We start from the raw sequence: 57,671 nt of genomic DNA on the forward strand, positions 1-57,671 counted from the left end.
GCTTTTATGGGTACTTGTATTTTTACATAGAAGTTTCATAATCACTAATAAAAAAAGCCGTAGGCACACAACCTCCAGCTTAGATAATTAATATAAATAACATAATTAAATAATATTAAAAATCCGTACCAAGATCGTGTTTATATAATTCATTTAAATTTACCATAGTGTTCACAATATCTAATGTAAATCTTCTATTTGTAAGCATGGTCACGACCTCCTCTTTAATATTAGTTGTTGCCAACGAAATAATTATATACCACAATTACATATTTTACAATGTAAATTCCGAAAAAATTCAGATATGTCTGAAAACTTATTTGTATCTATTTTTTTTACTTTCCATCTATAACTTTTCTAGTCTCTTCTTCAGCGTTACTATAAGCCTTCCTCATTTTATATCCAAACTCATCTTCACTAATGCAAAAGTCTGGAATGCCCAATGTTTTTATAACTCCATGCTTAACTTCAGGTGATACATAAGAAAAAGACATATTTAATACCTCTTCATCCATTATATTTGATTTTTCAAATTCTCTTTTCAAATCCAAAATAGTTTTTTTTGACTTAAGTTGTTTTTTTACTTTTCTTTTAAGTACATCACTTTCGCTACCACTTCTTAAAATCCTCAGGCCTTTTAGGAATTCTTCTTTATCCATGCCTCTCAGTTTTAAAATCACAAAGGGATCTTTATCAAATTCCAATCCAAGCAGGTAATGAACTGCAGCTATATGTTTGCATGGATTTGCAGCATCCAGACATGAACACTGAGTTATTAAATGCATTTGTTTTTTAGGAAAAAGAGAAACTCCAGCTTCCTTAAAAGCTTCCTCTATATTTTCTGGCATTTCTCCATTTAAAATCATGGCACAAAATATCGCCTTTTTTGCCATAACATTCATAATGTCTTTCCACTGCTCTTTTGAAAAAATATCAATCTCCATATTTACTTCATAAGGCTCCACCTTACCACCCTGAACTTCTGCAATGATTTCTCCCTTTAAAACTTCCATACTCAGTACATTGCCAGCTCTAGCATATTCACGCCCTTTATCAATTCTCGAACTTACAGTAAAACTTGAAATTGCATTATTCCATTTTTTAGACCACCAATTAATACCAAATTCATTTCTTATTCTTCCAGTCACAAAGGTTACATCTCCTTATTGCTATCTATAAGTGCATTAATAATCCACTTTAACTGCTATCTCATATCTGCCAATCGTAGACTCTTAGCTTTCAACTATACTATCATGCTCTAATATAAATAATTCTTTAAGCTCTTCATTGCTCATTTCTGAAATCCAGTTCTCATTTGTGGAAACTACACTTTCAGCAAGTGCCTGTTTTCGTTCTAGCATTTCATCTATTTTTTCCTCTAGTGTTCCCATACAAATGAATTTATGCACATGAACATTCTTAATTTGCCCTATTCTAAAGGCCCTATCTGTTGCTTGATTTTCTACAGCAGGGTTCCACCATCTATCAAAATGAAAAACGTGATTAGCTTTTGTAAGATTTAGCCCAAGTCCTCCAGCCTTTAAGGATAATACAAACACCATAGGCTGAGCATCGTCATTTTGAAAAATATTAATCAGTTCTTCTCTTTTTTTTCTACTGGTTCCTCCATGCAAAAATAATGTTTTCACATTGAGTTTTTTCTCGATTTCTGCTTGCAAAATATGTCCCATTTCTGCAAACTGCGTAAATACCAGGGATCTATCCCCTTCTTCTATAACAACTTCTAGCATTTCGAGTAGCCTTTCAAGTTTTCCAGAACGGCCTTCTATTTCACCATTGTCCTTTAAAAACTGCACAGGATGATTACAAATTTGCTTAAACTTTGTTAAGGATGCAATAATCAAACCTCGCCTCTGCATGCCTTCAGAACTATCAATTTTATTTAAGCAATCATTTACTACAGCTTGATATAGTGTAGCCTGTTCCTTAGTTAGTGGTGCATATTCCTTAGTTTCGATTTTTTCCGGTAAATCTTTGATAATATTTGCATCAGTTTTAAGTCTACGTAATACAAAGGGGGAAATTATTTTTCTTAGTTTACTACTTATTTCAGGATCTCCATCTCTCTCAATAGGAACTGCAAATTCACGCCTAAAGGTTGACCAATTGTATAGATATCCACTATTTAAAAAGTCCATAATAGACCATAAATCTGAAAGTCTGTTTTCAACAGGTGTTCCTGTTAATGCAATCTTATACTCTGCTTTTAGGGCTTTTATATGTTGAGTTTGTTTAGACGTGCTATTTTTAATATTTTGAGCTTCATCTAATATAATTCCTGCCCATTCTTCCCTTTGAAATAGACTCTTATCCCTTACTATTAGCGCATAGGTTGTAATAACCACTTCATTTTTATGTATTTCCTCGCTAAAGGTTTCATAAGTCCACCTGCTATTTCCATGATGAATTGCAGTTTTAAGGTTAGGTGCAAACTTTTCAATTTCTTTTTCCCAATTTCCCACAACGGAAGTAGGACATATTATCAAGGTAGTTTTATCTGTTAACTTATTTTCTCTCTCGTAAAGTAAAAGGCATATGCTTTGTATTGTTTTTCCTAGCCCCATATCATCAGCGAGGCAGGCACCTATACCATGATCCCGCAAAAAAGTTAACCAGTAAAAACCTCTCTTTTGATATTCCCTTAACGTCCCACTAAATCCTGATGGAATATCAACTTCTTCTATACTATTAAGATTAAATAATTTCTCAAAAAAATGCCCTACAGCTTCTTGATTGTCTATATTATCCACACTAATTCCAGGAATTATTTCCTCATCACTTAAGTTAAGTCTTAATAATTCTCCAACAGGAATTTTCCCATTTAAGCTTTTGCTGATTTTCATCTTGGAAAGTGTTTTAATTTGATGTATATCAACTTGTACCCACTGACCTCTTAATTGAATAAATGGTACCTTTAAATTTGAAATCCTATCAAATTCTTTCTCACTTATCTCACTTCCATCTAGTGCTACCTTCCAATCATATTCAAGAATAGTATCCATATTAAATGTACTCTTTGTTGCTAAATTAGTATTTGTGCTCTGGTTTTTATCCTTTAATTTAACTGAAATTTTTGATGGCTTTTTCCACCAAGCAGGTGCAATAATTCCAAAGCCTTTTTCCTTTAAAAAGTAAGCTGATTCTTTTAAAAATGAATAAGCTTCCTCCATTGATAGCTTGCACTCTACAGGTACTGCATCGTAAAGACTCCTTTCAATTGGAATAAATACTTTTGATGCAACTGCTAAATCCTCTAGAAGCCGTTCTTGGGGATTATTAAATTTTTTATTTAAATAGGTTATAGTATCCAAAGATTCCTCAAATATCATTTTTGCTGGTAGCATAAGACTAAGATCATCTTTTGCTTGAAGCAAATATTCAATTGTCCAATCCTCGCCCCGGCTTGGTGGAACAACTTTGAAACAAGTACGAAACTTAAAATTGTTGTTTTTAATTTTTAGTGGTTCTATCCATTTCTTATACTCATTTAGCATTTTAATCTGATCACTAGTATCAACAGGTATCTCAGGTAATTCTGAAAAAAGAGAATGTATCCAAGTACTTCCCAAGCTACTAAGCCCTTCCTCTGAGTAATCAGGATCTTGGTTTATTTCACTAGAGCTCCATCTCACCATACTATCAATCATAGAATCCATAAAATCACTTACAAGTTTCATCGTATTTGTATATTTAAATTCCTCATTCTCCAAAATAAAATACGCCTTACAATCTGTGGGCATATTACTACATAGCGCCTTTTTTTTATCAATATACTCTAAGTCGCTTGTGTGCCATCTCCACCTAGAATTTACTTTTTTGTTAACCCTATCAATGGTTAAAGAAGGCAAATATTTATGTTTTATAATTAGCTCAGCTGTAAATTTTGCCACTGTAATCCAAAACCTTAATTCCTGTGACAGCTCTACCCCCTCGGGGCGTTCTCTATCTATGTTTAAAATCCTATGAAATGAATCCAATTTACTAAAAGTAATACCTCTAATTTCTCTCTTAACAAGTTGACTTTTTATAGCATCATATTTATATTTTCCACATTTTATCTCAAGTGCTGGACTATTAATTTTACTACGTAGTTCTGCGACTGAAACCATTCCTTCATATAATGGGGGTGCATTTTTAGGTGTTCTGCCTCTTCTTATACACTTAGTCTCCCCACCTTGGCCCCACAATATAAATGTGTGCATGCCTTCTATAGTTTCTATCCATCCGCCATTTAATATCATTTAACTTCACCCTCTAATAATGCCGTTAATATTTTACTGCATATTATAGTTTACCATATTTAACACAAAAATTTCACTTTTATATCTTGTTTTATTATTTTAAATTTGACTTGACCAATAATTTCATCCTTTTCACATTTAAAAGTAAAGTTGTTGAGGTTTTGTTCGAGATATAAAATATATACAATTTTTTTAATAATTATAAATTAACTTAATTATAATTTATTCTTTTATGGAATTTAAGTTTATAACCATTTGAAAGCGAGGTAACATATGAATAATAATATACTATTAGAATCCGGAACTGGTGAGCTTGAGATATTAGAATTTGTGATAAATAATAAGCATTATGCAATTAACATTATAAAAGTTAAAGAGGTAATAAACGCCACTAACTTAACGAAACTACCTGATTCACACCCTGCCATAGCAGGCCTTACACTATATAGAGATAAAATAATAACGTTAATAGACTTAAAATATGTTTTAGAAAAACAACATAAAAGTGAAGTTGAGGCAAAAATCATTCTTTGTCAATTTAATAAAATTGAGGTTGCCTTTAGTATTGATAATATTGTAGGTGTCCATCGTATTAAATGGGACAAGATAACTAAGCCTGATGATATATCTGTTAATTCACTAGTTATAGGGAATATCGTTTTAAGCAATAAAATAATATTACTTCTAGATTTCGAAAAAATAGTTACTGATATAAGCCCATCTACAGGAATTAGTGAAGATAAAATTGTTGATATAGCTTATAAAGACAGATCTAATGTTAAACTAGTCCTAGCTGATGATTCTCCACTGATTAGAAAATTATTAAAGGATACTCTTATTAAGGCTGGTTTTAATAATTTAAAGATATTTGATGACGGAAAGCAAGCCTTGGATTATCTGTCTGATTTAGTCGATCAGAAAAAAGAAAAATTTATGGAGGATGTTCACGTACTTATAACAGACATTGAAATGCCACAAATGGATGGTCATACACTGACAAGAAAAATTAAAGAACATGGCATTCTTAAAAAACTGCCAGTTATACTTTTCTCCTCGTTAATAACAAGTGATTTAAAACATAAGGGCGAATCTGTTGGAGCAGATGCACAACTAAGCAAGCCAGAAATAGGTGAGCTTGTAACTTGCATTGATGGATTCACTAGTAATTCTCATAAATAAAAAAACATTAAACACTATAAATGGTTTTTCAGCCATTGCTCATTTAAGACATTCTACCTTTGGTGAGAGTACTGCTGTGGATGGTAATATATACGAAAGATCAAAACAATGCTTGAAATTAACAGTGAGGGTTAATAATTATTAACCCTCATGCAAAAGGGGTACCTTGAACATGCTCTATGCTAAGTGTATAATTTTCGAAATCATATTCTACCTCTAAATCCTTATAAAGCCTATAGCTTTTTCCATCAATTCTGTCTAAATCTTTTTTTAATGCTTCTGAATTTTTCATATAACTCTCCCCTTATGTTCCTAAAATAATTTTCACTATATTCTATAAATCTTCATGGCTTTGAATTCCTACTGTTATCAATTTGCTTATATGCCCTGTATAATAAAGGGATAATTTGTGTAAAGCTCTTGTGCTTGCGATATACAATAGCTTTTTGTCATCCTCTGTTTTATAGTTTTCATTATTTGTTTGGTAGATTATAACTCCATCAAATTCCAGACCTTTTGCCATATAAATAGGAACTAAAACCACCCCTATGCTGGTATCATCTACGCTCTCATTTAACAATGTAGCCCCAATGCTTTTTCCTATACTTTCAAAAAGACATTTAGCTTCACACATGCTTTTACATATAATAGCTATGGATTCATATCCCTCCTTTTGATACTGCGCAACTCCCTTAATGATTTCAAATTCCATTTCACTATTACAGGAGTTCTTATGAATTTCAGGAACATCCTCGTGCCTATCAAAGCTTTCAATTTCTACATTGGCATCAATGAATTGGGAACTAAATGTATTAATTTCATAGGAACATCTGAAGCTCTTAGTCATAAAAACTGTTGTGGTCTTTTTCTTACTGAGAATAGTTTTTATGTCATGATATATTGTTAAGTCAGCATTTTTTTCGATGGTTTGATTAATATCACCCATTATGGTGTATTTAGCATTAACATATAAATGTTTTAATACTTCAAAGTGCAAGGGGTAGTAATCTTGTGTTTCATCCACTACTACTTGTTTTATATCTTTATAACTGTTCCCTCCAGACATTTTGAGTTTTAAATACAATAAAGCAATCCCGTCTTCATAACATAAACTTCTATCTTGCAAATTGCAATTTGTATAGTCCAAAATTTGTTCAATGTTAGAGGGCAGTTCTATTCCTTTTGATATACGATAAAACAGTTCCTTACTTTTAAAAAGTTTCTTATACAACTCTGCTACATCTAATCGAGTAAATTTATAGATTATTCTTTGAAGCGTTGCACTTTGTTTTACAGATAATAATCGTGCAAATGGCTTAATTTCAAACCTATGCTCCTGATAATTACTTGCAAACTTTTCAAGTTTAGGTAGACGAGTTTTTCTTGATTCTTGCAATTTTTTCATAATACGCGCTTCTATAATTGATAATCTTTTTTCTAGTGGCATATTCACCTTATTGTAATGGATTAACTCTGCTTTTAACAATTGCCTATCAGCAATATATTCACCATTATAATATACATCACTAATTTCAATTATCCTGTGCTCAAAGTAGTTTAAGTAAACATCCAATATTAAAATAAAGTTCTTGGAGAGTTTAAATTCCATACCTGATTTAAGTAGTTCCTTTTCTGCCATGCTACCCGCAGTTATAATTTTTTCTAACAGTGAATTTCTACTTTTTATTTCTATTCTACCTTCAAAAATATCTGTAAAAATATCCTCAAATGTAAGGGTTGAGACATTTTTTTCCCCAAGCTCTGGGAGCACATTAGATATATATTTATCAAACAGACTGTTAGGTGATATAAGCACAATATTATTCATGCTAAGTTTCGAGGTAAGCCCCTGATACATCAAAAAAGCTACTCTATGCAAAGCAACCGATGTTTTTCCACTTCCTGCAACTCCTTGGACTATGACAAGGTCATTTTCAATATCTCGGATAACCATATCTTGTTCCCTTTGAATTGTTTCTACTATGGATTTCATTTTAGAAGAAGTATTTCCAGATAAGACTTTTTTTAAAATATCATCCATTATATTTACACTGGAGTCAAAAAAATATTGTAATTTGCTATTTTTAATTTCATATTGCCTTTTCAAGCTAACTTCTCCAGTTACTTTCCCACAAGGTGCTTGATAACTCACCTCACCAATTTCATATCGATAAAAAATACTTGATATTGGTGCTCTCCAATCATAAATATATGTATCATAGGTTTCATCATTTATCAAACTTGCAATACCAATATATATGCTTTCCTTTCCATACCGCTTCTCATAAAAATCTATTCTAGCAAAATAAGGTGATATTAATAGTTTTTTTAACTCTTCTATCCGTTCTTCCCTTGCCTGATAATCAAAAGTCTGAATAGCCAATGGATTAAGATATTGAACAGTTTCGGAATTCTTATCAAAATCATCTGCTGAATGACAGGTATTTTCATACATATCACGTCTTGCTGCAACAAGCTTTTGCTTGTTGCTTAAAATTTTATTTTCTTCATATTCTAACTGTTGTGCAATGACAGACAATGTTTCTTCCAAATAAATATTCTCTTGTTGTAGATTTTCCTCATAATTATCCATAGAAAATTACTCCTCCTTTGACAATAATAGTTCAAACATAGATTTTGCTGTACTCGCAACATAGATTTTAAATTCACCCTCATCAGATATGAGGGAACGCCTTGCAATATAAATAGAAACTTCTCCCTGCATATAGGCGTGTACAATATGCAGTACATTTCTAATCTTATCCCTTTTAGGAGTATACTTATATAAATCTTTCCAGATAGTTTCAATATTCTCTACAAGATCATCTACAACTTTTACTGTTGCTATTTCATCACCCTTAGGTCTTTCTCCACCAATAATTTCTACCCATGCAAGACGAAACCAACCTTTATTATTAATATAGAAGTCTACAAATTCATTGAAAAAACATAGCAATTTTTGATCATAATTATCTACTACTGAGATATGCTTCTCAATGTTCTCGGAAAATTTTTTTAAAACTTCTATATGTGCTTCCCATAGCAAATCATCAAAAGAGCCGAAATAGTTATAAAGATTTGTATGGGCACATCCTAGGTTACGAGCTATTTCTCGTAAATTAACACTTCTGATATCATCTCTATTTCTCATTAACTCAAGTGCAGCATCAATTGCTTGCTCCTTTGTAATTCCCTTTTTCATGAATAAAACCTCCAAAAAAATCTAATTACCACTGGTAGTTACCATCGGTAATTAGATTTTAAATCATATAGATTTGTAAGTCAAGTTATTTTATTTCTTCACTAGTGTAGTTTGCATTTTTGTTATATATAATGCAAAACTAATTAATTTTCATATATACAGGTTCTTTAGCAAAAGAAGTAAGTCTTAGCTTTTACCTTAATTAATTAGATAAACTCCTCCTTCTATACACACTCATAATAATACCTACAGATAGCATATTTATTAAACCTAAAGAGCCGCCATAACTTATAAAAGGAAGTGCAATTCCCATAATAGGAAATAAATTTACATTCATTAATATATTTGATGCAAATTGAACTATGAATATACTAATAAGCCCACTTATTAGTAATCTTCCATAATTATCTCTAACATATTTCGAAATATGCAGCATTCTATATATGAAAGAAATAATAATAGTAATAATAACAGCTGCTCCAAGCCACCCAAAAGTGTGTACTATATAATTAAATACAAAGTCAGATTGCAGCTCAGGTACTCGTAATAGTTTTTCATTTGCAGAAAACCCATGTCCGAAAATTCCAGATGTATGAGTTATTTTGTACATCTGTACACCTAAATATCCAGCTCCTTCTGGATCAGAGAATGGGTCTAAAAAAACCAAAAATCTTTTCATTCTATATATTTCTAACCAAGAATAAAATAGAACGCAAAAGGTATTAAGTGCAACAATATAAATTGCATATCTTTTTTTCATATTAGATTTAAGCGCTAAAACTATAAATGCAATAAAATAAAACCCACAGTAACTTAATCCTCTAGCAGAAAACATCAAAAACATTGGAATACCCAAATACCCTGTAGCTTTAATTAAATTCATTTTTTTGTTCCAGTCATACTTATTAAATATACCTGCAAGTGCAATTACAAATACATACAAACTAATTGCTTTAATATCAATTGTAAAGCTTCCTATACTAATAAAAAGAGTTCCATTTATATAATTGCCTATAAAAATTGATAAGATAAATAAGAAACACATTCCTATAAAAATATAATTAGAATACTTTTGAATTTTTCTGTAGTCAAAAAAATATAATACTACTATACCTGCTGTACCAATAGCAGCATATAATAAACTGTGATTAAATAAATAATCACTACTTTTATACGAGCTTTTATATTGCATAAGATACATCAATGCAACCCCTGTATTTACAAGTACTATAGTTAAAAGTAATGTAATCCAATCTGGTGTTCCTTTATGTGCTATGTTTAGCTGCTTACCTACGATACCGCTATCTCCCATTCGCGAAATTGCCTTACTTCCTGCCTCTTCTTGTGACATTCCACTTTCAGTGTACTCATCTACGATATCCTCAATGTGCGATGATAACTCCTCTTTAATCTCTTTATGAGCTTCTTTATATTTCACATAAGAACAAACATAATCTACATATTCATTGATTTTAGAATTATCTCCTACCCCCATACTATAGCCTCCCCTAACATTTTATCAACGGCAGAACTAAAAGTTGTCCATTCTTCTTTTTTTCCCTTTAAAGATAATATACCTTCCTCAGTTATCTTATAGTATTTTCTTTTGCGCTTTCCACAGCCTTCATCCCAATATGCCTCTACTAATCCTTTTGCCTCTAAAGTATGTAGAATGGGATAAAGTGTCCCTTCTTTTAATGTAAATACCCCATTTGATTTCTCTTCCATTTCTTTTATCATCTCATAGCCATACATTGGTTTTTTATCAATTAATTTCAGAATAAGAGTTACCGTACTCCCTTTTAAAAGTTCATTATTTATTGACATGTATTCGCCTCCCTCATATATTATTAGCTGTTACCATTTATACCTATATTTCATATGCATCGACTTCCTATGTATTATCATAACACTGTTCCACATAATGTCAATAAGCATCAGAATTTTTATTTTCTAATGCTTATTTATAGATTTTCTCGGAAGAATCAAGAAACTCTTGGTGCCTTTCAGATATTGGTAATAATCTCTGTTTAGATAATTCTATATCTGATTGAATCCACCAGGTAGCTATAAATTATCTTCCAGAGCCTATGATTCTTTTAATTACCGATAGAAAAAAATGCTAATTAACTTATTTATCACCAAACTGTCTATAAAAGTGAATAGTTTGTACTATTTCAAAGCCTAGTGATTCATATAAAGCAATTGCTTTAGTATTCCATTCTAAAACACCAAGCTGAATAAGCTTGGCCCCTTGGCTTAATGCCTTATTGATAGCAAACTGAGTAGCTTTCTTTCCATATCCTTTTCCTTGATAAGATGGGGTAACCATTATAAAGTCTAAGTTTACATCTTCTACAAATATAGATGCAACTAGCTGTTCATTCTCAAATGAAACATATATAAAATCCTTGCTTTTCAATCTATTTTCTCTATCCTGCCGGCTAGCTGGAATTAAATACGGTTGTATATCATTTTCTTTATCTTCAACTTTAAAATTTCTTACATTTCAAATCTCTACCTTTCTTCATTTTTTCTTGCTTTCATAAGAAACAAAGAATAATTAACCTTTTGGTCTTCTATAATCTTTTCACCATAAAAAAAGGTATTTGCTTCTATATCTTTAAAACCAGCACTAACTAAAACATTTTTCAAATCCTCTTGCTTAAACCCATTATGTCCATCAAAATCTGGATATTTCTTATGAAAGCTACCATCTTCTTTATCCAAATCTACTATACATAAATAACCATCATTGTTGAGTAATTCATAAAAAGTGTTTATTATAGTCTCGATATCCTGAATATGGTGCAATACCATAGAATTATAGATAACATCAAATTTCATATCTATTGAATTTCCGCTTAATATATCTAAATGATAAGGAAACATGTTATTTACTTTGTATTTATCAATCTTAGATTCCAGTATATCTATCATTCCTTTTGATGAATCAACAAGCGTAATATTTTTAAATTTATCATAAAGGTTAAAGCTTACAAGTCCAGTTCCAGACCCAAACTCCATAGCAGAATAATTTTCATCAATAGCAATGGATTTACTTATCTCATTTGCAATTATGTTTGCTCTTTCAATTCTTTCATCAGTATCCCAAGTTTTAGCGTAATTATCAAAACTCATTGTGTGCCCCTCCTAGATTTACTTTTGGATTTTTATATCTCATCCTTATAAAATCATATACAGCTCCATCGCATTCTTCACTATTTTCGTAAGCAAATTCAAAACCACTTTTTTCATATGCTTTGAAGGCTCTTTTATTGAAAGAAATCACGTCTAATAAAACATATTCTCGATTATAATTATATTTAGCAAGTACAAAGACCAAAGCTTGTGAAATTAATTCTGGTCCGTAGCCTTTTCCAGTAAGATCTGGTCTCATCCCTTGACCATAAAACATATCCCCTTGCTCAAATGTATTATCTAACCCTCTGGCAAATCATTATTATATAATGTTACCTCTGCAGCCACGTCATTATTTTCATCTAAAACTGCATACATATCACTCCAATTATTTGGGTCTAATAAACAGTCATCATTTTCATAATTATAGATAGAATATTCTCCCTCATATTTCCAAGTGTGAATAATACTCGCATATTCTAAATTCATGTTAATAAATCTATATTTCATTTGCTTGACCCCCTTTTAAACTATGGAGATTAAAACAAACTTAATTGCTCTACCTCATATGGTCTTTTATAACCCTCTATAATATCCTTCATTTTATATAGTATATTTGCTTTGTCACACTCTGATTTAAAAATTTGCCATAATTCATTTGCCCTTTTTGAACGACACTCGTAAGAATATCCATATTCCTTTATATACTTCTGCGTTGTGCCATAAAAGTGTTCGTCAAGTTTTTCAAAGAAATGTTCTCTTTGATTTTGTCTAAGTGTTACACCAAAGGCAGGATAAATAAATCTTGCTCCATTTTCCTTTGCCAGGCTTATAATCTTTAATATATTTTCATCACTATCTTCAATAAACGGCAGTACAGGCATTAGTAATATCCCTGTGAAAATGCCTTTAGAAGAAAGCTTATTTACTGCTTCAAATCTTTTAGATGCCACAGCTACATTAGGTTCAATCTTTTTACAAAGATTATCGTCTGAAGTTGTAACAGTAATTTTAATAATGGTAGGTGAGTGGGTTTTTATCTCTTGCAGCATATCTATATCCCCTGTTATAAGTTCACTTTTTGTAGCTATGGAAATACCAAAGTTATATCTATTTATTAATTCCAATGAACTTCTAGTAAGCTTATATTCTGCTTCAAAAGGGTTATATGGATCTGACATTGCGCCTGTTCCTACTACTCCTTTTTTACGTTTAGATTTAAGCTCCATATTTAATTTTTCAATAGCATCAGCCTTTGCACGTACAGTATCAAAATCTTCAATTTGGTAACATTCACTTCGGGAATCACAGTAAATACATCCATGACAACAACCTTTATATATATTCATATTGTAATTTATTCCAAACCAATTATCATTATTACTCCAAGGCGATAGTATTTGTTTTGCTGGGATAAACTCCATTGATATCAATTCCTTTCATTAGTGAAATGCATTTACTATTAATTTTACATCTTAGTGTTCCGACTTAACTCACACTAAGAAATATGTTCAATTTCCTTTTCTAATTCATGAATTTTTGTAGATAATCCCCTTAGTTTTAACCCAATCATTTTTTAATAAATCCATATATACACATCTTGGTAGTCACCTGTCCTACTATCAAAATATCCTTGTCTAATTACCCCTATTTCTTCAAATCCCAATTTTTTGTAGAGGCTCTGTGCTTTCTTATTGTCTAACATTGTTGTGAGTTCAATTTTATTCAAATTCAAAAATCTAAATATAAAGTCTACAAAATGATATAGCGAGTCCTTTCCATAGCCTTTCCATATAATACTTTAATTCTAAATCTATATACCTAAGCCAGTTAGTAGTTATTTAAAGTTCACTCTATACTTTTGCCAAATTTATTTATAAATTCCGAATCTTTATATCCTTTCTCTATAAAATAACTTTTTCTCTTGTTATCGCGTATTATTTCAATTACATGTTCTTTTTTAGATATATAAACTTCTGTTGTATCCCCATTTAATTCATAAAGTATAATTGAATATGGGTATCCAGTAATAAAACTGTATTTTATATTTTCAAAGCGAATCTTTCTTACATGAAATGAATTAAGATAACTCCTTATTTCCTTTAACTTATCTTCTTTTGATGTTGAAGACATATCATAAGGTGACCCCTCAGCTTTATGTTCTCCCTCATACATAACGATTACAGAAGAAGTCTCCCCATGATTAAAAGTTTTCTCTAAGATATCTCCTAGGGCTTTAGGTTGCAGTAAATTATACACTCCATATATAAAAATCATTGTTAAGGAAATTAATGCTAACGATAACCCTATTTTAATGCTTTTAGTTGGACATATTTTATCCTCGTTAACCACATTATTTATATTATTTAATTTATCCTTTTGTACATTTTCTAACTCTAATTTAGAATTATACCCTATATTAAAAGTCACTTTAGATATTTTACTATCCTTGTTATTCTTAAAATAACTAAGTACCAATGATTTGTTATTTTTTTTATAATCCAAACTATTAATTTTATCCCATGAAATAAATCTCCCTTTTATGAAGAAGCCTTCCTTTAGAATAAAATTATACTCATATAACCAAAACCCTCTACCCATTAATATTATTGCTAAAAAAACATTAATATTATTTTTCTCTAAAAATGCTAGTGTTATGAGTATTAACCCTGTAATAATTAAACATAAATACCCAAAATTTCTTTCTTCTATCCTTTTTCTATATTGAAATCTTCTTGCTACAAGTATTCTGTAAAGAAAATAGTATATGCTAAATAACAAAAACATTATTGGAAACGAAAAATACCATAATGGTAAAATATATTCTTTAAAATACATGTACATCCCCCCATAACTATATTTAGGAAGAATTACTCCCTCCTAATCTACAATCCCGACATATCCCATCTACTCTAATAACTAACAGATATCCTAGCATTTTTACAGTTGCTTATGATGGACTTTTAGAAAAGTGTGTATCAACTATTAACGGTGCTTACTACTAATCAGACCGTAAAATGCGACTTATTTTTTAATTACCTTAATAATTAAATCCGCCAAAAGTGTTCCAAGTTCCGCTATACCTGTGTATATAAAACAATATATAAGAAAAGTTGAATTAAATACTGCAAAGGTTAGAATTAAAGTCACTGTAAAGATTGCACCTAATATTATTAACCTTTTCATTGATATTAACTGTGCTACCAAGCCTACGCAAAAAGCAATAAGTGGCAAAGTTAATAACGTTAAACCCATAGGGTCAATACTTAATAACATAGCACGCATGATTATTCCCCATTCCCCCTGTTCAGCTAAATATTATATTCATAATCAAGAATTGAGTATACGAATGAATCTCTCCATTTTCCTTTTTGTAATTTATGCTCCCTTAATCTACCTTCTTTTATCATCCCTATCTTCTCCATAACCTTCGCTGATGCAATATTATCTGGATGGCATGTAGCAAAAATCCTATGTAGATTTAATTTTTCAAATCCAAAATTTATAATTGCATCGGCTGATTCATAGGCATATCCATTTCTCCAGTATTGATTATCATAACAATATCCAATGGAGCCTTCCTTATTATTAATATTTGTGACATGTATCCCACAACCACCGATTAGAATATTATTTTGCTTTAATACTACTGCAACTTCATAATCATATCTTGGTTTTAAAGTTTGGTAATCAATAACCTTTTTCAAGAAAATTTGTGTACCCATTTCGCTATTGGGTCCAATTGGTAGATACATTGTTACCTCTGGTTTTGAAGCATATGTATGAATAGACTTAAAATCATCTTCATTAAATTCTCTTATAATAAGCCTGTCAGTTTCTATCGTATTGAAAAACATATAATTACACCTACCTATTTTCTATTTTTATAAACATTCTTTATTAGATTAGTTTGTTATAGTTTACCAGTTTATTGATAGTGACAAATTATTTGAGTTGTTTTGAAAAAACAACTGTATCTTCTATTGCTATGCCATCATCATTAAATTCAACTTCTAGGAGGGCAATCTCGTTTAATTTGCATGAATTTTATTCAAGTTATTTTTACAATATCTAAATGCTTTTATCATATTATCGTCACTTAATCTACTGGCAATTGTGCAATGTGGGCTCCAATTACCAGAAAGATAAAATGAATTTTCATTTTTATTGAAATTATATCTAAACTTCCATATTCTCTTGTTATCGCGCATTATTTCAATTACATATTCTTTTTTAGATATATAGATTTCTGTTTTATCCCCATTTAATTAATAAAGTATATATACGATTTTATATTAGATAATGAATATTTTCTAATACAACATCTAAAATTCGACTATAAGCACTTCATACTCTTCTGTTTTATAAAATCCAATTTTTTCGGCTATTTTAACAGACGGTAAATTTCTTATCCAACTATCCCAATGAGGTATTAAGTTTCTTTCAACACATTCATTAATAAAATTTACTGCAAGGGCCGTTCCGACACCTTTCTTTTGCTCTTCTTCAATAGTCTCGATACCGATTCCACAATGATTTTTACTAACAAGTTCAGCCGTACACCATGATATTAATCTTTTATCATTAACCGCACAATATCCAAACCCATTTTTAATAAACCCATCAACAGTTCCCCACATTCCCGATAACTCTTCTTTTAGGAATTTAAGATTTCCTAAGTTACTGTCGTTAAGTATTTCTTCGTTAATAGCTTTAATTTCACATGAATGATTTTCTAGAATTTTATTATCAAAATTCCCTATATCATATCTATATAAAACTCTTTTACCTTGATGAACTGTTAAGTCATAAAATGTATCTAACATTGCATTTTTCCATAAATCTGATGTATAAGAAATTTTAATACAATCATAGAATTCTTTTTTTAAACTTTCAGTTAATATATTTTCTTTTATGTAATTAATACACTTATTATATTCTTCATAAGTAGCCGTCTCTCCACCAACGTATAGTACAAAGTTACCCCTATCAAAAATTACATATAACTCTGGATTATTTAAGCTATCTAAGTATATTTCTCCTGGTGTATTTCCTTCAATAACTGATTCAAAAACAAATTTCTTACTATTTGAACTAAATACTTTTTTTGCTTTTTCAAAATTACTATCTACTTTATACATGATATCCCCCTTTAATTTTATACTAACGGTCTTGGAATATTTTGTAGTATACACTATAAATAGCATATACGGCGTATAGTAAGTAAAAATAGCCTTAAGAGAGCATTTTGCATTTTTATTGAACTATAAATCAAAAGTGTACTGCAATCATAATATACCAAATAACAATTACATATGAAACCGAATAGTCAATTGTTTTGGTTTTTATCATTATATTTAGTGAAACTTTTATTGAATTATTTGTTTCTGAAATTTATATTCCTTATAATTAGAACACATGAAAATATTATTACCAGTATAACTCCAGCAAAAGAAATAACTCCAAATAGTCTATAAATCATCTGTGTAAATGCATTTGCACCTGAACCGCCTCCAAACATTGTATATGTTGCATTGAAAAAAGATGGACTCTGTAGTAATGTAAGCATAAAACTTCCTAAAATACAGAATACTAATTTTATATTTTTTGTATTATTCATTTAACTTTTCCCCTCCAAAGTTTTTATTGACTTGGAAATAATTACACAATATTCTACTGAGACACATAAAATATTTATCTAATTATAGCATTATTACTATAAATTGGATTAGCGCCCAGAGCAAAGAAATTAGTTCCCCATTCCCCTAGAAGCCAAGCTCTTTCGCACATATAGGACAATAGTTGAATTTCATAAAATATCTCCTTACCATTATTTTGCACAGATTATTTCTATATTTTCATATAAATTATGTAATGAATTTCAGTTCATTTATTATAAAGTATATTTCTTCCCAGCTATAAAACCTAACTATATATTAAAATTGTTCTTTTAATCCTCACCTAATTTTAGTGTAACTGATACAATTTCAGGTCTATTAAATATCCTCTGAGGAACAATGCTATTACCAAGGCCTCGGCTTACCACCATAACAGTATTGTTCTTTTTATACATACCTTTATAATATTTGGGCCAAAAGCCTTGATTTGGTGCAATAATTCCACCTAAAAGAGGTAAAATAACTTGTCCACCATGAGCATGTCCTGTAAAAGCTAAATCTATATTATTATGAACATAAAGCTCAAAAAGCTCAGGCCTGTGAGAAAGAAGTATTTTAAATCTTTTTTCATTATTAACATCAAATAATTCTTTTTTCATGATATCTAAATTCATATAATCTTCAGAATGATCGGTTGTATTAAAGGCAGGGTCATCAACCCCTAAGATAAAAATTTTTTCGTTATTTTTTTCATAATATAGTGATTCATTTCTTAAAACTATTACTTCTTTTTCTTTAAGTTTTTTTTCTAGAGATTCAAATTTTCCAGACCACCCTTCATGGTTTCCATTAACATAGAATATGGGTGCTATAGAATTTATTTTATCAATAAAAGATAGTGCATTTTCCTCATTATATTTTCGTTTATCCACTAAATCACCTGTAATAACTATAATATCAGGCTTTTGTGATTTGATTTTTTTCACAAGAGTATTATTGTCTTTATAAAAAATTTTGTTATGTAAATCTGAAATTTGGACTATCTTAAAGTTATTAAAGGATTTTGGAAGCTCGTTACTTTTTACATTATATTTAGAGATTACTATATTATTATTCTCAAAATATGAAAAGCAAATTATAAATATAATAATAAAAATGAATATAATATATTTTTTACCTAAACACTTTTTAACCATACAAATTATCATTTCCTTTCATAATTACTAGAACTATAAATTCAATATGAGATAAACTAAGCAAGATCTACCTGGCTCTAACTTCCTATTCAACAATCATATGCTCCTTTTATTATACAGTAAATCTTTAACAATAAACTACATATTGTATATATATTTACTTTTACTTATATTTCATACATAATAAACTTATGTTTTACAAATCAAGGAGGTGCCAATAGATGTATTCCATAAAGAAACTAGACAATGCACAAATAATCGACTTAGCTAAAATACGTACTAATTCCTTCACTGCAATTTCTCTCCCACTTGAAAAACATGCCGAAATAATGAATATTCAAAATGAATATGACTTTATCAATTTCTATGGTTTATTTAATGAGGAAAATCTTATAGGTGGAATGAGATTACATGATTTTAAAATGAATTTACTTAATCAGAAAGTCTTTGCTGGTGGAGTTGGCTCCGTTGCTGTAGATTTACTTCACAAAAAAGAAAAGGTTGCTTTAGAAATCATTAAATTCTTTATTTATCATTATAAAGAAAGAGGGGCATCCATGGCTTTACTGTATCCTTTTAGACCTGACTTTTATAAAAAAATGGGATTTGGTTTTGGTACAACCCTTAATCAGTTTAAAATTAAACCTTGTGATCTTCCAAAAGGAAATTCTAAGAAAAACATTAAGTTCTTAAATAAAGATGATGCTGAAGAGATGTGCAAATTTTACAACAGCATTGTAAATAAAACTAATGGTCTAATGGAAAAATCGCCAAAAGAATTTAATAACCTTTTCAACTTTGAATCCAACAAAATTGTAGGATTCAAAGTAGGTAATACAATTTTAGGCTATTTGATTTTCCACTTTCGAAAGGGAGAAACAGGCTCCTTCCTTGTAAATGATATTTTTGTATCTCAAATGCTATTTGAAAATTCTGTAGTTTTCCTAGAGCTCATGACTTTCTTAAATACTCAAAGTGATCAAATAAGATATATAATAATAAACACCCAAGATGAAAACTTTAGATTTGCTTTAACTGACCCAAGAAATAATTCTGATAGACTTTTGGTGTCTCTATATCATGAATACAGTACCCAGGGAACTGGTATAATGTATAGAGTTATTAATATTCCAAAGCTTTTTGAAGATTTAAAAGATCATAACTTTAATAATATAAGCTGTAATTTAAAGCTTTCTATACTAGACATCTTGATTTCTGAGAACGTAGCTAGTTATGTAATCCATTTTAATAATGGTAATTCTTCACTAGTTGAAAATGCTGATTACGATGTGGAGTTGACTATGGATATTGCTGATTTTTCTTCATTGATTACTTGTGCCGTTGACTTAAAATCTTTGTATAGATATGGACGTGTACAGTTATCTGATGAATGCTATTTAAATACCTTGAATGTACTTTTTTCATCTGATGAAAAGCCATTGTGTATGTTGATTTTTAAATACAAAAAAGGTGCGAATCCAGTAAATTATCTCACCTTTTATTGTTAAACTAGAATATAAGAATACTATATAGTAATAAATTTTAGATATATAAAGGAGATTTTTGATTATGGATATTTCATTTAAAACTGATGAGGGCAGGTTCAATTATAGAGTAGCAGGTATTATAATTTACGATAATAAATTATTGGTTATGAAAGACGAACATTCACCGTATTACTATATTCCGGGTGGTCGAGTTACTATGAATGAATTAAGTGAAGTGGCAATTATTAGAGAAATAAAAGAAGAATTAAATACTGAAGTAAAGGTTAATCGCATGCTGTGGATCAATGAAAATTTATTCCACGAAGAATATTTTGATGAGAACTTTCACGAAGTATGTTTTTATTATTTATTAGATATGATTGATGACAAATTAATAAATAAAGAAAGTGAGTTTGTACATAAAGATAATGAACAACATAATCTTACTTTTTACTGGAAAGATATAGACAAAATTAAAGATTTAAATATATATCCATTGTTTGTAAAAAATAGTATTTTGCAATTACCACAAGTAATAGAGCATGTGCTAGAAAAGAACATTTAAGTTTTGCTACTTATATAAAAGAAAGTTTTACATCACTGAAAGTAGTGAAACATCACCTTAGAAACCATGTAAATAGCAACATAATAATAAGGTTACGGTCTACGCGTCTCCTTATTATTATTCAAAGCATTTTTTCCGTATACCATAATTATTAAGTTTTTAAGCCTTTTTATCTTACTCTCAACTACATCTCAGATGATTATTTAATTAACTAGTTTGAACCGTTCTTTAAAAGCCACTCTTGACCTTCTCCATTACAATAAATTTAAAATTTTCATCTTCAATATACTCGTCGCATCTTTTAAAATCCAGCTTCTCAAATAATCTCAAAGCCGGCTTGTTACATTCACCAGTTTCAATATATATTCTGTCAATATCCATATTATTGAATATATAATAAACTGCTATCTTTACCGAAGTATAAGCAATCCCTTTATTCCAGTATCTTTTATCACCTATCGTAACTCCCATTTCCCCTTGCTTTTTAAGCTTATCTATACTAAAAAAATTAACAAAACCTATAGCATTATCTTCATAATCTGTAATTATAAAATATTTATATTCTATATCCTGAATGTTTTCGCTCATTATTTCAGTGTCAAACCTACGACAATAATTTATACATTCTTCAATTAACTCTTTGCTGTTATTAGGTATTGGTCTTGGATCATGCTTGTTTAGTTCTTTATCAATTTGCCATGAAAATAAGTTAATTACATCACTTGAACCGATATCTCTTATTACAATTTCGTTGTTTTGATAATAAATCATTATAATCCCCCCTAATATACTATTAAAATCCAATCAACCAATTTTTCCTTATCTAATACAGCATAGACATATAAATGCGGATTTGAAATTGCATAATATACCTCACTGTTTGATTATCTACTTTTACAATTTTATATTCTTTCATTTTATTTCACCCTTCTCTATTAACTTAATTATCTCAATAGCTGTTTGGTTAGGTACAATATCACTTACATCAATTTTGACTGTATCCATATTGTTATATAAATCCAGCCTTTGTAGGCTTCTATCAATTACATCAGCTTTTCTAATACCATTTTGCACATCAACTACCAATCTGTTTTTAAGAGCCGTTTCGGAGCAAATTAAAGAAATTTTATAAAGCTCAAAATCACAATTTTTTAATGGTTCCAAAAGCTGCCTAAATATATATTCTTCATGGATTACCCAGCAAAATATGATATACTCATAACCCGAGTTATCCAAATATGACTTTAGTAGGTGTGTAATATTATTTATAACCATTTTTTTATTTTCTTCTGAAACCACGAATGGATTCATATTCCAACACCAATCACCATCTAAATAAACGCTTGGCTTTAGTGTTTCAAGTAATATATTGCACACTGTACTTTTACCTATACCCATTGTTCCGTTAATAATAATTAACTTTTTCACACAGACACCACCTCGGTAGATATATTTATAATAGAATCTTTTGCTGCTATACTAATTTTCATATTTATTATCCTCACCTATTTTTTATTGTTCAATTTGTTCTATACACTCTTAACTCGCTTGTAATAGTTAAATTGCCCTGAGGCAGTACTGTCGCATTAAGTTCCTCAATATTAATTTTTTCAAATAAATTTTTAATTAAACCTTGCCATGCTTGCGAGGTATAACCTTTACCTCTAATGTTTATATATCCTTACCCATAATAGCCATGCTATTCCATTCAGCGAAATTATTTTTCAAATAAAACTTACTTGTTTTGTTTCCTTTTGAAGTAAATAGAATAATAGTAGTTACACCCATCCCTTTTAATCGTTCTTCCAATTCATTGATCAGTTTACTGCCTATTCCTTGTCCCTGCAACTCATTAGAAATAAACATTTCTCTTAAATTGTAATGGATTCCATCATAGAATTGTTCATAGTTGCCGAAAATAGCACCTTTTACTTGCCCGCCTTCAACATATAAAGCACCTTCGAAATTGGGAGAAATATAAATATCATTCAATCTTTTATGAGCAGTTTCTAATGTCCATTTATCATTCCAAGGTTCAGCATTAAACACTTTTATATAAAGTTCCGAGCATTTCAATATATCTTGATCTTTTATACTAATAATATTATTCATAAATAATTCCCCTCTTCAATTCCTTTTGCAATTTTGACTACTTCATTACAACTTTCAAAAGCATCTAATTAAAACTTACAATTATAATTCTATGATTACTAGTAAATCCTGATTTTTCTAATGTTTTCTTAGATGCTGTATTTTTATAGTCAGTAAGTAATTTCTATTTTAATTATAAAATATTATAATATCAATGTAAAAAATAACTATAACCATTTTTTCCTTTTTATCATAAATATTGAAACCCATGTTAATATTCTGTATAATTGAATAAAGACACAATGATAAAATTTTCATTTAAATTATTAAATTATAGGAGTAATATATGATGCTAAAACAAATTAGGAATTTATCACATGGAAAAAAAGAAAAAATACTTATAGGGTTATATATACTTTTCTTCATGTATTTATGCTTAATGATTTGGGAGGTATTTATTGGTCCCTATCGTAGTTATAGTGATGTGCGGAGATATAATCTTTATCCATTTAAGACGATTATGGAATTTCTTTTAAATACAACTAAATATAATTTTCGAGTAATATTTATAAACCTTGCAGCAAACATTATTACCTTTATACCCTTAGGCTTTTTTATATCATTATTATTTAGACGATCTTGCAAGTTAATCAATATAACATTATCCTGCATGCTTATCATAATTTGTATTGAGCTGGGTCAGTTTATTCTAAATGTGGGTGTTTTAGATATTGATGATATTATTTTAAATACATTAGGTTGTGTTTTAGGTTTTATGATTTACAAAGTTATTCTTATCCTCTTCCCGCACAAATAGCTCCTAATAACTTCCCTTTTTCATTTTTCTCCAAATGCATATATCACCGGCATATTAAATTGAAATCCATCTATATTTTTATATTTTTCAAGTCCATTAAATACCTCTACTTTAAACTTTTTAAATTTATCATCACCCAGCTCTTCTATTCCTTCAAAAACTGCTCTTACTGCATTAGAGCACATTTCTTCCCACCACTGTTCTTTTGTTGTATAAATTACATCTGCATTTTCCTTATAAACCTTAACATTTCTTAAACCTGCATTTTCTAATATTTTTCTCACATCGTTTGCTGTATCAAATTTGGGAAGATCTGATTTTTTATTGTTATTTTGATTTGAAGAACCTATAAGTAAAAATTTGTTAACTATCTCTGTTAGCCACTTTTGGTCTTCTTGTATCTCCCATATACTAAATCCTACTTGTCCATCTTTTTTAAGTACTCTTAATATTTCCGTTAATTTGCTATCACTATATAAAAGATACCCCATTCCAAACCCACAAATAACATTGTCAAAAAAATTTTCATCAAATTCTAAGGTTTGTGCATTCATCTTTATTACTTTGGCATTATATATTTTTTGCTTCACAATATCCTTATGTGTTTCACTTACCATAACTTCTGAAGCGTCTATGCCTACAGCATAGCCTTCTTCTCCTATTTTATTTATTGCAGGAAATAATGAAGCTCCCCTCCCCACTCCAATATCTAATATTTTTTCACCTTTGTTAATCCTTGAAAGCTCAACTAATCTGCTACCAAATTTCTGCCAATAACCAGGTCCAATTTTACCAAATGTAGGTGCAACCTTGTCCCATACGTTCATAAGCTTTTGTTTTTCTTTATTAATCATATAATCTCCTTTCATCTGTTTATTATAAAGCCCGTTACTTATCTATTATTTTCAATGTCTTTAATACTTCTTTTAGTTCTCCCTTCATCTTTAAAAAAGTATTAAATTCAGGATGGTTTTCGGGAAAATTTACATCTGTTGGTCCGCCTATAACATAAGTAGCACCTTTTGCTTCAAAATATCGTTGGTCACAAACTGCATCAAGACTATCTTCATACAAATTAGCTGAGTTCTTATTAATGAAGGTAAATAATTTACCGTAACCACCTTCTGCTTTTTCCTTTGGTTTAAAATACACAGTTATCCCCATATCATTTTCTTCAATCTTATATTTATCTTTCCAAGTTTCTGGGAAAACAACTGAAAACCCAAGTTTATCACTCTTAAACATTTCCGGTTTATTACTATCATTCACTTTATTTGAACATCCCACTAATAAAACCAATAGTGACAGAATTGTTAAACAACATAATAATGTTTTTTTCATGTTTTCCTCCAATCATTTTTAATTTTTATAGAAATTTAAAATAACTGTAATTTACAGCTTTGCGTTTTACATAAAATATAAAATGGGCTAAGCTGTATATCATAAAAACCCATCTAACCCTTATTATAGCTGCCTTTTTCGATTTGTCAATATTTGTTTATTTTAAATGTAATTGTGCAAAGCCTTAAAATGTTCAAAAATATTTCAGTCTATCCCCTAAAGTTTTGATCTAATAGAAACCAAAAGAAGGAGTTGAATAATTTATTCAACTCCTTACTACATTCATAAACAATTTAAATATTCTTGGTAATAATGCCTTATGATTAAATATCATTGGCGCTTCATTTGGAAATAAAATACTCATTATAATGTCCTCATACGATAGGCTTGAACAGCAGTTTCGCTAGGTCCATATAATCTCTATACTCTTGCTGATATGCTTCACAATATTAGTTTTATTACATGATTCGTTATAATTTTTTTTTAGTATTGACATATACAGTTAAACTGTATACAATAATACTATATAGTTAAACTGTATAGTTATAAACTGAGTAGTTGTAGGCAATTATGAATAAAGATAAAAATTTACCACTAACAGAAACCACATATTATATTCTTTTAGCCTTATTAAAACCTGCTCATGGATATCTTATCATGCAAAAGGTTGAAGAATTAAGTGGTCAGCAAGTTAGAATAGCGGCAGGAACACTTTATGGTGCTATTGAGAATTTGCTGAAACAAAAATTGATACAATCGGTGAAGAGCGAAGATAAGCGACAAAAAGTTTATGTTATTACTGAAGAAGAAAATAATTTTTACGCTTAGACCTTGAAAGAATGCAGCATATGATTAGGATAACAGAATATCAATTAGAATTATAATTGGGGGGATTAGGATGATAAAATTCAAGTTTTTTATTAATTATGATAAAGAAGAGAAATGGTTAAATGAGATGGCTAAAAAGGGCTATGAGTTAGAATATATGTATTTTGGGTATAAATTCCGATCTATAAAACCAGAAAATGCAACAGTTAGAATTGATTATCGAGTTTTTAAGAAAAAAGAGGATTTCATTGAGTACTGCTTTCTATTTGAAGATAGTGGTTGGAAACACATAGCGGGTAGTAAAAAATCTGGAAATCAATATTTCAAAAAAAATGATGAAAACAGCCAAGAGGACATCTTCTCAGATGGTATCTCTAGAGCAGGAAAATATAAAAGATTGTCTGATATGTTGATGCTTCCCTCAGTAACTTCTTTAGTACTGTCTGCCATATATATAACAGGGGGCCAACTTAATGTTAAATCACTGCTTAATCCTAAATTACTGTATCTTACCCCAGGATTATGGGAAAGGACGGGTCTAGCATTTTGGAGCGATTTCTTATTAGAAACACCCTTTGTATTTATTAGAGGTTCTATATGGTTAATACCTCTAATACTGATTCTATCTGTTTGCTTATTAATTAAATCTAGAATATTATATAGCAAAGAAAAAAAGTCTAGTTGAATATTATGAGATTAATACTTTATCTTCCTTTTACATATTTATTATAAAACCCATCTATCCCTTATTATAGCTGATCTCTGTACTATGTCAATATTTGTCAGATTACAGTGTCAACTCTGAAAAGCCTTGGAAACACTAAAAAATTTTCCACTCCATCCCCAGTTTTTTTGAGCTAATAGAAGCCAAAATAAGGAGTTGAATAATTTATTCAACTCCTTACTACATTGATAAACATTTTAAATATTCTTGGTAATAACGCCTTATGATTAAAGATCATTGGCGCTTCATTTGGAAATAAAACAATCATCCTATATACATATACCACTAAAAAAAGTACTAACAAATGATATTTATATTTATATAGAATATTCATTTTTCTTATTAAGAACAATATAACAATTATAACTGGTATAAAAAATAATGGGTGCATATGAAACGCTCCCACTAAATCTCCCTTAAATAACAACTTATACGCTCTAGTCATTCCGCATGAAGGACATGGCATACCCGAAATCCCACGGATAAAGCATATTGTAGATGTAAAAAAAGAGTTAAGTTTTATACCAAAATATAAAATAATTAAAAATATTATATAGTTCCCCATACCTTATTCAAGTTTGATTGGATTATAGCCGAAGCTACAATAGAAAATCCAAAAACAGATAAAAGATGATAAAGTATAGAATCATCATTACCGTTACTATTTTCAATACTCTTACCCAAAGCTCCACATTGAGCAGTTTGAAGTTTTTTACCCATATTGTAATACCAATATAAAGCATAAATTCCACAAGTAATACTACTAAAAACTAAAACCATTCCACCGCTAGTATCTTCTTCACTTAAATATTGGTTTAATTCATTAGTGGTAACATACATCCAATACATATGCTGTTGTTGTCTGCATTTTGCCCTTATAAAATCGATTAAATATATGCGGAAAATTCCTGCCATTACTTTTTATCTTATATTTCTATTATATATTTTAAACAGGGATTCAACCATCTAACTTCATTACACTTTCTTTACATTTTTGTAATACTCGCAGCAAAAAAAAGAGAGCATAGTATACACTCTTTTCATTATTAAAAATAATTTCATTATAATATCCTCATACGATAAGCTTGAACAGCAGTTTCGCTAAGCTTGTCAATAAATTTAGTATTAACATAAGCTCCTACAAACGCCCCTATTCCAGGAACCAGCTGTAATAGTTTTGCTAAATCAATATAATCTCTATACTCTTGCTGAAATGCTCTCCAATCAAAAGAATTAATATCTTTAGGTAATGTACTATAATATTCTTCAAAATTTTCCATCCTATCAAACACTTCATTTACATTACTCTTACTAGAAAAAGCAAGTTGAAATACATATAATATATAAATTCTTTCTTTATAATCATTAACATCAAATCCATAAATTGCAGCAATGTCATAAAGAAATTTAATTTTTATACTTAAAAGTAAAGGTAAGTCTGCAAGTGCCAAAAGGAATCCACCTGCGCCTGTTCCTGCACCCTCTATCATAGCAGTAGTTTTATATGTCTTAGTTTTTTGTGCAACTAATTCTTCTCTTTCTTGAAGAGATAGATTTATATAGGGCTCCTTAGTAATGTACTTGGAACCAACTAAAACTACTTTAATCATGTTTTTTATAGCTGAGGTTATTATTTCATGATATTTTTTAGGTAACATTCCATTAAATTTGTTTTGAATACCCTTTGATGCCTTTTCAACTAAGGTCGGTTTTTTACTCATTTCCACCTTCCATTTATTCAGTTCTGCCAAAGCCATTTCATTATAAGAATACATTAAAATCACCTGCCTCAATTTATTATATATTTAAAATAGGCTTTAAACAACACCTATTACCCTTCTCTATCCTTGATTTAATTATTTTAACTTCCATTTATAACCTAATTTCCAAATTGTTTTTATCTTTTAAATTGATTTACAGAATTATAATTTGTGTGTGGTGTTGACATGATAATATTTAGGTAGTACAATCTATTAAAAGACATTTATTATTAAAAGATATTAAATATCGTTCGTCAAATAGAAACTTATGAATATTATAATTTAGGAGGTATCAGTATGGAAAGATTAGTTGGGACATCAGCTCCCTATTTTAAAATGAACGCAGTAAAAGGTGATGGAAGCGATTTTGTAGAAGTAAAATTGGAGGATTATAAAGGAAAGTGGCTTGTGATGTTCTTTTACCCTTTAGATTTTACATTTGTATGTCCTACAGAGATAACTGCTTTTAGTAAGAAGTATGATGAATTTAAGAAGGAGGATACAGAATTATTAGCGGTAAGTTGTGATAGTCAACATGCACATAAATCTTGGATAAAGCAAAACTCAAATGATGGTGGTTTGGGAAGAATCACTTTCCCTATGGCTTCTGATTTAACAAAAGAAACTTCAAGAAATTATGGTGTATTAATTGAAGAAGAAGGAATTTCTTTGAGAGGATTATTTATAATAGATCCTAATGGGATCGTTAAATATTCTGTTATTCACGATTTAAATGTAGGAAGAAGTGTTGATGAAACCTTGCGTGTCCTTAAAGCGTTAAAAACAGGGGGATTATGTGCTATAGACTGGCAAGAAGGAGATAACACGCTATAACTCCACATAAATATAGAGTATAAAAAATCAAATATTAGAATATATTTTGATTTAATCTGTATTACTATATATTTAATATACTTAGGCACATGAGCTACAGACATAAACTTTATGTCTGTAGCTTTTATTTTTCCCAAAACTTACTTTCCCTCGCAAGTGTCGTTAAATCAAAATACTAAAAGTAACCTCCGTACCATGCTGCGAGGAGCTTTTAATCTCAATATTCCCACCATGCTTTTCTACTATATATTTTGCAATGGAAAATCCCAAGCCTGAGCATTGGTTACCTAAATGCAGAACTTAACTCTGGTAGATACTTTAAAAAAGGGCAAGAACCATTAAAAATTTTAACCATGAGTAATACCAAAGAAACTATTGTTACGATGGGTGGATTAAGAATTGTACCAGATATTGAGATCGATAAGTTCTCTATGAATGACGCAGCAGCTCTAATTTTGACTCATAATACAAAATACTTCATTGAAATAATGCATTTAATTAAATAATAGTGACATATGATATATACTGATATACTTTACCTGTAAGTTAATTCACACTCGTAAACAAACGAAGTAAATTTATTTACATAATAATAATAATATAAAAATACCTATTGACACTCCCTTTAGAGGATACTGTAATCTTAATTTACAAGGAAAGGAGATGTGAATATGTTTCGAATAGGCGAATTTTCCAAACTTACGAAAACTACAGTAAAAGCATTAAGGTATTATGATGAAATTGATTTATTAAAACCTGAATTTGTGGATGAGGAAACAAACTATCGTTTTTATACAACGAAACAGTTAGTAAAACTTCACAAAATTCAGTCTTTTCGCCAAATTGGTTTATCAATTGATGAAATCAAGCTGATTATATCTGGACACTGCATAGAATTAATTTTGGAAAAACGAAAAAGTGAAATTGAAGATACTATCACTGAAAGTAATGCACAGCTCTCTCGAATTGAATTTATATTACAAGGGAAAGAGGATGAGTTAATTATGAATTATCAAGCGATTTTAAAAGAATTACCAGAGTGTATCGTCTATTCAAAGGTGATGACAGTGCCAAGTTATGACTCATATTTTGAGCTCATACCGGCAATCGGAGAAGAGATTACTGCGGCAAATCCTGAATTAAAATGTACTGTTCCTGAGTATTGCTTCATCAAGTATCTTGACAATGAATACAAAGATAAAGATATTAACATTGAATTCTGTGAAGCGGTAGAAAAAATGGGTAAAGAAACTGGCGATATTAAATTTAGAAAGATTGAAAGTGTATCTGCAGTTTCCGTTATGCACAAGGGAGCATATGCTGGACTTGCAAAGGCATATGCATTTGCTTTTAAGTGGAGTGAAGATAATGGATATGTTATTGTTGACAGTCCACGAGAAAACTATATCGATGGTATTTGGAATAAAGAAAATGAAGATGAATGGCTTACCGAGTTACAAATACCTTTGATAAAAAAATAATCCGCATTTGCATTTATGTCGCAACATCGTTTAGAATGTATTTCATAAACAGTTAGTTAAAGTCTGTAACCTTCCTCTGTGAATTTACTTGGTTTAAATCAATGATTTTAAAATAAATCATGCTTCAGCTCTGTAATATAACAACGACTCTTGACAAATACTTATTAATACGATATGCTTACTTTAAAAAATAAGAGCTTATGCTTATTTGCCACCGGGTAAAAAGCATATTAAAAGCGTTAGCAATTCATGCCGTTAGGTCACAGGGTATGAATCGTCTAACGCTTTTTTGTTAGGAGGAAAAAATGAGAACAAAAGCAGATGACCACATTACAAAATTATTTTTAAAATATGTGTTGTTAAATGTAATTAGTATGATAAGTCTATCATGCTACATATTGGCAGATACAATTTTCATTTCGAGAGGTATGGGTAACAATGGACTAACCGCTTTAAACTTGGTGTTACCTGTTTACAGCCTTGTAAGCGGTATTGGCTTGATGTTTGGAATGGGCGGAGCAATACGATACGCTATTCTCACTGGTGAAAATAACACTAAAAAAGGAAATGCAGTATTTTCTCAGTCAATCGCTTTGTCTATTTTGGTCGGTGTTATATTTACAATAATAGGTGGGTTTTTTTCGTCTCATATTGCAAGACTGCTGGGTGCAGATGAAACAGTATTACCATTGGCAAGCAAATATCTTCAAACCATATTGCTGTTTTCGCCAGCCTTTATCGTAAATAATGTCCTCATTTGCTTTGTGCGAAATGACAATAATCCAAAGCTGTCAATGATAGCTATGATTACAGGAAGCCTTAGCAATGTGATACTGGACTACCTGTTTATATTTCCAATGAATCTTGGTATGTTTGGTGCTGCGTTGGCCACAGGGCTTGCACCAATTATCAGTATATGTATACTATCTCTACACTTTATACAAAAACGCAATCATTTTAGGTTAATGAAAACAAGTCTGCAAATAAAGCCGACAACTCAAATTCTTTTACTTGGATTGCCCTCATTTGTTACAGAGGTATCTTCGGGATTAATTATGCTCCTATTTAATTTTAGAATCCTAAATTTAGCAGGAAATATTGGTGTTGCAGCATACGGAATTATAGCTAATCTCGCTTTAATTGCCGTAGCTATATTTACGGGTATTGCACAAGGTATTCAGCCACTCATCAGTACGAACTTTGGAGCAGGCAACACAGGAAATGTTAAGAAAATATTTCATTATGCAACATATCTTGCATTTGGTATTGGTCTTGTACTTTACATTTTATCTAGCATATACCCAGAAAATCTTATTGCTCTATTTAAAAAAGAACAAAACCACACATTTACCGTTATGGCAATAGAAGGAATTCGAATTTATTTTGCCTCATTCCTTTTTATGGGTTTTAATATTGTAACCGCATCATTTTTTGCATCTGCAAATCAATCTGGCAAGGCATTTACTGTTTCAATGGCAAGAGGTTTTATTGCGGTGATACCCTCTATTTTTATACTACCGTACTTCTTAAAGATGACTGGTGTTTGGTTGAGCATTCCATGTGCAGAATTAATCACGTTACTGGTAAGCATATTATTTGTTATGCATTATTTTAAAGGCTTTAGCTCTAGAACCAACTGAATACTTTTATCACACTCTCTGTCAGCTATTAAAATAGTCGACCTTAGAAAAGTCATTTATTTTCAAAGCAGTACGTCTCTAATCATTGAGATATCCAAAGCCAATTTATTCACATGAAACAGCTCTGTTTATACATGGGTTATCTGATAGAACTCCCTTTGAATTTTTGGCAACAAGAAATTGAGTAAATAATGCTCTTATTAAGCGGTACAACTATTAGAACCCAGAAATCACGCTATATTTAGCGTGATTTCTTTATTATTTCATGTGCTATTTTCAATCAACCAATATCCTCTATTATTTTAGCTACCCACCTACAGAAATCCACTGATGCTTTTTTGGCTATTTCTATCACTCTTGCATGAGAGTGTTTTTGTTTTTGTATACCTGTAGCCATATTTGTAATGCAAGATATTCCAAGTACCTCTATGCCTAAATAATTTGCAGCTATAGTTTCAGGAACCGTAGACATTCCAACAGCGTCGGCCCCTTGCCTCCCAATTGCTCTTATCTCTGCAGCTGTTTCATAATAAGGTCCCATAAACCCTGCATAAACGCCTTCTTTATACTCAACACCTATTTCATCTGCAACTTTCTTTGCTTTAGCTATTAATTCAAGTTTATAGGGTTCTGACATATCTGGGAATCTTGGTCCAAATCTTTCATCATTAATTCCAATCAATGGATTATCAGAAACTAAATTAATAAAATCAGTAATAATCATCAATGTTCCAGGACTAAAGCTTGTATTTATCCCTCCACAGGCATTAGTTACTATAAGCTTTTCAATGCCTAAAAGCTTCATCACGAATACTGGGTATGCAACTTCTTTCATTGTATAACCTTCGAAATAATGAAATCTGCCCTGCATTGCAAGTACAGCTACGCCTTTTATTTCCCCTAAAACTAATCTTCCTTCATGTCCGACCACTGTTGACTGTGGAAAATTTGGTATATCCTTATAGTTAATATATTCTTTATTTTCTATAGCATCGGCCAAATCACCCAGTCCTGAACCTAGAATAACTGCTATTTTAGGCTTTAACTTCATTTTACTCTCTATATACTTTACTGATTCGCTAACTTTATCATACATGTTCTTCATATTCTTGTCCTCCTAAAATTTATTACAAAAAGAAACCGGTTTCTATTTATGTAAAAAAATAATGCTATTACTCTTTATTTTTTTTGTACTATTTCTAATCTTCAGTTCATATGCCATAACAATATTTTTATTTTCTATCTTTTCATTCTGCAATTTTTCTAATATTAGTTTTGCTGCCTTAATTCCAGAATCATAATAATCAAAATTCATTGTTGTTAGAGTCGGTTCAAATATGGATGAAATCTCCATATCATCTATACCAACCACTGATATATCCTCTGGAACCCTGTATCCTTTTTCTTTTAAATACTGAATTGCTCCAAAGGCTAAACGATCTATCGCTGCAAATACTGCGGTAGGAATTATTTTGGAATTGTTAATTATACTTTTCATTGCTTCATATCCTGATGATATTTCGAAATCTCCTACTGATAAATATTCATCCGGTACATCGATGTTATTCTCTTTTAATGCAGCCATATATCCTTCTTTTCTAAAACTTCCTATTGCCACTTTAGTTTCTGATAAGCCAATATATGCAATTTTTTCGTGTCTTTGACTAATCAAATGTGATACTATTGCCTTAGCTGCATTAAAATCATCATATGTTACATAAGGAACATCTATTTTACTATTTTGTTGGCCCATTATTACAACTGGAATATTAATTTCATTAATTAATTTTATGTGTTTCTCTTTAATCTCAGTGTGGAAAAATATAATTCCATCCAAATGTTTCTTTTGAAAAATATCAAAATATTTGAATTCATCATTTTCACTTCCCCTTGAATTACCTAACAAAATATTATATCCTTCTTCATTCAACTTATCGGTAATACCTTCCGTTATATGCGAAAATGTATCAATACCAATTCTAGGTAATATAACCCCTATTAATTTTGTTTTCTTAGTTACTAGCTCCTGTGCTAATAAATTAGGGGTATACCCCGTTTCTTTTAAAACTCTTTCTACCCTTGCCCTTAATTCTGGGCTTACATTTTGTGAATTATTAATTACTCTTGACACTGTTGCTTTTGAAACTCCCGCTAACTTGGCAATATCTTTCATATCCATAAACTTAATCCCCACAAACTATCGACGTATTTGAAACCGGTTTCCAACTATAATTGTACAGCTTTTAATTTAAATAGTAAAGTATTTTGTTTAGTATGTCTCACCCGCTTATATCAGCATGCCTCTAGGGTTGTTTTTATCTTAGCAAATAGTTTAATCAATTAATTTTTCATAAAAAAACAAAAACTCATCTTCGGTTTGTCCAGTTTTTTTATAACCAACCTTTTCATATAAGTGTTGATTTCTTACACTATAATAAGGCGTTCCTAACACCCATTTTTTTACCTGTGGATGTAATTCTTCTATTAACTTTAAGGTCTTAAAACCATATCCTTTATTATGATATTCTGGATGAATACACAGGTCTTCTAATTCATAAGATCTATTGTCCATCCCATGGAGCCAAAAGAACCCAATTATATTATTATCAAGCATAATCTTATAGAATAAATAATCTTTAATCAAACGCTCTGTTTCTTCTTGGGATTCATATCCTGGAGGACCCCCATCTCTTCCAGGTCCAAATCTACGGGTTTCATCATTATAGGCTAATTTCTTAATTTCAGTTATACTTTTAGAATCTTCGACCTCAGCTTTTATAATATTAATCATTGATTAATTCCTCCCAGGGTTAACTTTTTTATAAATTTATAAAACCTTCCTTAACCACTCCCCAGTAACAGATTCTTTTACTTCCATCACTTCTTCTGGTGTTCCTTGTGCTACCACATAGCCTCCATTTTTACCACCCTCAGGGCCAAGATCAATTATGTGATCTGCTGTTTTCAGCACCTCTAGATTATGTTCAATAACAAGCAATGAATGTCCAGTGTCTACAAATAGGTTTAAACAATTCAATAGTTTTTTTATATCTGAAATGTGAAGTCCTGTAGTAGGCTCATCTAATATATATAGATTATTTGAGCCGCTCTTTATCTTACCCAGTTCTGACGCAAGCTTTATTCTCTGTGCCTCTCCTCCTGATAAAGTTGAGGAGGACTGACCTAATTTGATGTATCCCATTCCTAATTGATTAAGAATATCTAATTTGTAATGTATATTTTTCTTATCCTTAAAAAACTCTAATGCTTCTTCAACGCTCATATCAAGAATCTCATATATGTTCTTTCCCTTATATCTAACGTCCAGTATCTCTTTCTTATATCTTTGTCCCTTGCATATTGGACATACAATTTCTACATCAGGCATAAATTGTAGCTTTGTTACTATTCTTCCGTCTCCCTTGCAATGTTCACATCTTCCGCTGTTCTTACTATTAAAACTAAAGTTGGTATTTACGTATCCCAAAGCTACAGCTTCCTCAGTTTTTGTGAACAACATCCTTATAGTATCAAACAGGCCTATATAAGTTGCGGGATTAGACCTACTATTCTTTCCTATTGGAGATTGATCTATATTTATAACATCATTTATATGTTCATGTCCTTCAAGGCCCCTATGCGCGCCTGGAATAATCCTTGGGTCTTTTAAACTCCTAAGCTTCTTATAGATGATATCATTAACAAGAGTACTTTTCCCTGACCCAGAAACCCCTGATATGCATACAAAAACACCTAAGGGAATATCTACATATATATCTTTTAAATTATTTTCTCTAGCACCTAAAACAGTCAACTTATTACCATTATGCTTACGTCTTTCCCTAGGAACATCTATCATTTCTTTCCCTGATAAATACCTTCCTGTTAAAGAATGCTTAGATTTCTTAATCTTATCTATGTTTCCTGTTTCAACGATTTCTCCACCATGTATTCCAGGTCCTGGTCCAATTTCCACTATGTTATCTGCATTTTCTATTGTTTCCATATCATGTTCAACTACTATGACAGTGTTTCCGATATCTCTAAGGTGCTTCAATATCTTTATAACTTTTTTACTGTCTCTAGCATGAAGCCCTACACCTGGCTCATCAAGTATATATATCATTCCCATAAGCCCTGAACTAATCTGTGATGCAAGCCTTATTCTTTGTGCTTCTCCACCCGATATAGTATCCGCTCGCCTTCCAAGTGCAAGATAATCTAGTCCAATCTCTATTAGCAATGAAACCCTCTTTTTTATCTCACTAACTATAGGTTCTGCTATATACCTTTTATCCTCTGAGAAGGTTAGTTTTTCCATAAATTCATATAGTTCCGTTAATTGCATCCAGCATAGCTGATGTATATTCTTATCTTCAATGAGAATATCAAACCTTTGTCTTTTTAACTTCTTGCCACCACAATCTGGACATGTATACTCCACCATCTTCTTTTTAAACCATTCAAAAGCTACTTCATTTACTTTATCTTTTCTAGTTTCTTCCCTATACCAATGTTCAATTTGATTTATATATCCAGTAAATTGAATTGTTCTACCAACAAGCCAATTTCTATTCTTTATATTAGGCGGTGCTTCCATCATAATTTTTTCACCTTTTGTTCCATAAAACAATATGTCTTTAATTTCATCAGATAACTTTCTAAAAGGTGTATCTAGACTGAAACAATAATGCTTTGAAAGGTTATACATTATGATATGTTTAGATGTAGTTTCACCCTTAGGGCTATATACACTTGGATCGAAAGCTCCTTCATTTATGCTCTTGTCATGATTTATCACCATAAGCCTTTGATCTGCTTTTTTAGTAGTTCCTATTCCCCCACAATTTCTACAGGAACTAGACATGTTGTTAAATGCGAAGTACTGTGATTGAATGTTAGCCATAGTAATATGATGTTTAGGGCAACCAAAGCTGCCGTAGAATCTATCTTTTATCTCTTGCGGTATATCTTCTGAAAGGATCTCCGCTATAAGCACATGTTCCCCCATTACCTCTAGTGCCGTTTCTAAAGAATTAGTTATGTTCTTTTCAATATTACCCACTATGTCAAATCTATCAATGACTATTTTAATATCATGATCACAATATTCATCTATCTCTATTTCTTGGCTTATGTCTACTCTATTTCCATCTATAATCAGGTTATTATATCCCTTCTGCCTTATGTCATCAAAAAGATATTTATAATCCTCCCCATATAGCTTATGTACTGGTGTCAAAAACTCAATCTTTGTCCCCTTAGGTAGCGATAATACTGATTCAACTATTTGTCCTGATGTCTTAATCTGATATTTTTCACCACAATACGGACACTTAGCTGTAGAAGCGGTGGCATATAACAATCTCATATAATCATAAATATCTGTCATAGTCCCTACTGTAGATCTTGGATTAACAAGGCCCCTTTTCTGTTCTATCGCTATAACTGGAGATAAACCAAAAACAAAATCTACTTCTGGTTTCTTCAGTTGTGGTATTCTGCTTCGTGAAAAGGTAGGTAAGGAGTCAAGAAATCTTCTTTGACCCTCTCCATAAATAATATCAAAAGCAAGTGATGACTTACCTGACCCACTTACACCTGTAATCACTGTAATCTTATCTCGTGGAATATTTACATCAATATTCTTAAGATTATTTTGTCTTGCACCCTTTATCTCAATATTCTTTTTTACTAGCACTGAGAACCCCTCCTCTATCTATGAATCTTACTAAATCATCTGAAAGAACCAATAAACTACTATTTCTTCAGCTGACTAAACTTTTCTAAATGGATACCTCCATATCACTATCAACCTTGAAATAGGCTGGTTCATACACAATGCTACTACTTTTATTGGTTAAATATGTTTGTGAAATATCCTTAAGTAGTACCCCCTCCGCACAGAGCCATTCACAAATTTCACAAATTATATGAGTATCCAAAGTATTATTAAAATCCTGTGCTATTGTAGAAAGTGGTTTCATTTCATTTGCCTTATCAAAATAGTCCAAAATAGGCTTGCATATGATATCCATACGTTGTCTTAAATACTCATAAATCATGTCAATAGATTGAGATATATTTATGCTATTTTTTCTTTCATCCATAAGCCCCCTATATAATTTTTCAATAATTGGGCTATTATACTTTAACGCCTGTAATATAACCTCTCTTGAGGGAATATTATTATTTAACAGCACCTCTATGGCTGCTATATGTTTTAGTGTTTCAGTTATCCATAAATAGGAATATCGTACATCGCTTTTAACTTTCAGCCATTTTTCTGCCTTATATAGTCTCCAAAGAACCCATTCCGTTCTTTCCATTAAAGCATAGGATCTATCCCTTTCACCTATTTTATCATCAGCATTGATGCTTTCGAAGATCTCTCTTACAGATTCATCCTTGCAGTAGACCATAGTTCCTAAGGAAAAGTATGAGTGTGCGCCTGAACCTCTTGTTATTCTTGCTAAACTCTGTCTAAATTCACTTCTGGTCATTATATTTCCATTTATGTATATATCATCTTCTATGAGGCAGATCCAAGGATTAGGTTTACTATTATCATTAACAATGATCTCCATATCAATATCTGACTTCTCCCATACCTGATCATAGGCCAGGCTTCCTTCTAAAATCACGGCTATGACATTGCTGTCCATCTTCAGTCTTTCGCACAATGTTTCCACTGCCTGCATATATCTTTTTTGTAAATCGCTGCTGGCAAAACTGACTTTCCAAAAATCCGTTGGGATTGCATGTGTATTAAGCTTCCTATAGTCATTAGGTGTAATGTCAAATATTCTCTTGAATGCCCTGGAAAAGGTTTCATGACAGTTGAATCCATAATCCAATGCAATATCAATTATCTTCTTATCAGTTCCTACAATTTCCCCAGCTGCCACAGATAATTTTCTTTTCTTTATATAATCTGCTACAGGAATTCCTATAACTGATTGAAATACTCGATGATAATGATGAGTAGAATAAAAACATAACGCTGATAATTGTTCAAGTGTAATATCGTCCTTGATATGTTCTTCTATATAATCTAATGTCTTTTGAAGTTCATTAAAATAGTCAGACATAATCCATCACCAACCTTTGAATATAGTATATCATCTAGTGATTTACTTTTCTTGATATTTTTTGATATGTTGTAAATGCTTGCAGTTACTACATTGTAGCGGAAAGTGTATTCTGTATGACTTAATAATAGAGGTTTCTTAGGTATGCCATTAGGAGTTTTTATCATTTTCGTTATACTATAGAAATTCATACTTAAAACACTATAGTATTCACAGCTTAAACAAATTAAGCATATTATAAATTATGTAGCAAAAATTAGGAGAGATGTATTTTGTATTATAATATGGACAGTTACTATTCTCAAATTTTTAGAGCAGATTCGTTAAATGATAAATTAATTGAGGCTATGAAGGCTGAAAGGCATGATAGAGTAAAATATCAAAGGATGATGCAAATGACCACTGATCCTGCGGTAATTAAACAGATTAAATTTGCTTATGATGATGAGATTAAGCACTATGGAATGTTTCAACGAATATATTATCAACTTACAGGTGAAAAATTAGACATTCCTATACCAACTAATATTGAAAAATATAATACACTTATGGAGGCAGTACAAAGCAGTATTGAAGGAGAAAGTGAAGCTGTAGATCTATATAGAGAAATTTTTGCACTCATGACAAATAAACAAATGAGAGATGAGATCTTTGAAATTATTACAGATGAACAGGAACACTTTGGAAGGTTTATTTATTTATATTCAATGCTAAAATAATATTAGATTGTTAGGATTTTTAGAAGAATTACTTAAAATACATGTAGTCTTAAAAGTACGAAAATCACGCTATATTTAGCGTGATTTCTTTATTATTTCATATGTTATACTATATGAGAACTCTTGGATTTACACCTTTAAATGGAATCCGTTATTAGCTTTGTAGTATTCCATTTATTAATATCCTAACTGTTTTCCTACAATAATTACCTTTATCCTGTCTTTAATAAATTGCCCTCTAATAATTGTAAAATCATTACATATCCTGCTAGGGCTTTTACAATCTACGCAATAACCCAAAGTAGTACATGGAGTATTTTTATTTAATCTCTTTGCATCAATTGGAGCAGAGTAATTTCTAACTCTTTTTTCTGCTTCTTCTATATCTTTAACAATTTTATTCATTCCAGTTACTAAAATAACCTGTTTAGGCCCATACATCATTGGTGCCACTCTACTTCCATTACCATCAATATTATAAAGTTCTCCACTTTCTGTTAAAGCATTTGTACTACATATGAACGTATCAGCAGAAAAATTTTGTATATATATTTGTTTTCTTTCTTCACTTATGATACCATCTCTATACTTATCCAAAAAGATATAGTTTTCCTCGCGAAGAAAATCTATAACACCTGCTTCAAAGAGAGTCATAGAATCACCAACACCTACTACAGAATTTTCAGCTATAAGTTTTTTCAAAAGTTCTATTAACTCCTTATTATCCTTAACAAAGAAGCCTTCCATGTTTCGTTTTCGTAAATTATTTATAGTTCTATCAATTTGCTTTTCTATATACCACAAAACATCATTATCCATCGAAATATACATCCTTTCCAATAAAAAAGTTTCAACTCTTATTTTTTACATTAAAAATAATAGGTAGATCATATGTTTTTTGGGGTAATTTTATCTATTTTTATAGTTTACGCCATTTGTAAATACATTTATTAGCTAAAGATTATGACCATTTTCCATGTCGTTTAACTTTCTACTTTTAATTATTCTTATAACCACAAACTGTAGAATTATGATTGCTATACTAACGAATATCAGCAATCCAACAGATGTAAAAGGCTTAAAATAATAACTCCACTTTTCACCTGTCGATCAGGTTATCAGTAAATAGGAGGCTATAAATGATATAATGTTTACTAATTGCAGTCTGACTTGAAGCAATATTATCTTTATCACAGATAATCATTACTTTTGGAATTTTCATATCTTTTGCAATTTCTAAAACAAGTAATAATTGTTGCTTACCATAACCTTTTTTTCGCTCAGTTGGACGAATGCCAAAGCCTATTTGTCCTCCATGTTTTTCTAATTCATCAGTTAAAGAGTGACGGAGTTGAATAGTACCTATAATTCTATTATCAGATTTTCTTACAGAAAAGAATGTGCTGGCATGAACATTATTGCGAAGTTTATCTTTCTCAATTGAAAGAACAATTTCAAGCCATTCATCAAAATCATTATAACGGGCTAGGCCACAACTGCCATTGATATTAGTTTCCTCAAAGTCTAAATACTCTTGTTTGTATTCCAGAATTTTTTCTTCTAAAACCTTTGATGGGTTTACTAAAATTAATTCACTCAATTTAATACCTTCCTAATATAAATAATCTGTAGCACCGCCTTATTATACAAGTTTGACATAACCTGTTCAGTTTCTCGAATTTCTTTAGTAATTCTAACAGTTGTTTATGACGAACTTTAAGAATATTACGCCTTAACCTTTATTTTTACTTTCCTATAGATAAGATGTAAAAATGAAATCAAAGTAATAGAAAAACCTATAATGTTAACCGAAGTATCATATTTGTGATAGTTATATGTTAATGCCTGTTGCATAGACATAAACCATAGAAACAACGGTATTAACAACAATATCATATTCGGTAGTATATATTTTGTTTTTCTTGTATAAAAACTATTTATTATTAGAAATGACACTAACATACACATTATTATGACACTATCCTTATAAGACATTTCAACAGGTATATCACTTGTAACTGCCATTTTATATACCCATATTATTAGTATGAACGCGCTTACACCTAAGCCAATAAAAATATCTATTATTTTGTTCATGCTTTTTAAACACACCTCTCTTTCCCATATCAATAATTATTTTAGTGATAATAATTTGAGAATTTATATATTTGTTATTTCCATTTTGCTTCCATTGCTACCGAAACCATATATCAATAAATTATTTATTTATAGCTTTTTTAATAGGTTTATATAATACCAAAACGATTATAAATACTAAAATACTAATTGTCATTATCATATCTATTGAAGACCCCATTATAACTGAAATGCTTACACTATTTGCTGTTGTTTTAGGTTGAGTTGATACGCTTGCGGTGATTAGATACTCACCTACAATTCCTATACAAAAAGAAAATACTAACGACATAATAAAATGTTTTTTTAAATTCCATTTATTAAATAATTTCATTATACAAACCCTCCTTTGTGAGTATATTCCATTGTTGATTGTGAAATTACACAACCAATAATATAAATTTAATTCGCACTTTTTTACTTAAGCGTCATAACTATTAAAACTGAATAAGCCCTTAAAATACCCTGTTCTTTTTATTTCATTTTGTGTGATTTTTGAATATATTTATACCAGACACAATACATAATAAGAATAATAACAATAATCTTAACCAATCCATCGAAAGCCAAAATTCACCACCGTTAATAATATCCGGGCTATGTTGTATTCATCCACAAAAATCCCAGCATTCCAAAATAATTTAAGCGAAATAATTAACGAAATAAAACTCAACATAAATGTCACAATTTATAATTTGTTTTTTAACATTGATATTTCCTCCTGTACATTATATAAATAACCTTTGCACCACATTAATCTACCAATACCACTTACATCTCCGTAATATCATACCATTTTGTACCATAAATTACTATTACTCGGAATAGATTTAGTATGCTCATCACCGCTAATTTCAAGGATTTGTTCTTTGATTTCCATAGGAATTAGCAGATGCTGGGTAGCCTTACTAATAAGCTCTCCTACATTTACATTCTCTTTTTTAAACTCAATTCTGCCTACATCAATCTTGCTGGTCTGCATAATGTCTTACATCCTATTATTTCACATAACAGGTTTATAAATTATATTTAAAGAACCAGTTTCTTCATCCTCCATAACTTTAGCATCAACCTCATACAAAGACTTTATTAATTCTTCCGTTAGGACCTCCTTTGGGGTTCCAAACTTAAGAATTTTGCCTGCTTTCATGGCATAAATTTTATCACAATATAAGGCAGCAATATTTAAATCATGAATAGCAGATATAACTGTAACACCCAGTTCTTTTATAGTAGTCATAAACTGAAGCTGATACTTTATATCTAGATGATTTGTAGGTTCATCTAGAATAAGACATTCCGTTTTTTGTGCTAAAGCTCTTGCAAGAATTATTCTTTGCTTTTCTCCCCCTGATAGGCTTGAAAAGCTTCGTTTAGCATAATCCGTCATACCCACTTTTTCTAATGACTCCTCCATGATTTTATAGTCCTGTGCATTATCTTTTTCAATAAATTTTTTATGTGGTGCTCTGCCCATTAGAACCATATCCGAAACAGTGAAATCAAAATTATAATTATTATGTTGAGACACCACAGCCATTTTTCTTGCACTTTCTTTCATAGAAAAACCATTAATATTTTTATCATCTAAAAATACGGCTCCTGTAGACGGCTGCAAGATTCGGTACACACATTTTAAAAGCGTACTTTTACCACTGCCATTCGGTCCTATAATTCCTACAAATTCTTTTTCCTTTGCATGAATACTTAAGCCTTTCAAAATATGATTTCCACCTAAATAAGCTTCTACGTCTATTGTCTTTAGCTCCATTAAGCATCCCCTCCAAATCCATAGGATTTACTTACCATAAGATATATAAAGCTTGGAGCACCTATCATAGAAATCAATATTCCTATTGGAAGTTCACTTCCTGGTATTATAATTCTAGATAAAACATCTGCCCAAACCAAAAATATAGCTCCTACTAATGCTGATAGTAGAATGATTTTTTTGTGATCTGTTCCAAACATCATTCGTACAAGATGAGGGATGATAAGTCCCACAAATCCAATAATTCCTGATGCGTATACTATGAATCCAATTACAACTGATGTGATTATGAGATAAAATTGTCTATATTTTTGAAGGTCTGTACCTAAAGTTATAGAAACTTCATCACCAAGTAGCATCAAATTAAGAGTTCTATATTGAGTAATAAAAAATAATGTAGCTACTATTACAACAGGAAGAATTATTCTTATATTTTGCCAGTTTGCACCTGCAAGGCTTCCCATAAGCCAATATGTTATACTCTGCATACCCTCTTTATCATTAGCAAGGTATACAATAAAGCTTGAAAATGCTGAGCAAACACTACTTAATGCCATACCTGCCAGCAAAAGCTTTGTTGAATTAGCTCTTCCATTTACATTTGCAAGGGTTAATACAAGTATTGATATTGCAAATGCTCCTAGAAAAGCACAGATGCCTACATAATTGCTACCAAAGAAAACGCCAACACCAAGCAAAATAGCTAAGGTAGCCCCTAGGGATGCTCCTGAAGAAATTCCTAATATATATGGATCTGCTAAGGGGTTTTTCACAATTGCCTGCATGATGACTCCGGATACTGAAAGACCTATGCCTACAGAAACTGCTAAAACAATTCTTGGAAGCCTTATAAACCAAACAATATCGTAAGCAGGCCCACTTCCTAAAATCTTCCCATCACCAATATTAAGTAGCTTGTACCCTATGATTTCATATACATCTTTTATAGAAATATGGACAGAACCCATTGTTACAGTTATTAAAATAGAAAAAATCAAGATAATTACAAGCACAACGGAAACACCTATATAAATAGGTGTTCCATTGAGTAAAGCACTTTGCGTATTACTTTTATAAATTCTTTTCATTTTTACTTGTTTCCATATAATTCAGGATATAATCCTTTAGAAATTGTTTTTATACCATCTAAGGTTCTAATACCACTAGCATAAACTTCACCTAGCATTATAGGATGAACCCGTTTTGACTTTATTGCTGAAATGCTTGAAAGTCCAGCATTGTTCATAATGCTTTTTAATGCAGCTTCTTTATCAATTTCTTTGCCGTAATAAACAGTGAAAATTACCTCAGGATTAAGCTTTATCAAATCTTCATTTCCTATTTTACCATCTTTATTTGCTACTAAATTTGCTCCAACGCCTTTTGCAATATCGCCACCAATACTATCTTCTCCATAAATTCTATATACGCCGTCTTTTTCCACTTCCAAAATCACTGCTTTAACAGCTTGTTTTCCTTTAACCAAAGCCTTTGTTTTTTCAATTTCCTTTTTCATATTGTTAACTATCTCACTTGCTTTATCTTCTACATTGAAAATTTTACCCATGTTTAAAATATCATCATATTCATTTTGCAAACTATCTGGTTTAACAACACTACTATTTTGCGCCATATATGTATTTACACCTCTTTCATGCCAAAACCCTACATCCCCAAGATTTTTTTCACCAAATAGAGAATACCAGCCCAATATGAAATCAGGTTGCAATCCAATAACCTCTTCTTTTATTAGTTTTTTTTCATAATACTTTACTTTGCTAAAAGCACTTTTATATTCATCTTTAACGTCATGATCTAAGCCGGATGCTGCAATTATTTTATCCTGCAATCCTAATGCCAGTAACGTCTCTATTGAATTTTGATATACTGCAACAACCTTCTCTGGTGATTTTTTAAAAGTAATTGTAACAGGCTGCTTAGCATAATTATATGTTGTAATTGTAACAGGATAATGTGAGGACTGTTTGTTACTATTTCCCACTTTAGTTTCTGTTTTAGCTGCGATTGCTTCACCTTTATTGCCACATCCAGTTGCTCCAAATACCATAAACCCTGCTAAAATCATACTTATTATCTTTTTCATTTAAATTTTCTCTCCTTTGCGTATCTCTTATATTTATTAATATTACATCACCGCAGATGATGCTTTAATGAGTACCTTCTACTACTTCTATATGATATTTCTCAAATATCTCCTTTATTTCCTTAGTTCTTTGCGTTTCGCATTTAACAATACAAACACCAAGGTGAAGCCTTTTAACCCCTTCCTTCTCTAATTTTCCAGCAATATTTATCAAATTTTCAGCAGAATTATTTGAGCAAGCATCACAGGTGAAAAAGGACATAAGCTCTAATTTTTCATTTCCATACATACTGAAATGTTTCTCTTTATTGTTTAAAGCTTTAAAACATCCCATGGTTGTACATATTCCATTTATTTTTTCACATACTCCAATAGCTATCTTCATTTTTACCTCCTATAAAGTAAATTCTTTTTCGCAAAAAAAATAATAGCCTTTTAACAATAGTTAAAAGGCTGTCAATTCAAAAAAATATTTTCCAAACATTTACCACCCCTATCGCTCGTAGAGTTTTAAGCATACTAAAATAGGCAGGTCTTCTGGCTTAAGTATCAAGATTCCTGCAGCCTTCCCGGTTTCCCAGTGACATAATGCAAGAACTCCTCTATTACAGCGGCGGGACCGCGTGGGATTCAAACCCACTTCCCTTTTAATTAACAGATATTAAATACCTATTAAACCTATTTTTACATATTCAATTTTACAAAGCTATTCTACCATACTATAAGTACATTAATCAAGTAACTTTTAGCATTCTATCATAAAATAACCAGTGAACGTGACTGCTAAAATCTATAAAATAACAGTGGTATCTCCATCTCATTTTTACTTGCTCCCCCATGAACTCCTATAAATGAAAGTTCAAAAACATCCTTTTCATACCACCAAATATGATTATTGCCTTTGGGTAATAAAATAAGGTTTCCACATCTTTCTATCATTCTCTGGCTTGGATGTCCGAAAAAACCTTTTTCCTTCAATTCCTCAAAAGTGTATACGTAAACTAAATCCTTTAATTCTTTTTCTACTATTTTTTTAACTGTAAATAAATGTTCTTCCTTAACATGAAGAAACAAATCTCTACAAAAACCTGCTGGTGTAATTAAATCGTTGTTTTTATTCTTTTTTAAATATATATCTATATTAGGTATTATTTTATTTAAATAGTACTTTGTACTTAAATCTGTATCTACTTGCCCATGATCTGCCGAAATCATAACTGCAGTACTTATAAAACTCTCTTTGCCATTTTCATAGAATTTATCCATTTGTTTTAATAATTTCTCCATGGCTTCCACAAATTCTTTTGAAGTATTTCCTTTTTCATGAGCAATAGCATCTATTTCAGGTAAATAAACATAATAATACTCTTTGTCATTATTTTTTGTTAAATCCACTGATAGCGATTCAAATAAATCTTCATATTCATGATACCCTTTCACTGTTGCATCTTTGCACATTACACTCGAGTAGGTACTATCATTTATAAAGCTTGGCTGATAAACAGTGCTTTTAACTCCATTTTCTAACAAATCATTAAAAAAGCTTTTTTCAGGTAAGAAGCTTTTAGGCTCTATATTTCTATTCTTTAAAGTTTCTATACCCTTTTTTCTTGCTTCTTTAAATAAGAAGGCAGTTATGATATCATCGGCCTCTGGCTCATAATAGAACCATTCATAGAGACCGTGTTCATATACGGTTTCTCCACTTAAAGCCGTGGTTACATGAGCTGTTGTAGTAGATGGAAACTGTGAAGTTAACTTTGAAACAATCCCGCCTTCTTCTATTTCACGTAAGAAACTGGAAGACTTCTTGTATTTCTCATAAAAACACCACCCAAAAGCATCCACAAGAAAGAAAACTATCTTATTAGGAGAACCCTGTGAACTTCCTAGAGTATCCTTAGGTAATCTTTTATCTGAAGGAATATCAAATAAGTATTTTATGCTTCCAAAAATATTAGAAAAACAGTAACTATCATATAAAGGTACAGTAAACTCCTTATATTTGCTTTCATTAACTGCTTTAATTGATTTTTTATTTATCATCTAATCACCTCATTGAATTTATATAATCTATAATTGTATGTTAATTTCAGACTTTGCACTTGCCACGTGGGTGGCACTATAATTTATTTGTTATTAAATTCCCAGATTCATATTTTTTAAGACCTTTGTAGAAAATAGTATAAGCTATTACTAGCCATATTAATGCTACTCCTAAAACTTCTAGAAGCATAACAAGAGAAAAGTCATTTATCACCTTTGCGGGTATATACACCACAAATGCTACTGGTATAACAGTATAAAGTATATATTTTACTGCATTATTAAATATGCCTTCTGGATAAATACTAAAGCTTATGAAAAATTCTGTTGCAAGCTGTGCTAAACCCTCTGTGTTACCTGAATAAAAGCTTAAAGCATGAAATGTCACGAGTACTGAAGCTAATATTAAAGCACCTGTAATACAAAACAATAAAAATAATAAGAAACTTCTAACATGAAAACCTTTGATTATAAAAAATAAAATCACTCCATATAAGGTATCACCCCATGCAGATACTATGGTTTTAGAGCATAGTATATTAATAAGAGGGTCTTTAGGCTGTAGTAAATAGCTATCTAGTTCACCATTTAATATCATTCTTGTGATTTGATTTACGTTGCCAAAGACCACAAAACAAAGACCAAAACTGGTGGACATTAAAGCCCACAGCATCATTTCATCCTTAAAACCATATCCACCAATGGTGTTTACATTTTTAAACAATATCCACCAAAAGAATATAAAAGCTGAATTATTTAGTATCATACCAAAGCATTGTACAAGAAAGCTCATCCTATATTCCATAACTGAAGATATATTAAATTTAAAATAGTAACCCATAAGCCTTAAACTCTTTTTAACCTCCATTAACATTTAAATTCTTTGCCCCCTTCTTGTATAATGTCATAGCTAAAGTAAAAAACATTCCTAAATATAATAGTTGAATTGAAAATTGTTTATAAAAATTCACAAAAGAAAAATCTACTGCAAGCCTTGCTGGTACGTAGGTTACATAAGCAAAGGGTAGATACTTTGATATCTTTTGGAGCCAATCCGGGAAAAGTTCTATAGGCATAAGCATGCCTCCTAAGGTAAATATCAGCTTTGAATAAATCCAAAAGAAAGCAGTATTGTCCTCAAACCAAAAGGAGGTTAATGCTAGCGTTATATAAATAAAAAAATTAATACAGCAGCCTACAATTAATGATAGAAATATAAAAGGGAGGTGAGTTGCGTTAAAGTTTTCCAAGGTCCCAGCATATATGAAACCTATAGAAAGCCCAACTATCCCATTGGTTAAAAGTTTTATGCCAACTTCACCTACAAAGTAGGAAAAGCAATACATAACATAGTTATAAGGCTTGTTCAATAAGTAAGCTATATTACCACTTTTCACATCTTCATTTACTTGTACATGTATATCTGTTCTTGAAAGAGTAACAAGCTCCGTAACTATTAAGTACCAAATCATTGCATTTAAGGTTAACCCAGCAATTGTACTCCCCTTTTGTGCATATATATTTTTCCAAAGCATCAAATATATAAACATTATGAATACAAAAAAAATATTTTTACTAAGAAAATTCCAAAAATACACCAAGCTATTAGACATGGTTATTTTAGAGATTTGCCCATACTTGTGAAGTGCCTTCATGCGTATCACCCTCCTTACTCTGCTTATAAATGTGTGATATTATTTCCTCCAAAGGTGGCTCTGATATTGTTATGTCATTCACTTTTCCGCATTTTATTAGGTTAGTTAGTACCTGTTCTATATCTTGTTTTGATGTGTCAACTTGAACCTTTATGGCATTTCCCTTATTTTTAACAATATTTAGATCATAATTGTCAAGACTCACTATTTCATTGTATTTAATCTGTATTATCTTCTTATTTAAATAGTCATGCTTAAGACTCTTAATTGTTTCGTTTAGCACCACCTCCCCATGATTTATAATGATTGCCCTTTTGCATAATTGTTCTATATCACCGGAATCATGGGAGGTTAAGAATATAGTGGTCTTTTCTTCCTTGTTAAGCTGCAATATAAGTTCTCGAATCTTCTGTTTTACAACCACATCCAGGCCTATGGTGGGCTCATCTAAAAAAATAATCTCAGGTTCATGCAGAATAGATGCTGCAATCTCGCAGCGTATTCTCTGACCTAAAGAAAGTTTTCTAACGGGAATATCCATTAAGTCACCTATTTCAAAGATCTCCTTTAACAGCTCTATTCTCCTTTGAAGCTTTCCTTTATCCATTTCATAAATATTTCCCAGTAAATGAAAGCTATCGAGTGGTGGTAAATGAAACCAAAGCTGTGATTTCTGTCCAAAAACTGTACCTATTTTATAAGACAATTGTTTTCTTTCAGTAGATGGGTTCATCCCTAAAACTTCAATATTTCCTGAGGATGGATATAATATACCTGTCATCATTTTTATGGTAGTTGATTTACCTGCTCCATTTGGTCCTATGAAGGCTAATATTTCGCCCTTTTCTACTTCAAAAGAAATATTATTCACGGCCTTAATTTCTCGATAGCTGGGTGAAAAAATTGACTTAACGCTCCCCCGTAGTCCCTCTTCCTTTGTTTTAACTTTAAAAGTTTTACAAAGATTATCCACTTTTATTATGCTCATTGTAAACATCCCCCTTTTCCAAAAAAAATAAAGCCTCAAAAACAAATCTCAAAATTGAGACTCGTCCTTCAGGCTTTTCTCCTAAAAGTGTAGAAATCATCCTGTATCGCTCGGACCAGACATTTTTTAAACCGGAACCCTAGATACACTCTCATGTTTTAATAAATTATAGCATAATTTGTATATTTTGCAAGTCTTTTCTTCGTAAACTACAATAGATTTAAAACATAGAGGATTCTTTTCAACTCCTTGCCTGAAACTCTATTTAACAAAAATAATAACTACAATTCTGTATTAGAACTTTCTTGATGATTCATTACTGCTATGGTTTAATATAACTATCAAACTTTGATTGTATAAAAAATTATAGGGAGAGTAAATTTTATGAGAATTGCAATAATTGGATTTGGTGGACTAGGAAAAGCCTTCATAGCTTTAATTGAAAATAAAAAAGATGAATTACGTAGGGTTGGATATAATTTTCAAATAAATTATATTTTAAACTCTAGTGGTGGAATTTATGATCCAGAGGGAATAAATTGTGAAGACCTCATAGATTTTTCTAAGAATGAAAAAAAAATAATCAATTACCCTAAAGGCGGTAGCTTTGATCTTAATTTTAATAAACTACTTGAGAATAATGACGTTGATGTTCTAATAGAACTTACTCCAACTAATAAGGAAACTGGTGGAGCCGGAATGATTCATATTAAAGAAGCTTTGGAAAGTGGTATTCATGTAATCACGGCAAATAAGGGACCCATTCTATTGGCCTATAATGAATTGCGTGAAATAGCAGTGAAGAATAATGTGCAATTAGCCATCGGCTGCACTACAGGTGGAGCACTTCCCGCTATAAACGCTGGTATGTTTGATTTGGCTGGTTCAGAAATTCTTTCTATTGAAGGTATTTTAAATGGTACAACGAATTACATTCTAAAAGAAATGGAAGATAATGCTTTAACCTACAGAGTCGCTCTTAAAAAAGCACAAGCATTAGGTATTGCAGAAACTGACCCTATATTAGATGTGGAAGGGTTTGATACAGCATCTAAACTACTTATCCTTACTAATGTGCTAATGCATGAAAATAAAACATTAAATGATATTACCATAGAAGGCATTACTAATATTACCCCTCAAGATATAAAGAATGCCAAACTCGAAAATAAAAAATATAAGCTTATGGGAAGCGCTTGCAAAATCAATAATGAACTAATAATGACAGTAAAACTTGAAAAACTTGAACCTAGCCATGCTTTATATAAGGTAGATGGCAAGAATAAAGCAGTAAGATTTACTTCTGATACCCTTGGTGATTTAACAGTTCTAGGAGGTGCTTCGGGTGTCACCCCAGCCGCTGCATCTATTCTTAGGGATTTAATTAATATTATCAACGGTTATAAATTTTGTAGATAAATATTCATTAATACCCTATCATGTATTGTTTGAGTTTTATAACTTTTAGGAATATAATTGATATCTACCACAGAGTCACAAGAGGAGATGAATTTGTTTTGGGATACAGTATTATTGACATTATAGATAAGGCTACAGCTATTGCAACTAAGCGAAAAGACCTTTACTCAGAAATTAGTAAGCAGAACAATCTTCCACCTGCTGTAAGGATAATATCTAAGGTTTTTTCTGACAACGTTGACAAAACATTTGTTTATTATGAAAGGCTAAAACAAGAAGTAAATGATGATGAAGTTAAGAAAATTGATTTTTCAATATATGATAAGATTTCTTTTTTAATAAGTCAATTTAATTCAAGAGTATATACTACTAACGCTACAACACCTAAAGAATTTCTAAGCTTTTCTCTAAATTTTGAAAAGGAAATACTGGCTCTTTTTCTTGACATTCAAGGAAGATTGGTTAAAAATTCCAATGATACAAATTCAAAAACATATATAATACTATCTAGTATGATTAGAACTAAAACTAATCTAATTGATGACTTGGAGCGATATAATTAATGCTTGGATTTTGTAAATAAAAATACTTATTTGTTATTTATTTTCATAAAATAGAAAAGGCTAATTGTAGATTTTGCAATTAGTCTTTTCTGTTTGATATTGTAATTTTATTTATTACTTTTTAATAGGATAGTAATTCTCAGGCGTTCCATCGTTAATAAGCTTAAATTCATATCCATTATCTTTATAGAATTTTATTACTCTAGGAAGGGCCACACAGGTATTTTTATGCATATAGTCGCAATGCATAAGAAGTATTATTGGGTGCTCTGTAATGGTAGTTTTTGTAGCTTCTCTAAACAGCTGATCTATAGGAGTTTTTGCTTTAATTCCATCAGACATATTAGCATTCCAATCATACACTTTAAATTTATAGCTATGAAGTTCTTCTAAAAAATCCGCAGTTAAATGTTTTCTACTACCAAAAGGAAATCTTATTATTGTTGGTTTAATTCCTATAAGAGTATTAATTTCATTTTGAGTTTTTAACATTTCATTTATAAATCCTCTTCTACTAGGATATATGTTCTTATATTTATGGGTATAAGTATGTAGTCCAATACTATGGCCTTCATTATACATTCTTTTTACTACAGCTTCTTGACCTTTAATTTGGTTCCCTATAATGAAAAAAGTAGCCTTTACATCATTTTCTTTAAGTATATCTAAAACTTTATTTGTTAGGACACTGGGTCCATCATCAAAGGTTAAATATATTACTTTTTCCACCTCTTTACTTGGTATATCAGCTGCTAATACTTTTGGGCTACCTAATATACTATAATTAATAAATATAAAAAACACCACAAGTGATAAAGCAATAATCCTAGTTAAACTTTTCTTTCTCATACTTTCTCCTTCTTAAGTTCAATTAAACATACATTATTAATTTTAGAGATGTACAAACTTAATATTTATTATTTATTATTATCTAAAATATCCTATAAAATAAGTGGAAATTAATGCAATGTATCCGAAAAATAATAGATTTGACATACTAATTACTATAGTCTAAATTTTCATATGTAATTATTCCCAAAACCACAGATAAAAGTGTCTATTTGACTTCAAATCAGCTTAAAGAAATTCAATCTAATGGAATAGACATTCAAAGCCATATATTAGATCATAAGGAATTAACAAATGCCTTGTTGAATTTTCGTAAATTTATTAAATTTGCAATAAAAAAAGATAACCATAAGCAAAGCATCTATCGACCATTGCAATGCAGTAATCCACCATACCGCTGTAACTGGGTACTTTAAAATCTGTATAAAATAATATGTTAATGGCAATCTTATAATCCAGCTTGTAAAGCAAGAAATAAAAAAGGGAGTCTTAACATCTCCTAACCCCTTTAATGCACCAGCAAAGACTAGAGATATACCTATAAATGGTTGCTCTACTGCTCCAATAGCAAGGCATCTACCCGCTAAATAAGCAACTTTTTTTTCATTTTCACCCACAAAAAAATTCACCAGAAGGTCTGGCATAAATAAGAATATTATTGCAAATATACTCATCATAAATACTGCATAAAAAGCACATTTAATAGCAACTCCTTTTGCTTTTTTATAATCTTTTTTCCCAGTATTAAGCCCTACGAGTGTAATAACTGCAATGCCAAATCCGATACCAGGCATAACTGAAATTCCTTCTATCATATTAGCTATTTCATCAGCTGCAAAGGAGGCACTTCCAGATTTAATTATAATAGCAACACATATTAATTTACTAATGTTGAAGGCGGCTTCTTCCATTGAGCAGGGAATAGCTAATTTTATTATTTTTTTAATATCTTTAAAAGAAATGCTTACGATAAAAAAGTGTCTAAACGTAATTTTAGCCTTAGAAGCAGTGTAGTAAAAAGAAAAAACAAAACCACATAAATAAGCAATTGTAGAGGCTATAGCAGATCCTTCTATTCCCCTAGACTTAAACACAATGCCAAAAATCAATGAATAATTAAAAACTATTTTTATAAAAAATACAATTAAAGAACATATGAATGGTATAAAAGTGTTTCCATATCCTATTAAAATAGAATTTAAAAGTCTCATATTCATACAAAAGAATAAAGCAATGGAATTAATTTTTATAAAGGAATATCCTATTTTTAAAACTTCATTCCTAGCTCCAAGTATGTATAGAAATTGTTTTCCAAAATAATAAAATAAAATTGTGATGATTAAACAAATGCTAGCACCTAAAATATATCCTATGACAGCGAATTTCTCCGCACTCTTATACTGTCTTGCACCCACTAGTCTTGAAACTAGTGAAACAATACTTATACAAACTCCCCCCGAAATAAATATGCCTATAAATGCATTTGTCAAACTATTACTTATACCCACAGCACTTACTGCTATATTCCCACCATATTTCCCAATCATCATTAAATCGAAAATAGACATTAAGGTATATATTGTTATTTCCGCAACTACAGGTAATGAGGTATTGAGAACTTCATTGGTTGTATTTTTATTTACCATACATAAGCTACCTCACAAAAATTGATTTTCTTATTAAGTATATTAGTAAAATTCATTTTGATGAATAACTTTCCAAGATTTCAAAATAACTCATAAATTATTTTTGCAAGAAATCTTATTAATATGGAATACTAAATTAGTGCTTATTTTTATTAATTACATAACTCGGAGGTGTATAAATCTATGAGGATTTCTATTCACAAAAAATGTATGCCTATTATTATTTTATCTTTTACTTTGCTACTATGTTTACTTTTCTATAAATCGGATAATTTCTACACTAATAAAGAAATAGCTATTTCTACAATGGCTTTAATCCCTCCCGATAAAACTGAAATTACAAAAGTGCTAGAAAATATTTATAACGATCGTTGTTCCATGTTTATTACTAAAGATCTTACCAATCTTCCTAGTTATTATGATGCATCTCAAAAGCTTGGGAAGTGGAGTTTAGAGCATGAAGTGCAACGATTTAATTATTTTAACGATTGGTCAAGTCAAAGAGGTATGAATTTTATAAAAGTTGAATCTACCCCCAACGTTAGAAAAATAACTAAAACCCAAAGAGGTATCCGATTATTGGTGGATGAGTATTATAAATTTGAGTATACCTACAAAAATGATATAACACCTACTACAAATATTTTTGGCGTAGGATTAATGCATTCAATGGAACTTATGAAGAATGGTGAGAAATGGATAATTTATTCTGATTGGTATTTAGATTGCTTTGAAGATGCCCTAAAATCTTATTCAGGGAAATTAAAAGACATGAAGCTTGATAATAACAAAGAGCCTATTTATACCCTAGGTAATTGTCCTAAAATAATTTCTGAGGAAAAGACTGTGGCCAAAGGTTCTTATAATAAAATAAAAGCTGTTAAATATGCGGATAAATACTGTGGAGTGCCTTGGGCCACTGGGAGCTTAACAAAATACAATAAAAAGTACACGAACTATACCGGCAATGGAGGAAATTGCACTAATTACGTATCTCAATCAATAGGGGATATCGAAGGTGGAGGATTGAGATTTGATAGTGCTTGGCATTACCAAGGCTCTGCAGGAAGCTCAGCATGGGTTAATGCTGACGCTTTTAAAAATTATTTAATTTATAGTGGAAGAGGAAAGCTACTAGGAAAAGGAACATTTAAGCAATTAATTTCTCCCCTTCCTGGTTATCCATGTGGAGCAGTACAAAAATTGGATATTGGTGATCTTATTTGTTATGCCAAAGGTAGTGATATAGATCATTTTGCTATAGTTACAGGCTTTGATTCTCATGGATACCCTCTTGTTAACACACACACCATTGATAGATATCATGTTCCTTGGGACTTAGGCTGGGGAGATAAAAATATTAATTTTTACTTAATACATTTAAAATAAGGATACCAAATTAACGATATCCTTATTTTTATTTTTGATATCTTTCTATAACTTTTTAAAAATTACTTTTTAGTACTTCATTGATTTTATTATTTATACCCTCAACATTCACGGACTTTATTATCTCATCTTTTAATTTATATTTTTGTTTAAGGCTCAGTATTCTGTATACACTTTCATCTATCCGACTCTCAGATACCTCTCCCTTTAATAGTGAATTTTTCAGTGCGTTAATTACTTCAACTTCATTATCATATCCGTGGCACACAAGCACTATATCAGTTCCTGCCTTTACTGATTTTACTGCTGCTTCTCCAATATTATAATTTTTCACTATTGCGCCCATAGTCATGTCATCAGTGATTATAACACCCTTAAACTTAAGATTACTTCTTAAGATATCTGTAATAATTATTTTTGACAAGGAAGATGGATTTTCACTATCTATCTTAGGCAAAAGTATATGCGCAATCATTACTGCATCCGCATTATTTTTTATTGCCTGTTCAAAAGGTATTAGCTCAAAGCTCTTTAACCTTTTTAAATCATTATTTACAGAGGGTAATCCCATATGAGAATCTACCGAGGTGTCACCATGTCCTGGAAAATGTTTCACTACAGGTATAATATTTTGCGATTGAATTCCCTTCATAGTTTGAATCCCTAAGTTACTTACGATATTTACATCTGATCCAAAAGACCTGTCCCCTATAACTGGATTTTTGGGATTACTGTTAACATCAAGAACCGGTGCAAAGTCCATATTAAAGCCAAAGGAGCTTATCTCATTGGCTATTACAGCTCCTATCTTATTGGATAGTGTCTCATCATTTATTTTTCCTATTGCTTTATTCGTTGGAAATTTTTTAAACTCCGCAGGCATTCTTGTTACTCTACCACCCTCTTCATCAACAGATAAAAATAGGGGTATTTTATTTTGTAGGTTTGTACTTTTTAAAGAATTTAGCAGATTAAGTAGCTGGCTTGTATCTTGAACATTATTTGAGAATAATATTACGCCTCCTACCTTAGATTTTTGGAGGAGACTTTTAGTATTTTCATTTAAAGCATAGCCCTCAATTCCTACTACAAGCATTTGTCCTATCTTCTCATCTATAGTCATTTCACC

The 57,671-nt window shown here is 30.7% G+C and carries 64 protein-coding genes, 1 pseudogene and 1 riboswitch (1 of these 66 only partly in view); of the genes and pseudogenes, 15 read left to right on the plus strand and 50 right to left on the minus strand.

The genetic code is table 11. From position 1 onward, the window contains the following. Positions 1-335 precede the first annotated feature (335 nt). Both KPL50_RS10960 and KPL50_RS10965 read right to left on the minus strand, forming a co-directional pair. Positions 336-1,148, minus strand: a complete 813-nt coding sequence (locus tag KPL50_RS10960) for a hypothetical protein (RefSeq protein ID WP_216298505.1) — start codon at positions 1,146-1,148, stop codon at positions 336-338. Positions 1,149-1,232: 84 nt separating this feature from the next. Beyond that, entirely contained in the window at positions 1,233-4,262 is a 3,030-nt protein-coding gene (locus KPL50_RS10965; RefSeq protein ID WP_216298506.1) for a DEAD/DEAH box helicase, read from the minus strand. A 273-nt stretch (positions 4,263-4,535) separates the two neighbouring features. Between KPL50_RS10965 and KPL50_RS10970 the strand changes: the two genes are divergently transcribed. Together KPL50_RS10970 and KPL50_RS10975 are read left to right on the plus strand one after the other, a co-directional pair. Next, positions 4,536-5,441: a chemotaxis protein gene (locus KPL50_RS10970; RefSeq protein WP_216298507.1), complete on the plus strand. Its 906-nt coding sequence runs from the start codon at positions 4,536-4,538 to the stop codon at positions 5,439-5,441. Then, positions 5,413-5,586: a hypothetical protein gene (locus KPL50_RS10975; protein WP_216298508.1), complete on the plus strand. Its 174-nt coding sequence runs from the start codon at positions 5,413-5,415 to the stop codon at positions 5,584-5,586. The genes KPL50_RS10970 and KPL50_RS10975 overlap by 29 nt, the downstream gene beginning before the upstream one ends. 3 nt (positions 5,587-5,589) lie before the next feature. Here KPL50_RS10975 and KPL50_RS10980 read toward each other — a convergent pair whose 3' ends face one another. From KPL50_RS10980 to KPL50_RS11060, 17 genes are all read right to left on the minus strand, one after another. Beyond that, entirely contained in the window at positions 5,590-5,733 is a 144-nt protein-coding gene (locus KPL50_RS10980) for an ABC-ATPase domain-containing protein (protein WP_216298509.1), read from the minus strand. A gap of 42 nt (positions 5,734-5,775) precedes the next feature. Next, a complete protein-coding gene (locus KPL50_RS10985; protein WP_216298510.1) occupies positions 5,776-8,034 on the minus strand; it encodes an AAA family ATPase in 2,259 nt (752 codons plus the stop codon). 6 nt (positions 8,035-8,040) lie between these two features. Then, positions 8,041-8,643, minus strand: a complete 603-nt coding sequence (locus KPL50_RS10990) for a TetR/AcrR family transcriptional regulator (protein WP_216298511.1) — start codon at positions 8,641-8,643, stop codon at positions 8,041-8,043. A 202-nt stretch (positions 8,644-8,845) separates the two neighbouring features. Continuing rightward, the gene (locus KPL50_RS10995) at positions 8,846-10,138 is read right to left on the minus strand and encodes an FtsW/RodA/SpoVE family cell cycle protein (protein ID WP_216298512.1); all 1,293 of its coding nucleotides are present in this window, start codon (positions 10,136-10,138) and stop codon (positions 8,846-8,848) included. Next, a complete protein-coding gene (locus tag KPL50_RS11000) occupies positions 10,129-10,470 on the minus strand; it encodes a PadR family transcriptional regulator (protein ID WP_216298513.1) in 342 nt (113 codons plus the stop codon). Before KPL50_RS11000 ends, KPL50_RS10995 begins: the two co-directional genes overlap by 10 nt. Before the next feature lie 304 nt (positions 10,471-10,774). Then, positions 10,775-11,113, minus strand: coding sequence for a GNAT family N-acetyltransferase (locus KPL50_RS11005; protein WP_375372916.1), 339 nt, complete (start codon positions 11,111-11,113; stop codon positions 10,775-10,777). Positions 11,114-11,160: 47 nt separating this feature from the next. Continuing rightward, positions 11,161-11,784, minus strand: coding sequence for a class I SAM-dependent methyltransferase (locus KPL50_RS11010; protein ID WP_216298515.1), 624 nt, complete (start codon positions 11,782-11,784; stop codon positions 11,161-11,163). Further along, entirely contained in the window at positions 11,774-12,061 is a 288-nt protein-coding gene (locus tag KPL50_RS11015) for a GNAT family N-acetyltransferase (protein WP_216298516.1), read from the minus strand. The genes KPL50_RS11010 and KPL50_RS11015 overlap by 11 nt, the downstream gene beginning before the upstream one ends. Before the next feature lie 23 nt (positions 12,062-12,084). After that, entirely contained in the window at positions 12,085-12,294 is a 210-nt protein-coding gene (locus KPL50_RS11020; protein WP_216298517.1) for a hypothetical protein, read from the minus strand. Between the two features lie 29 nt (positions 12,295-12,323). After that, complete coding sequence (locus KPL50_RS11025; RefSeq protein ID WP_216298518.1) at positions 12,324-13,208, minus strand: radical SAM protein; 885 nt, start codon at positions 13,206-13,208, stop codon at positions 12,324-12,326. Positions 13,209-13,360: 152 nt separating this feature from the next. Beyond that, a complete protein-coding gene (locus KPL50_RS27030) occupies positions 13,361-13,519 on the minus strand; it encodes a GNAT family N-acetyltransferase (RefSeq protein WP_253200569.1) in 159 nt (52 codons plus the stop codon). A 113-nt stretch (positions 13,520-13,632) separates the two neighbouring features. Next, positions 13,633-14,622 carry a DUF5673 domain-containing protein gene (locus KPL50_RS11035; RefSeq protein WP_216298519.1) on the minus strand — a complete coding sequence of 330 codons (990 nt, stop codon included), beginning with the start codon at positions 14,620-14,622 and terminating at the stop codon, positions 13,633-13,635. A 186-nt stretch (positions 14,623-14,808) separates the two neighbouring features. Then, positions 14,809-15,069 carry a DUF2651 family protein gene (locus KPL50_RS11040; RefSeq protein ID WP_216298520.1) on the minus strand — a complete coding sequence of 87 codons (261 nt, stop codon included), beginning with the start codon at positions 15,067-15,069 and terminating at the stop codon, positions 14,809-14,811. Positions 15,070-15,095: 26 nt separating this feature from the next. Continuing rightward, on the minus strand, positions 15,096-15,641 hold the full coding sequence (locus KPL50_RS11045; protein ID WP_216298521.1) for a GNAT family N-acetyltransferase: 546 nt from the start codon (positions 15,639-15,641) through the stop codon (positions 15,096-15,098). A 468-nt stretch (positions 15,642-16,109) separates the two neighbouring features. Then, positions 16,110-16,925 (minus strand): GNAT family N-acetyltransferase, encoded by an 816-nt coding sequence (locus KPL50_RS11050; RefSeq protein WP_216298522.1) that lies wholly within the window; start codon positions 16,923-16,925, stop codon positions 16,110-16,112. Positions 16,926-17,161: 236 nt separating this feature from the next. Beyond that, entirely contained in the window at positions 17,162-17,404 is a 243-nt protein-coding gene (locus KPL50_RS11055) for a hypothetical protein (protein ID WP_216298523.1), read from the minus strand. Between the two features lie 330 nt (positions 17,405-17,734). Then, the gene (locus tag KPL50_RS11060) at positions 17,735-18,610 is read right to left on the minus strand and encodes a metallophosphoesterase (RefSeq protein WP_216298524.1); all 876 of its coding nucleotides are present in this window, start codon (positions 18,608-18,610) and stop codon (positions 17,735-17,737) included. Between the two features lie 209 nt (positions 18,611-18,819). Here KPL50_RS11060 and eis point away from each other — a divergent pair, with 209 nt between their 5' ends. Continuing rightward, entirely contained in the window at positions 18,820-20,106 is a 1,287-nt protein-coding gene (gene eis, locus KPL50_RS11065) for an enhanced intracellular survival protein Eis (protein WP_216298525.1), read from the plus strand. Positions 20,107-20,167: 61 nt separating this feature from the next. Beyond that, entirely contained in the window at positions 20,168-20,650 is a 483-nt protein-coding gene (locus KPL50_RS11070) for an NUDIX hydrolase (protein WP_216298526.1), read from the plus strand. A 228-nt stretch (positions 20,651-20,878) separates the two neighbouring features. Here KPL50_RS11070 and KPL50_RS11075 read toward each other — a convergent pair whose 3' ends face one another. The 3 genes from KPL50_RS11075 to KPL50_RS11085 form a co-directional block, all read right to left on the minus strand. After that, positions 20,879-21,421: a GNAT family N-acetyltransferase gene (locus tag KPL50_RS11075; protein WP_216298527.1), complete on the minus strand. Its 543-nt coding sequence runs from the start codon at positions 21,419-21,421 to the stop codon at positions 20,879-20,881. A 141-nt stretch (positions 21,422-21,562) separates the two neighbouring features. Then, positions 21,563-22,078 (minus strand): AAA family ATPase, encoded by a 516-nt coding sequence (locus KPL50_RS11080; protein WP_216298528.1) that lies wholly within the window; start codon positions 22,076-22,078, stop codon positions 21,563-21,565. Between the two features lie 243 nt (positions 22,079-22,321). Then, positions 22,322-22,762 (minus strand): GNAT family N-acetyltransferase, encoded by a 441-nt coding sequence (locus KPL50_RS11085; protein WP_216298529.1) that lies wholly within the window; start codon positions 22,760-22,762, stop codon positions 22,322-22,324. Between the two features lie 328 nt (positions 22,763-23,090). On the opposite strand from KPL50_RS11085, the gene KPL50_RS27890 reads away from it, so the two are divergent. Then, positions 23,091-23,558 (plus strand): VanZ family protein, encoded by a 468-nt coding sequence (locus KPL50_RS27890; RefSeq protein ID WP_375372917.1) that lies wholly within the window; start codon positions 23,091-23,093, stop codon positions 23,556-23,558. A gap of 20 nt (positions 23,559-23,578) precedes the next feature. Here the strand turns inward: KPL50_RS27890 and KPL50_RS11095 are convergent, their stop codons facing one another. Both KPL50_RS11095 and KPL50_RS11100 read right to left on the minus strand, forming a co-directional pair. Beyond that, positions 23,579-24,412 carry a class I SAM-dependent methyltransferase gene (locus KPL50_RS11095; protein ID WP_216298531.1) on the minus strand — a complete coding sequence of 278 codons (834 nt, stop codon included), beginning with the start codon at positions 24,410-24,412 and terminating at the stop codon, positions 23,579-23,581. Positions 24,413-24,446: 34 nt separating this feature from the next. Continuing rightward, positions 24,447-24,899: a hypothetical protein gene (locus KPL50_RS11100; protein ID WP_216298532.1), complete on the minus strand. Its 453-nt coding sequence runs from the start codon at positions 24,897-24,899 to the stop codon at positions 24,447-24,449. Between the two features lie 570 nt (positions 24,900-25,469). Here KPL50_RS11100 and KPL50_RS11105 point away from each other — a divergent pair. Beyond that, positions 25,470-25,783, plus strand: a pseudogene (locus tag KPL50_RS11105) (PadR family transcriptional regulator). Positions 25,784-25,797: 14 nt separating this feature from the next. Beyond that, positions 25,798-26,412, plus strand: a complete 615-nt coding sequence (locus KPL50_RS11110; protein WP_216298533.1) for a DUF2812 domain-containing protein — start codon at positions 25,798-25,800, stop codon at positions 26,410-26,412. A gap of 208 nt (positions 26,413-26,620) precedes the next feature. Here the strand turns inward: KPL50_RS11110 and KPL50_RS27895 are convergent, their stop codons facing one another. From KPL50_RS27895 to KPL50_RS11125, 3 genes are all read right to left on the minus strand, one after another. Further along, positions 26,621-27,016: a DUF2752 domain-containing protein gene (locus KPL50_RS27895; protein ID WP_375372914.1), complete on the minus strand. Its 396-nt coding sequence runs from the start codon at positions 27,014-27,016 to the stop codon at positions 26,621-26,623. Continuing rightward, entirely contained in the window at positions 27,001-27,366 is a 366-nt protein-coding gene (locus tag KPL50_RS11120; RefSeq protein WP_216298535.1) for a DUF4234 domain-containing protein, read from the minus strand. The genes KPL50_RS27895 and KPL50_RS11120 overlap by 16 nt, the downstream gene beginning before the upstream one ends. 146 nt (positions 27,367-27,512) lie before the next feature. Continuing rightward, on the minus strand, positions 27,513-28,226 hold the full coding sequence (locus tag KPL50_RS11125; protein WP_216298536.1) for an EcsC family protein: 714 nt from the start codon (positions 28,224-28,226) through the stop codon (positions 27,513-27,515). 282 nt (positions 28,227-28,508) lie between these two features. Here KPL50_RS11125 and KPL50_RS11130 point away from each other — a divergent pair, with 282 nt between their 5' ends. Then, the gene (locus tag KPL50_RS11130) at positions 28,509-29,045 is read left to right on the plus strand and encodes a peroxiredoxin (protein WP_216298537.1); all 537 of its coding nucleotides are present in this window, start codon (positions 28,509-28,511) and stop codon (positions 29,043-29,045) included. Between the two features lie 162 nt (positions 29,046-29,207). Here the strand turns inward: KPL50_RS11130 and KPL50_RS27900 are convergent, their stop codons facing one another. Next, positions 29,208-29,315, minus strand: a complete 108-nt coding sequence (locus KPL50_RS27900) for an ATP-binding protein (RefSeq protein WP_216298538.1) — start codon at positions 29,313-29,315, stop codon at positions 29,208-29,210. An 83-nt stretch (positions 29,316-29,398) separates the two neighbouring features. Between KPL50_RS27900 and KPL50_RS11140 the strand changes: the two genes are divergently transcribed. From KPL50_RS11140 to KPL50_RS11150, 3 genes are all read left to right on the plus strand, one after another. Beyond that, the gene (locus KPL50_RS11140) at positions 29,399-29,551 is read left to right on the plus strand and encodes a hypothetical protein (protein WP_216298539.1); all 153 of its coding nucleotides are present in this window, start codon (positions 29,399-29,401) and stop codon (positions 29,549-29,551) included. Positions 29,552-29,716: 165 nt separating this feature from the next. Beyond that, on the plus strand, positions 29,717-30,526 hold the full coding sequence (locus tag KPL50_RS11145; RefSeq protein ID WP_216298540.1) for a MerR family transcriptional regulator: 810 nt from the start codon (positions 29,717-29,719) through the stop codon (positions 30,524-30,526). 305 nt (positions 30,527-30,831) lie between these two features. Then, positions 30,832-32,166 (plus strand): MATE family efflux transporter, encoded by a 1,335-nt coding sequence (locus KPL50_RS11150; protein ID WP_216298541.1) that lies wholly within the window; start codon positions 30,832-30,834, stop codon positions 32,164-32,166. 280 nt (positions 32,167-32,446) lie between these two features. Here KPL50_RS11150 and KPL50_RS11155 read toward each other — a convergent pair whose 3' ends face one another. From KPL50_RS11155 to KPL50_RS11180, 6 genes are all read right to left on the minus strand, one after another. Beyond that, positions 32,447-33,262 (minus strand): purine-nucleoside phosphorylase, encoded by an 816-nt coding sequence (locus tag KPL50_RS11155; protein WP_216298571.1) that lies wholly within the window; start codon positions 33,260-33,262, stop codon positions 32,447-32,449. Between the two features lie 51 nt (positions 33,263-33,313). After that, positions 33,314-34,345, minus strand: a complete 1,032-nt coding sequence (locus KPL50_RS11160; protein ID WP_216298542.1) for a LacI family DNA-binding transcriptional regulator — start codon at positions 34,343-34,345, stop codon at positions 33,314-33,316. A gap of 153 nt (positions 34,346-34,498) precedes the next feature. After that, positions 34,499-34,957, minus strand: coding sequence for a GNAT family N-acetyltransferase (locus tag KPL50_RS11165; protein ID WP_216298543.1), 459 nt, complete (start codon positions 34,955-34,957; stop codon positions 34,499-34,501). A gap of 36 nt (positions 34,958-34,993) precedes the next feature. After that, positions 34,994-37,867: an excinuclease ABC subunit UvrA gene (gene uvrA / locus KPL50_RS11170; RefSeq protein ID WP_216298544.1), complete on the minus strand. Its 2,874-nt coding sequence runs from the start codon at positions 37,865-37,867 to the stop codon at positions 34,994-34,996. An 85-nt stretch (positions 37,868-37,952) separates the two neighbouring features. Continuing rightward, the gene (locus KPL50_RS11175) at positions 37,953-39,257 is read right to left on the minus strand and encodes a helix-turn-helix domain-containing protein (protein WP_216298545.1); all 1,305 of its coding nucleotides are present in this window, start codon (positions 39,255-39,257) and stop codon (positions 37,953-37,955) included. Further along, the gene (locus tag KPL50_RS11180) at positions 39,221-39,424 is read right to left on the minus strand and encodes a hypothetical protein (RefSeq protein ID WP_216298546.1); all 204 of its coding nucleotides are present in this window, start codon (positions 39,422-39,424) and stop codon (positions 39,221-39,223) included. The genes KPL50_RS11175 and KPL50_RS11180 overlap by 37 nt, the downstream gene beginning before the upstream one ends. 105 nt (positions 39,425-39,529) lie before the next feature. On the opposite strand from KPL50_RS11180, the gene KPL50_RS11185 reads away from it, so the two are divergent. Beyond that, positions 39,530-39,976: a ferritin-like domain-containing protein gene (locus tag KPL50_RS11185; protein ID WP_216298547.1), complete on the plus strand. Its 447-nt coding sequence runs from the start codon at positions 39,530-39,532 to the stop codon at positions 39,974-39,976. 177 nt (positions 39,977-40,153) lie between these two features. On the opposite strand, the gene KPL50_RS11190 is transcribed toward KPL50_RS11185, so the two are convergent. The 13 genes from KPL50_RS11190 to KPL50_RS11250 form a co-directional block, all read right to left on the minus strand. Next, positions 40,154-40,795 (minus strand): lactate utilization protein, encoded by a 642-nt coding sequence (locus tag KPL50_RS11190; RefSeq protein WP_216298548.1) that lies wholly within the window; start codon positions 40,793-40,795, stop codon positions 40,154-40,156. A 280-nt stretch (positions 40,796-41,075) separates the two neighbouring features. Continuing rightward, entirely contained in the window at positions 41,076-41,576 is a 501-nt protein-coding gene (locus KPL50_RS11195; protein ID WP_216298549.1) for a GNAT family N-acetyltransferase, read from the minus strand. 125 nt (positions 41,577-41,701) lie between these two features. Continuing rightward, positions 41,702-42,073: a hypothetical protein gene (locus KPL50_RS11200; RefSeq protein ID WP_216298550.1), complete on the minus strand. Its 372-nt coding sequence runs from the start codon at positions 42,071-42,073 to the stop codon at positions 41,702-41,704. A gap of 121 nt (positions 42,074-42,194) precedes the next feature. Next, positions 42,195-42,446 (minus strand): hypothetical protein, encoded by a 252-nt coding sequence (locus KPL50_RS11205; RefSeq protein ID WP_216298551.1) that lies wholly within the window; start codon positions 42,444-42,446, stop codon positions 42,195-42,197. A 453-nt stretch (positions 42,447-42,899) separates the two neighbouring features. Then, entirely contained in the window at positions 42,900-43,094 is a 195-nt protein-coding gene (locus KPL50_RS11210) for a hypothetical protein (RefSeq protein WP_216298552.1), read from the minus strand. 21 nt (positions 43,095-43,115) lie between these two features. After that, complete coding sequence (locus KPL50_RS11215; RefSeq protein WP_216298553.1) at positions 43,116-43,883, minus strand: ABC transporter ATP-binding protein; 768 nt, start codon at positions 43,881-43,883, stop codon at positions 43,116-43,118. Further along, positions 43,883-44,971 carry an iron ABC transporter permease gene (locus KPL50_RS11220; protein ID WP_216298554.1) on the minus strand — a complete coding sequence of 363 codons (1,089 nt, stop codon included), beginning with the start codon at positions 44,969-44,971 and terminating at the stop codon, positions 43,883-43,885. The genes KPL50_RS11215 and KPL50_RS11220 overlap by 1 nt, the downstream gene beginning before the upstream one ends. Positions 44,972-44,973: 2 nt before the next feature. Continuing rightward, on the minus strand, positions 44,974-45,987 hold the full coding sequence (locus KPL50_RS11225) for an ABC transporter substrate-binding protein (RefSeq protein ID WP_216298555.1): 1,014 nt from the start codon (positions 45,985-45,987) through the stop codon (positions 44,974-44,976). A gap of 64 nt (positions 45,988-46,051) precedes the next feature. Continuing rightward, the gene (locus KPL50_RS11230) at positions 46,052-46,372 is read right to left on the minus strand and encodes a CGGC domain-containing protein (RefSeq protein ID WP_216298556.1); all 321 of its coding nucleotides are present in this window, start codon (positions 46,370-46,372) and stop codon (positions 46,052-46,054) included. A gap of 124 nt (positions 46,373-46,496) precedes the next feature. Further along, positions 46,497-46,675: riboswitch (cobalamin riboswitch) on the minus strand. 95 nt (positions 46,676-46,770) lie between these two features. Beyond that, a complete protein-coding gene (locus tag KPL50_RS11235; protein WP_216298557.1) occupies positions 46,771-48,033 on the minus strand; it encodes an alkaline phosphatase family protein in 1,263 nt (420 codons plus the stop codon). Between the two features lie 76 nt (positions 48,034-48,109). Further along, positions 48,110-48,907 (minus strand): ABC transporter permease, encoded by a 798-nt coding sequence (locus KPL50_RS11240; protein WP_216298558.1) that lies wholly within the window; start codon positions 48,905-48,907, stop codon positions 48,110-48,112. Beyond that, the gene (locus KPL50_RS11245; RefSeq protein WP_216298559.1) at positions 48,891-49,688 is read right to left on the minus strand and encodes an ABC-2 family transporter protein; all 798 of its coding nucleotides are present in this window, start codon (positions 49,686-49,688) and stop codon (positions 48,891-48,893) included. Before KPL50_RS11245 ends, KPL50_RS11240 begins: the two co-directional genes overlap by 17 nt. Beyond that, complete coding sequence (locus KPL50_RS11250; RefSeq protein WP_216298560.1) at positions 49,654-50,676, minus strand: ATP-binding cassette domain-containing protein; 1,023 nt, start codon at positions 50,674-50,676, stop codon at positions 49,654-49,656. Before KPL50_RS11250 ends, KPL50_RS11245 begins: the two co-directional genes overlap by 35 nt. Before the next feature lie 384 nt (positions 50,677-51,060). On the opposite strand from KPL50_RS11250, the gene KPL50_RS11255 reads away from it, so the two are divergent. Both KPL50_RS11255 and KPL50_RS11260 read left to right on the plus strand, forming a co-directional pair. Next, complete coding sequence (locus KPL50_RS11255) at positions 51,061-52,095, plus strand: homoserine dehydrogenase (RefSeq protein ID WP_216298561.1); 1,035 nt, start codon at positions 51,061-51,063, stop codon at positions 52,093-52,095. A gap of 98 nt (positions 52,096-52,193) precedes the next feature. Further along, entirely contained in the window at positions 52,194-52,658 is a 465-nt protein-coding gene (locus KPL50_RS11260; RefSeq protein ID WP_216298562.1) for a hypothetical protein, read from the plus strand. Between the two features lie 114 nt (positions 52,659-52,772). Here KPL50_RS11260 and KPL50_RS11265 read toward each other — a convergent pair whose 3' ends face one another. Together KPL50_RS11265 and KPL50_RS11270 are read right to left on the minus strand one after the other, a co-directional pair. Next, on the minus strand, positions 52,773-53,507 hold the full coding sequence (locus KPL50_RS11265; RefSeq protein ID WP_216298563.1) for a polysaccharide deacetylase family protein: 735 nt from the start codon (positions 53,505-53,507) through the stop codon (positions 52,773-52,775). A 287-nt stretch (positions 53,508-53,794) separates the two neighbouring features. After that, complete coding sequence (locus KPL50_RS11270) at positions 53,795-55,153, minus strand: MATE family efflux transporter (protein ID WP_216298564.1); 1,359 nt, start codon at positions 55,151-55,153, stop codon at positions 53,795-53,797. Between the two features lie 306 nt (positions 55,154-55,459). Between KPL50_RS11270 and KPL50_RS11275 the strand changes: the two genes are divergently transcribed. Beyond that, positions 55,460-56,542: an amidase domain-containing protein gene (locus tag KPL50_RS11275; RefSeq protein ID WP_253200571.1), complete on the plus strand. Its 1,083-nt coding sequence runs from the start codon at positions 55,460-55,462 to the stop codon at positions 56,540-56,542. A 55-nt stretch (positions 56,543-56,597) separates the two neighbouring features. Here the strand turns inward: KPL50_RS11275 and nagZ are convergent, their stop codons facing one another. Beyond that, positions 56,598-57,671 carry the 3' portion of a beta-N-acetylhexosaminidase gene (nagZ, locus tag KPL50_RS11280; protein ID WP_253200572.1) on the minus strand. Its footprint extends 198 nt past the window's final position, so 1,074 of the gene's 1,272 nt are visible here — the last part of the coding sequence; its start codon lies beyond the right edge, outside the window — the gene reads right to left on this strand; the stop codon is at positions 56,598-56,600.

Origin of the sequence: Clostridium sp. CF012 (genome assembly GCF_018861755.1) — a bacterium.
In the GTDB taxonomy this organism is placed as follows: Bacteria; Bacillota; Clostridia; order Clostridiales; family Clostridiaceae; genus Clostridium_AD.

Bases quoted from the DNA above. Each gene is read 5' to 3' on its own strand.
- KPL50_RS11020 (WP_216298517.1), bottom strand. From the start codon at position 12,294: ATGAAATATAGATTTATTAACATGAATTTAGAATATGCGAGTATTATT.
- KPL50_RS11095 (WP_216298531.1), bottom strand. From the start codon at position 24,412: ATGATTAATAAAGAAAAACAAAAGCTTATGAACGTATGGGACAAGGTT.
- KPL50_RS11255 (WP_216298561.1), top strand. From the start codon at position 51,061: ATGAGAATTGCAATAATTGGATTTGGTGGACTAGGAAAAGCCTTCATA.
- eis (WP_216298525.1), top strand. From the start codon at position 18,820: ATGTATTCCATAAAGAAACTAGACAATGCACAAATAATCGACTTAGCT.
- KPL50_RS11180 (WP_216298546.1), bottom strand. From the start codon at position 39,424: ATGATAAAAACTCCTAATGGCATACCTAAGAAACCTCTATTATTAAGT.
- KPL50_RS11165 (WP_216298543.1), bottom strand. From the start codon at position 34,957: ATGATTAATATTATAAAAGCTGAGGTCGAAGATTCTAAAAGTATAACT.
- KPL50_RS11230 (WP_216298556.1), bottom strand. From the start codon at position 46,372: ATGAAGATAGCTATTGGAGTATGTGAAAAAATAAATGGAATATGTACA.
- KPL50_RS11075 (WP_216298527.1), bottom strand. From the start codon at position 21,421: ATGATTTATTATCAAAACAACGAAATTGTAATAAGAGATATCGGTTCA.
- KPL50_RS11085 (WP_216298529.1), bottom strand. From the start codon at position 22,762: ATGAATAATATTATTAGTATAAAAGATCAAGATATATTGAAATGCTCG.
- KPL50_RS11155 (WP_216298571.1), bottom strand. From the start codon at position 33,262: ATGTATGATAAAGTTAGCGAATCAGTAAAGTATATAGAGAGTAAAATG.
- KPL50_RS11190 (WP_216298548.1), bottom strand. From the start codon at position 40,795: ATGGATAATGATGTTTTGTGGTATATAGAAAAGCAAATTGATAGAACT.
- KPL50_RS10965 (WP_216298506.1), bottom strand. From the start codon at position 4,262: ATGATATTAAATGGCGGATGGATAGAAACTATAGAAGGCATGCACACA.
- KPL50_RS11250 (WP_216298560.1), bottom strand. From the start codon at position 50,676: ATGAGCATAATAAAAGTGGATAATCTTTGTAAAACTTTTAAAGTTAAA.
- KPL50_RS11110 (WP_216298533.1), top strand. From the start codon at position 25,798: ATGATAAAATTCAAGTTTTTTATTAATTATGATAAAGAAGAGAAATGG.
- KPL50_RS10980 (WP_216298509.1), bottom strand. From the start codon at position 5,733: ATGAAAAATTCAGAAGCATTAAAAAAAGATTTAGACAGAATTGATGGA.
- KPL50_RS11000 (WP_216298513.1), bottom strand. From the start codon at position 10,470: ATGTCAATAAATAATGAACTTTTAAAAGGGAGTACGGTAACTCTTATT.
- KPL50_RS11060 (WP_216298524.1), bottom strand. From the start codon at position 18,610: ATGATAATTTGTATGGTTAAAAAGTGTTTAGGTAAAAAATATATTATA.
- KPL50_RS10985 (WP_216298510.1), bottom strand. From the start codon at position 8,034: ATGGATAATTATGAGGAAAATCTACAACAAGAGAATATTTATTTGGAA.
- KPL50_RS11205 (WP_216298551.1), bottom strand. From the start codon at position 42,446: ATGAAATTATTTAATAAATGGAATTTAAAAAAACATTTTATTATGTCG.
- KPL50_RS11015 (WP_216298516.1), bottom strand. From the start codon at position 12,061: ATGTTTTATGGTCAAGGGATGAGACCAGATCTTACTGGAAAAGGCTAC.
- KPL50_RS11120 (WP_216298535.1), bottom strand. From the start codon at position 27,366: ATGGCAGGAATTTTCCGCATATATTTAATCGATTTTATAAGGGCAAAA.
- KPL50_RS11210 (WP_216298552.1), bottom strand. From the start codon at position 43,094: ATGCAGACCAGCAAGATTGATGTAGGCAGAATTGAGTTTAAAAAAGAG.
- KPL50_RS10995 (WP_216298512.1), bottom strand. From the start codon at position 10,138: ATGGGGGTAGGAGATAATTCTAAAATCAATGAATATGTAGATTATGTT.
- KPL50_RS11145 (WP_216298540.1), top strand. From the start codon at position 29,717: ATGTTTCGAATAGGCGAATTTTCCAAACTTACGAAAACTACAGTAAAA.
- KPL50_RS10990 (WP_216298511.1), bottom strand. From the start codon at position 8,643: ATGAAAAAGGGAATTACAAAGGAGCAAGCAATTGATGCTGCACTTGAG.
- KPL50_RS11215 (WP_216298553.1), bottom strand. From the start codon at position 43,883: ATGGAGCTAAAGACAATAGACGTAGAAGCTTATTTAGGTGGAAATCAT.
- KPL50_RS11220 (WP_216298554.1), bottom strand. From the start codon at position 44,971: ATGAAAAGAATTTATAAAAGTAATACGCAAAGTGCTTTACTCAATGGA.
- KPL50_RS11035 (WP_216298519.1), bottom strand. From the start codon at position 14,622: ATGTATTTTAAAGAATATATTTTACCATTATGGTATTTTTCGTTTCCA.
- KPL50_RS27895 (WP_375372914.1), bottom strand. From the start codon at position 27,016: ATGGGGAACTATATAATATTTTTAATTATTTTATATTTTGGTATAAAA.
- KPL50_RS11235 (WP_216298557.1), bottom strand. From the start codon at position 48,033: ATGATAAATAAAAAATCAATTAAAGCAGTTAATGAAAGCAAATATAAG.
- KPL50_RS11270 (WP_216298564.1), bottom strand. From the start codon at position 55,153: ATGGTAAATAAAAATACAACCAATGAAGTTCTCAATACCTCATTACCT.
- KPL50_RS11150 (WP_216298541.1), top strand. From the start codon at position 30,832: ATGAGAACAAAAGCAGATGACCACATTACAAAATTATTTTTAAAATAT.
- KPL50_RS11275 (WP_253200571.1), top strand. From the start codon at position 55,460: ATGGCTTTAATCCCTCCCGATAAAACTGAAATTACAAAAGTGCTAGAA.
- KPL50_RS11200 (WP_216298550.1), bottom strand. From the start codon at position 42,073: ATGAACAAAATAATAGATATTTTTATTGGCTTAGGTGTAAGCGCGTTC.
- KPL50_RS11130 (WP_216298537.1), top strand. From the start codon at position 28,509: ATGGAAAGATTAGTTGGGACATCAGCTCCCTATTTTAAAATGAACGCA.
- KPL50_RS11070 (WP_216298526.1), top strand. From the start codon at position 20,168: ATGGATATTTCATTTAAAACTGATGAGGGCAGGTTCAATTATAGAGTA.
- KPL50_RS11245 (WP_216298559.1), bottom strand. From the start codon at position 49,688: ATGAAGGCACTTCACAAGTATGGGCAAATCTCTAAAATAACCATGTCT.
- KPL50_RS11265 (WP_216298563.1), bottom strand. From the start codon at position 53,507: ATGAGAAAGAAAAGTTTAACTAGGATTATTGCTTTATCACTTGTGGTG.
- KPL50_RS11175 (WP_216298545.1), bottom strand. From the start codon at position 39,257: ATGTCTGACTATTTTAATGAACTTCAAAAGACATTAGATTATATAGAA.
- KPL50_RS11140 (WP_216298539.1), top strand. From the start codon at position 29,399: ATGAGTAATACCAAAGAAACTATTGTTACGATGGGTGGATTAAGAATT.
- KPL50_RS11240 (WP_216298558.1), bottom strand. From the start codon at position 48,907: ATGTTAATGGAGGTTAAAAAGAGTTTAAGGCTTATGGGTTACTATTTT.
- KPL50_RS11100 (WP_216298532.1), bottom strand. From the start codon at position 24,899: ATGAAAAAAACATTATTATGTTGTTTAACAATTCTGTCACTATTGGTT.
- KPL50_RS11025 (WP_216298518.1), bottom strand. From the start codon at position 13,208: ATGGAGTTTATCCCAGCAAAACAAATACTATCGCCTTGGAGTAATAAT.
- KPL50_RS10975 (WP_216298508.1), top strand. From the start codon at position 5,413: ATGGATTCACTAGTAATTCTCATAAATAAAAAAACATTAAACACTATA.
- KPL50_RS10970 (WP_216298507.1), top strand. From the start codon at position 4,536: ATGAATAATAATATACTATTAGAATCCGGAACTGGTGAGCTTGAGATA.
- KPL50_RS11045 (WP_216298521.1), bottom strand. From the start codon at position 15,641: ATGTTTTTCAATACGATAGAAACTGACAGGCTTATTATAAGAGAATTT.
- KPL50_RS11160 (WP_216298542.1), bottom strand. From the start codon at position 34,345: ATGGATATGAAAGATATTGCCAAGTTAGCGGGAGTTTCAAAAGCAACA.
- KPL50_RS11010 (WP_216298515.1), bottom strand. From the start codon at position 11,784: ATGAGTTTTGATAATTACGCTAAAACTTGGGATACTGATGAAAGAATT.
- KPL50_RS27890 (WP_375372917.1), top strand. From the start codon at position 23,091: ATGCTAAAACAAATTAGGAATTTATCACATGGAAAAAAAGAAAAAATA.
- KPL50_RS11040 (WP_216298520.1), bottom strand. From the start codon at position 15,069: ATGCGTGCTATGTTATTAAGTATTGACCCTATGGGTTTAACGTTATTA.
- KPL50_RS11055 (WP_216298523.1), bottom strand. From the start codon at position 17,404: ATGAATAATACAAAAAATATAAAATTAGTATTCTGTATTTTAGGAAGT.
- KPL50_RS11050 (WP_216298522.1), bottom strand. From the start codon at position 16,925: ATGTATAAAGTAGATAGTAATTTTGAAAAAGCAAAAAAAGTATTTAGT.
- KPL50_RS11225 (WP_216298555.1), bottom strand. From the start codon at position 45,987: ATGAAAAAGATAATAAGTATGATTTTAGCAGGGTTTATGGTATTTGGA.
- KPL50_RS11125 (WP_216298536.1), bottom strand. From the start codon at position 28,226: ATGTATTCTTATAATGAAATGGCTTTGGCAGAACTGAATAAATGGAAG.